Raw genomic sequence first — 57,671 nt, 5'->3', positions numbered from 1 at the left:
AGTTTTTCGACGCCTTTTTGATTGCTCTCGTCAAAGATTCCCGCTCTATTTCCCACTCCCGCTAGCGTACCGATAGAGTCGAAAAGGTCTGTCACGAAAAATGTAACAATCACCGGAACCAGCGCAAAAGATAGCGCGCCCATGATGTCAAGCTCTAAAAATATCGGCGAGATCGAAGCCGGTAGTGAGATAAATTCCTTCGGATACGGCGCGATACCGAAAATCCAAGCGACTACCGAGGTCGTAAATACCGCGATGATGAAGGCGCCCTTAACCTTCCACGCCCAAAAAAGTATAACGAAAAATAGCCCAACAAAGCCCAAAATAACGTTTGGATCTTTTAAATTTCCAAGCCCTACCAGCACGGCGTCGTTGTTTACGACTACGCCCATTTGCTGAAGCCCGACGAAAGCGATAAAGGCGCCTATGCCCGCGCTTATCGAGCGTCTAACGTCGTCCGGGATAGATTTTAAGACCCAGATTCTAAAATTCGTAAAAGATAGCACGACGAAAATTATACCCGAGATGAAAACCACACCTAAAGCCGTCTGCCACGGTATTTGCATACCTAGCACTAGGCCAAATGTAAAATACGCGTTTAAGCCCATTCCCACGCTCATAGCCACGGGCGTGTTCGCCCATATACCGTTTAGCACGGTAGCGATCACGGTGATGAGCGCCGTAGCCGTGATGAGCGCATCCATCGGCATGCCGGTTTTGCTCATGATTATAGCGTTTACGGGCACGATATACATCATCGTTAAAAAGGTCGTGAGTCCTGCGCTAAACTCGGTCTTTACGCTAGTGCCGTTTTGCTTGAGTTTAAAAAAATCCAATTCCGCCTCCTTAGTTATCGTAAATTTTTAGTTCGTTATACAAGCTATCTCGCTCGACGGGAACAAAGCCCGAAGTCTGAATGAGATCGGTAAAATTTCTAAGACTCATACCACTTGCCGATTTCGCTCCGGCCGCGCTTTGGATGCTCTCTTTTTCTATCGTGCCGTCTAGATCATCAGCGCCGAATTCTTGCGCGACCATGGCCAAATTTATCGTCGAGGTCGCCCAGTACGCCTTTATGTGCGAGACGTTATCGAGCACCAGACGCGAGATCGCAAAGGTCTTTAAAATTTCGGCCGAGCCGGGATAGTTTTCTACTTTTAGATAGTTGTTGTCGCGCTGATAAACCAGCGGGATAAAGGCGTTAAATCCGCCAGTTTTGTCCTGCAAATCGCGGATTCGCAGCATATGGTCGATGCGGTTTTGCCTGCTTTCTACGTGGCCAAACAGCATCGTAGCGTTACTTTCTCTACCTTTTTCGTGCCAAAGGCGGTGGATTTTGAGCCAGTTTTCGGAGCTTACCTTGCCTTTACAAATTTTACGCCTGACCTCTTCGTCAAAGATCTCCGCTCCGCCGCCGGGCATCGAGTCTACGCCGTATTCGAGCATCTTTTCTACGACTTCTTCGTAGCTAAGGCCGTGTTTTCGCGAGAGAAAATCAACCTCCGCGGCAGTTAGCGCCTTGACGTGGATTTGCGGGTATTTTTCCTTGATCTTTTTAAAAATTTCCAAATACCACTGCCATGAGGTATCGGGATTGTGCGCAGAGACGATATGTATCTCTTTTGCGCCGTGAGCAACGCTTTTTTCGACGATTTTTAGTATTTCCTCGTGGCTCATCGTGTATGGGTTTGGGTTTTTGCGGTTTGCCGAAAACGCGCAAAATTTACACACGTCCGCGCAGATATTGGTCGGGTTTATGTGGCGATTTACGTTAAAAAATACCTTTTTGCCGTGCAGTTTCCGCCGTTTGGCGTTTGCGAATTTACCCAGCGTAAAAAGGTCTAGGTCGTACAAGACTGCGCATTCGTCCGCGTCCAGACGTTCGCCGCTTTGGAGTTTTTCTATTAAATTTGTCAAATTTTATTCCGAAAATAGATATTAAACGGCGATTATATGTTAAAAAAGCTTTGTTTTTGCAAAATTTTAGTATCATCGGATAAAATTTACACAAAAAGACGGCGGTAAAAAGTGGCTTTAAAAGGAAATTTAAACGGCGTTTTAGGAGGCGCAAATTTGGCCTCGCAGCTAAAAAAGCTTCAAGGCAAGGGCTTTGCAAATTTCATCGCAAAACAAAGCGACGAGCTCATAAAAGCTCTATGCGCGCGGGTTTTGGACGAGATTTTTGCGGACTTTAACCCAGACGTCGATTTTATTCCGTTTTGCGTCATCGCTACCGAAAAGTACGCCGACAACCTCATCTCCACGAGCTCGGTTTTAGAGGTTTTACTCGTCTTTAAAGAAAACGCCGGCTTTAACGTCAAATTTATCCTAAAAAAGCTAGTCGCCGCGCTGGAGGGCTCAAATTTAAAGCTAAATATCAAAATTTGCGAGCTGGACGAGATTTTTAAGTCTCACAAAAACGACCACAAAGCAAAGGCCGCGTTTAGCCGCATCCGCTATATCTGCGGCTCGCGGACACTTTATAAGGCCGCCCGGTCGGAGATTTATAAAACTCGCGAGTTTAACGCGCAGGAAAATCTCAAATTTTACGCCAAAAATTTAGGCGCTTTTAACGAGATCCCAAATATTAGGCAAGAGCCCGATCTAAAAAACGACCTTGGCGGCACAAACGACATCTACTACCTAAACTGCGCTCTAAACGGCTTTGAAAACGAGATCAGCATGCGCTCGCAGGCTCTAAAATTTATCGACGAAAAGGAACTTAGCGCGTTAAATTTGGCGGCTGATTTTATCCTTTGCGTAAAATCGGCGCAAAATTTAACCTCCGACTCCGACGTTTTTGATCCCGCTAAGCTAAACGAGATCACCTCGCTTATGCAAACCAAGTCCAAAAAGACGCAAGAAAATAGCAGCGTCATCTCGCAAAAACTCTTTTCCTGCATGCACTCGGTCGCCGTTTTCTCGCGCTATCTGGTCGCTAGCTTTTATAGGAGCAAATTTACGAGCGGGGTTAAATTTAGCCAGCTACGAGCCGCGCGGCTAAAAAACGGATTTTATAGATTTGAAAACACGATTTACGTCCCGCTACACGTCCGTCCTCGCCCTCTAAACGCCGTACTAAAGCAGCTTTTAGCCCTCGGCGATGCGGAGTACAAATTTGACGTCGGGACGATCTTTTACCTAAAACGCGCGCAAATCAGCAAAGAGGACGCCGAGGACTCGCTCGCGCTTTTTAGAAAAATTTTGATGCGAAACCACGCTCACTGCATCATCAAAGCGCTTTTGGATGCGGAGATTTTGCCCGTTTTAGTTAAACCGCTCGAGCACGCCGTAAATTTGGCCGAATTTGACGGCTATCATAAATTTAGCGTCGGCGAGCACTGCGTTTTAAGCGTCAAATTTGCCGAAAATATCAAAGATAAATTCGTAAAATCGCTTTGCGACGAGCTCTGCCTCGAGGGGCGCACGCTGCTAAAGCTAGCTTTGCTGCTACACGACGCGGGCAAGGGTCTAGGCGGCGATCACTCGGTCGTGGGCTCAAATATTTTCCGTGCCTACGCTAGCAAGCTAAATTTGAGCGCAAAGGCCGTAAATATCGGCGTTACGCTCGTGCGCTACCACACGCTGATGAACGACGTGGCAAACCGCGAGGATATCTACGATCAGCGCACGATTTTTAGCTTTATCTCAAAGCTTGGCGATCCGCAAACCCTAAAGCTCGCCTACATCGTCGCTTATTGCGTGATAAACGCGACGGATGAAAAACTCTATACGCCTTATTTAGCGCGGCTTTTGCGCGAGCTTTACGGCATTTGCCTGCAAAGTTTCGAGGATGAAAACCTGCTAGACGAAGCCGCAAGACGCGTAAAAAAGGAGCTTAGCATCAGGCGAAACGCTAAATTTGCCGCTTTAAGCGAAAATTTGAAAGAAAAAATCTTCGCTATCAGATCAAATTTACTCTTCGCTAAATACCAGCCAGCAGATATCATCAGCATCGCCTGGGCCGCGCAAAACGCCGATAAACTAAGCGTGCAGGTGCAAAATCACCAAAGCCTGAGCATCGAAATTTACGCGCAAAACTACCCAAATTTAGCCGTTTTGCTCTCGGCTCTGGCGCACCTTGATCTTGGATTTATGGAGATTTTCGAGCTGTTTGATGGTAAATTTTACGTCAAGCTAGAGTTTAACAAAAACGTAAAATCAAGCGAGCTAGAAACCTTAAAAAACCTCATCGAGATCTCGCTAAAAAGTGGCGCCTCAGCGCAGATAAATCGCCCGATAATACTAAAAGGCGAGCTAAATTTCGACGCGAACCACTCGCAAGAGTACGCGAAGCTTGGCATAAACGCGAAAGATCAGCGCGGGCTGATGGCTTACGTATTGGGAGTTTTTAAGGAATTTGATGTAAAAATAGCCAACGCCAGAATCCAAACCGTAAAAAATAGGACGCGGAATTTGCTGCTTATCGAAAAGCGCGAGGGCGTGGATTTGGGCGAAATTTTAAAATTATTAGAAAGCGAGTAAACATGTGCGGAATCGTCGGTTACGTCGGCAATAGAGAAAAAAGAGAGTTTATTTTAAACGGATTAAAAGAGCTTGAGTACCGCGGCTACGACAGTGCGGGCATGGCGGTGATGAGTCTGGATGGCGGTTGTGACAAATGCACGCAGGAGATCGCCTTTTTCAAAGCCATCGGCAAGCTTGAAAATTTAGCCAAAAAATCAGAGGGCTTTAGCTCTAGCGGCGAAGGCGTCGCGATCGGTCATACGCGCTGGGCTACGCACGGTAAACCTACCGAGATCAACGCTCACCCACACCTGGGCGAGCACTCGTTCGTCGTTCATAACGGCATCATCGAAAACTACAAAGAGCTAAAAGAGGAGCTTGAAGCAAAGGGCGTTAGCTTCCTTAGCCAAACCGATACCGAAGTCATCGTGCATCTTTTTGAGGAAAATTTAAAAACTATCGGCGAGCCGTTTAAAGCATACGAAGCCACGGTAGCGCGCCTGCACGGAGCATACGCGACGCTACTGATCACCAAAACGGCTCCGGGCAAAATATTTTTCGCCAAGGACGCTGCGCCGCTAGCCATCGGCAAAAGCGAGGAGAAAGAGGTATTTTTCGCCTCCTCGGACGCCCCGCTGATCGGCCTAGCCAAAGAGGTGTGCTACCTGGACGACAAAAGCTACGGATTTGTTAGCATTGACGAGATCGCGGTTTTTAAAGACGCAAAAAAACTAAGCCCGAGCTTTGCCGCGCTGCCTGCGGACAAAAGCTACGCGCAAAAAGAGGGCTACCGCTTTTTTATGGAAAAAGAAATCTACGAACAAAGCGCAGTCGTAAGCGAAACGCTAATGGGACGCGTCAAAGAGGATGCGGTAGGGCTTGAAAATTTGACCGACGAGTACCTGCAAAATATCGACGATATCGTGATCTGCGCGTGCGGCACTAGCTATCACGCGGCGCTTACGGCTAGCTATCTTTTTGAGAGGCTGGCAGACACTAGAGCCAAGGTCGAGATCGCGAGCGAATTTCGCTATAGACGCCCGAAGCTAAACAAAAACGCCCTTTTTATCGTCATCTCGCAAAGCGGCGAAACCGCCGACACCCTAGAAGCGCTAAAAATCGCCAAACAAGCGGGACTAAAGACGCTGGCCATCTGCAACGTCGATAACTCCTCGATCGTACGCCTAGCCGACGACACTCTGCTCACTCGCGCCGGCATCGAAAAGGGCGTAGCCAGCACCAAAGCCTTTGCGACGCAGGTCGTGACGCTGTGGATGCTAGCGCTGCAAATCGCGCAAGCTAAAGCCTCCATAAGCAAAGACGAGCTAAAAAGCGAGATCGCGGCACTCCTGCACGTCCCGCAAATTTTAAATATCAGCAAAGAGCCGCAAGAGCGCATCCGCCGCCTAGCCAAGCACTATTTGCACGGCCACGGCTTCTTTTTTATCGGGCGCGATATATTTTATCCGCTTGCGCTAGAAGGCGCGCTAAAGCTCAAAGAGATCTCCTATCTGCACGCCGAGGGCTACCCTGCGGGCGAGATGAAGCACGGCCCTATCGCGCTTGCCGACGAGAGGCTCTTTACGATCGCGCTGATGCCGCAAAACGTCCTTTACGACAAAACCAAAAGCAATGTCGAGGAGCTAGCCGCTCGCGACGCCTATATACTTGCGATTAGCCCCGAGGAGTTCGAGCTTAGCGACGATTTTATCAAAACGAGCAAGCAAGCTCACCCGATGAGCGAGTTTTTCGAGATGATGATCATCCTGCAGCTTTTTGCGCTGGAAATCGCCGTAAGGCTGGGCAACGACGTGGATATGCCGCGAAACCTTGCTAAAAGCGTAACGGTAGAGTAAATTTAATAGGCGAAATTTGACGAGCGGGGGCGTTAAATTTCGCTTTTAATCCTAATCTGCAAATTTAGGCGAGAGGCCCACTCGCCTAAATTTCTCTCAAATTTTATTCTAAATTTAAATGCAAATTTATCGGCGCCCGGGAGTATCATGCAAAATTTAAACGAAAAATACGAAATTTATCAAAAAAGACTTGATAAAAAGGCGCGCCGTCTCGCGTCGTTGATGAACGACGCAAAATGGCTTAAACTCTGCGAAATTTTAGATGTCTCTGAGTGCAAGGGCATACGCGTAAGGCTGCTATCAGGCGACGAGGAGATCGCGCTCGTCTGCGGCTTTGGATGTTTAGGGGACGGGTATTTTGACTGCGCCAACGGTGCGATTTTATTTAAGGATTTGCGCTGGGTTTTTGTGCCTAAATTTTACGAGCGGGCGCGTATGAACAAAGCCGAAAAACTCGTCTCTAAATTTATCCCAAATCCGCTTGAAACGGTGCTAGACTCCATGACAAAGGCGGGTAAATTTGACTACGAAATAGACGAAAGCGGGCTAAAAATTTACGGATATAGATAAATTTGGCGCAGGCAAACGGAGTCAAATTTAAAGCCGCGCTTGCTCGCCAAATGCGGCAAAATTTGATAAAATTTGACGAACTTTAAACTCAAAGGAGCAAATATGAGCGCTCATCTATGCCCAAAATGCGGCGAAAACACGATCTACTTCGACGGCATCTGCCACTCGTGCAGCCAAAGGCAGAGGCGGGGTGAAATTTTAAACCTAAACGCGGACGAAGTAGAAGCGATGATCCTAAAAATAGCGGGCCGAATCGACGAGATCGAAAAATGGGATGAGATTTGCAATGATTTTTGGGCGCTTTTTAGCCTGCTAGATATCCACGATCCAAGGATCGCGCGAGCTGCGGCGGCAAAGGAGATCTACTATCCGCCCGAGCTCTACTTCGGCGCGCCGGACGACGTAAAAGATGCACTCATAACAAAACTAAACTCGCTAGAGGACAACTCCAAAAACGTACTAAATCACCTACTTTGCGCGCTTGCGTGGCAGGGCGGCGAGCAGACGGCTGAGCTTTTTTACGAGCTGTATAAAACCCCGAGGCCGTGGCGTAAAAAGCTCTACGTTGGCACCGAATTTTACGCAAAAATCGGCGGATGGAGCTTTGACGAGACGGGTGAGCGAAAATCTCTCGTTTTTGACAAATGCCTCACCACGGTACGCGTAAAAGGTGGCAAGCGCGCGAGCCAAGACGCAAATTTAAACCCAAACCAAAACGCGGATGAGCCCGTGCAGATCGGCGAGCCTACGGGCCAAAAGTGCGAGTTTTGCGGCTGCGAGATACTCGATATGCTGCGCCTAAAGGCAACTGATCCGCGGCTTGAGTTTTTAAATTTAAAGCACGACGCGATATTTCGCTGCTGCCCGACCTGCGTCGGCTCGGTAAGATATTTTTGCAAATGCGGCCCAGACGGCGAGATAGAGTTAAGCTGTGATGGCGAAGGTTTCGATGAAAGCTACTTTTCGCAGGAGGATTTTGCACGACTGTGCGATATGAAATTTAAGCTAGGCGGCGAGGTTTCGCCATTTTACGGCTGCTTTGGCGAGCTTGATACGACCGTGGGAGGCTATCCGCAGTGGGTGCAGGACGCCGAGTATCTAGCCTGCCCTAGCTGCGGCGGGATGATGAAGCATCTAGCGCAGATCCCGTTTGGCGAGATGATAGAGGGCGAGGGCGTCATATACGTGCAGATCTGCGAGAAATGCGAGGTTTTGGGCGGTTGCTTTCAGTGCACGTAAGGCAAATTAATTAGCTATAATGCAAGTAAAATTTGATTTAAGGAGAAAAAATGGGGTTATTTGGTTTTGGTAAAAAAGCTGAAAAGGTGCAAATTCCAAGCACTTTTGCCGGCAGAGTGGATAAATTTTGGACGGAATTTAGCGGCAAGGTAGACGAGATCAAGGCCGATTTGGCGGCAAAGGAATTTGAAAAGGCGATGCAAAAGACCGACGAGAAGCTTCGCATCTGCCTTGCGGAGCCCTATTTTATGACGGGGCTTGCGGGCGATAAGCTCGATCTGGTGCTGACTCCCGAGGGCATGAGGCACCGCCTCTTTTGGCTAAGCTTTATCAAAAACGCTATGCCTAGGCAGCTTGAATCCAAAATGCTCTGCACGCTCGGAAAGCCGCGCGCGCCGCGAGGTATCGGCGGGATCGAGATGTACGATACGCACGTAAACGCCGAGGAGTCGATGATCTACGCGCAGTTTAACGAAAGCGACGTGGATATTAAAATTTACAACGAAAACCTAGCGGCTCTGCTCGCACAGGACGAGGGCAAGGCCTATAATCTTAGCTTTATCCTGCTTGACAATATGATCGGCGAAACGGCGATCATAAATACCTTAGGCGAGCTTGAGGTGCTGGCCCAGCCGCAGGAAAACGGCGTGCCGCTAAGCGAATTTGCCGATCTGGTCGATGACAAATTCGGCGAAAAAGCCGCGCGCGAACCGCTAAAGAATTTTTTCAGCTACGAGATGGAGCCGCGCGGTAGCGAGGTGCGCGAGGACGTGATCGTAGGCACCACCTGCCTGACCAATATCGTAAATCAGTACCTAAACGGCGAGCGCGACATCTATAACGAAGCCTTCGAGCTCGGTATCAAATTTTGCTTTCTTAGCATCGATAACGGCGGCGACGTGCAGGTAGGCTTTGATCTGCGAAATAAAATCGAGGACGAGGAGCTGGATAGCTGCGGCTCGTTTTTAGAGATAATCGGCGGCGCAACCGGGCAGAAGCGCGCATACATCGATCTCATCTGCTATGACGAGGAAAGGCTAAAAGAAAAAGCGAAGCAGCTTTGCAAAAAATATGGCGCGAATATACAAATCCACGACTTTAAGCGGTAAATTTAGCTGTGGGCGTCAAATTTAGCTTTTGCGCGCCCGCACCCTTTTATTTTTGGCGCTAAATTTTGCTTTTGATGTTGGTTGTGGCGAATTATTCCGACCATTTCTGCTAGCTCAAAAGTAAAATTTAACAAACATCGCAGCGCATGTAGCTCTAGATCTCTCTGTGCTAGCTGTATTTTAAAATTTACAGCAGCAAGGCTTATTTGCCAACTCATCTCAACGCAAATTTTTTAGATACTGGCACGCGCTAAATTCTCCGAGCTTGCAACCTCTATCGTAAAGTTCTTTGGCCGCGTTTTTATTCTTTTCTACGCCCATGCCTTTTTCGTAGGCAAAGCCCAAATTTGAGCAGGCTAGCGCGCTCGCGCCCGAGCAAGCGTTGGTAAAAAGCACAACGGCTCTTTCGTAGTCTTTTCCCACGCCCTCGCCCTTAAAATAGCAAACCCCAAGATCGGCGCAAGAGCCTACGTGTCCGCGCTCGCAAGAGGCCGCAAATATCTGCGCCGCCTTTGCCGCGTCCTTTTCTACGCCGTCGCCCATCGCGTAGCTTAAGCCAAGATTGTAGCACGCCGTTTCCTCGCCTAGTTCGCAGGCTTTGCTAAACAGCTCATTCGTCTTTTTGCCGTCCAGATAGACGCCAAGCCCCTTGCCGTAGCTATACGCCAGGCTCGCGCACCCCTGGGCCACGTCCTTTTCGCAGGCTTTAGCAAACAGCTCGTTTGCCTTTTTGTGATCCTGCGCTGTGCCCTGCCCGCTTTGGTAAAGCAGCCCCAGATACACGCAGGCTTTGTCCGCGCCCAGCTCGCAGGCTCTTTCGTAGTATCGCACGGCTTTTGTAAATACCTTATCAAATTCGTAAAAGTACCCAAGTCCCGCGCAATACATCGCGTTTTTCTCGCCGCCTTCATCGCAGGCAAGCTCTAAGTTTTTAATCGCGACCGATAATCTTTTACAAATCTCGTCGTTTCCCTTCTTGCACTCTTTGCTAAGATCGGCCAGCTCGCCCCCAAAAGCTAACGCCGCAAAAAACGCAAGCAAAATCAAACGTCTCATAAGCTCAAATTTCCTTTCAAATTTTATAAATTTACCGCCGTAAAGCGCCGAAGCCAAAATGCATGAAGTATAAATTTAAAAAGATTAAAATTCAAATTTAGCTAAAATCGCTATCAAAAAGGAGCTTAAAATGATTTTTGAAGACGAGCTGATTTTCGTCGAGCGAGAAACAAGCGAGATACCGTGGGTAAAAATTTTTACAAAAACGCCGTTTAAGGAGCTCACAGACTGCGACGAAGCGACTCAAAAAAGGGTATTTGAAGCGGTTTTAACGACCGAAAAAGTAATGATAAAATTTTATAATCCAACCAAAATAAACATCGCAAGCTTTGCCAACTATGTGCCGCGCGTACATTTTCACGTGATGGCGAGGTTTGAGAGCGATAGCTTTTTCCCGGAGTCCATGTGGGGCAAAAAGCAGCGCGAGGGTGAGCTAAGTTTGCCCGATTTTGCCGAGTTTTCTCAAATTTTAGCGCTCGAGCTAGGCAAAACACGTGAATAAAAAAATACTTCTAACGCTCGCGTTCCTCGTAGTAGCAGGAGTTTTAGCGGTCTATAAAGCGCGTTGGGACGAGCAGACTCAGACGGAAAATATCAAAAAATTTCTCGACTTCCAAACGCAAATTTTAAATAAAAATATCGAAGAAGAAAAGCTCTCCGCGATGACGGTGGCGGCGTTACTGGCGCAAAACGAACACGTAAAAAAATGCATGAGCCAAAATAACCGCCAAATGTGCCTAGAGACGCTTGGCGAATTTACCAAAACGCTCAGCAAGGTGCCGATTTACGAAAATGCCAAATTTCACATCCATACGCCTGAGATGAGGAGCTTTGCTAGGAGCTGGATACCGATGTATAACGACGATCTAACGAACTTTCGCCACCTGCTAGCAGAGGCCAAAAACGGCGTAGCCGCAGGCATCGAGGTCGGTCGCGCGGGTGTTTTTATAAGATCGGTCGCGCCGATATTTGAGGATAAAAAGATGCTCGGCAGTATCGAAGTGCTGCTTGATTTTAAGCATTTGAGCGACTTCTTCTCGCAGCAAGGGCTTGATCTTTTCGTATTACTCGATGCCGGCGGCGACCTACCCTATCAAAACAGCAGCGACGAGGGCATCATCGAAGGCTTTCATTTCGTAAATAAGAGCTACGCAAATTTAAACGTCCTGCCAATGCTAAAGGATATAAAATTTAAAAGCGGCGGATTTTATCAGACGGATTCGCACGCCTTTACCGTCCAGCCCATGAACGACGCAAAGGGCGAGCGCGTAGGATATTTCGTGATTTATTTTAACTCGGACTCAAAAGAGCGAAATTTAGCAAAACTCGGCGTTTGGTTTGATTAGTCAAGCAAGCTTTTTGAGTATGGCGAAAATTTGTAGGTAAAGATGCTGCCTTTGCCCAGTTCGCTTTTAACGCCGTACTCTACGCCGTTTTTCACGCAGATGCTTTGCACGATGTTTAGCCCCAAGCCAAAGCCGCCCTGCACGCCCTCGTCTCTAACGTAGCGTTTCCAAATTTTACTCGTATCTTTTATGCCTTCGCCCTCGTCCTCGACTACGAGCACGATTTTGCCGCTTTTTTCAAAAAGACGTAAATTTATTATTCCTCCTTCGCGGCTGTATTTTACGGCATTGCTTAGGTTGTTATCGATCAGTCTGCCCGCCTCTATCTTGCTCATAAAAATTTGCAAATCAGGCTCGATGAAGTCGTAAATTTTGATATTTTTCGCCATCGAGATACCGCGCATATACCGCGCTCGCTCGAGGCAAAATTCGCTCAAATTTAAAATCTCGGGCGGAAATAAAATATACCCGCGCTTGATGTAGTACTCAGTGTCCTCGTATGTAACTTGCATCTGTTTTAGAGCCGAGCGCATGCGGGTGACGTATTTGTTATCAAGGCCTAGCATCTCAAGGTTTATGCCGATGACTCCCAGCGGAGTTTTTAGCTCGTGCATCGCGTCGTTAAAAAAGTTATTCATATATTTTTTAGCGTCTTTATACGGCTTTATACCGCTAACAAACGACAGATAAAGCGCGAAAAATACGACCACGAGCGCAAAGGCAAGAGTTAGAGCCGCGACGAATAAAATCCTAGCCGCGTTTTGCTTTTTGGCTAGCACGAGGTAATAAAACTCGCCGTCCGCGCTAAAATAGGTCTTGTAAAAAAGATGGCCGTTTTCTTGACGGGTGATAAATTTTAAATCGCTCGGGCGCGCGTCCAAATTTGAGACGATCTGCTTTTCTTTGAGATCAAAAACGCCGTATCTATATGTGAGCGAAATAGGCAAAGTCTCGTTTTTATCGAGCGCTTTGCGGATTTTGCCCTCGTACTCCAGCAGCTCGAACATATTTTTTGAGTATTCGTCTTTGGAGCTTAAATTTATAATCTCGTAGCTTTGAAATATAAACAAAGCCATGATGATAAAAGTGGCTAAGATAGGGATTTTAAGATTTTGAAACATCTATCTTATAGCCTAGTCCGCGCGATGATTTTATAAACTCGGGAGTCGTTTTTTGACGGATTTTTAGTATGTGCATGCGCACGTCGGCAGGATCGATTTCCTTGTCGTTCCACACCTCGGCGCGTAGCCTTTCGATACCGACAAAGCTGTTTTTATGAAACAGCAAACACTCGATGATACCGAATTCCCTCGTACTTAGCTCAACCGGCTCGCCTTTAAATTTAAGCCGCTTTTTAGCGGTATCGAGGCTAAAGTTTTCATCGATCGCGATCAAATTTTTATCGTCTCTGCCGTGATATTTTCGCATTAGCTCGTTTACTCTAAATTTTAACTCGGCTAGCTCAAAGGGCTTTTTTAGGTACTCGTTACAGCCCAGCTCGTATCCGACCGCCATATCGTCTATATCTACGAGCGAGGTCATTATCATTATAGGCGTTTCACAGCCGATATCTTTGGCGTATTTTATAACTTCGTGTCCGCTGATATGCGGGACCTTGATATCAAGGATCAGCAGGTGATAAAAGCCCGCCGCTATCTTATCGCAGGCTACTTTGCCATCGGGCGCCTCATCGACCTCGTAGCCTAGGCTTTCTAGATATTCGCTAACGCTCTTGCGATATACAAAGTCGTCTTCAAGCAGTAAAATTTTCATAAATTCTCCGAATTTTATCGCAATATTTTAAGGGAGATAATAGCTAAAAATGATTTTGGATCGTCTGAATTTAAAAAGGCTCGGCGAGTTTACCGAGCCTAATGCGTATAGTTTAGTCTAAATTTCACGCGCCCGTGAAAACTTGACCGGCATAAACTATATAGTATCTTAGCATCACGACGCCGCAGATAACTACAAGAGAGTTTGCTATGATGTAGCCCACTCTATAAGCGTGATTTTTAAGAGCCGTTAGAGCTATGGTGATAGGGGTCAAAAGTCCGATACCCACGACGCCTATCCAGAATATTAACGCGTATTGTCCGGTGCTTAGAGCTTGTTTTGCGGCAACCGCGCTAGCTCCGCCCTCGAAATATAGTCCCAAAAATAGTATAGCTATAAGCGGTATCTCAAAAATTACGGCGCGCAAGTCCATAACCAAAAGATACTTCACGTTGTCTTCGTTAAGAAGGTGCTTGAAGCACAAAAGTCCGACCAAGATGTTTGTCGCTACGCCCGAGCTAAAGCCTGAGGTTAGGAACAAGATCGGCAGAATCGGCGTGTTCCAAAGCGGAAGCTTCGTAATCGCGCTAAGCAAAAAGCCCGTATATATACCTACGCCGATCGCAAGACCGAAAAGCGCCATCTCGACTATCTTTGAAAGCGGCGCAAAAGAGCGAATCAGTCTAGAAATAGGACGTAAAATCGCTAGAATTTTATACTTTTCTATCTCTTCTTCGAAAATAATTACCGCAAAAAGATAAGCCAGCGGCGTATAAAGCAGCAATAACGCGACGCCGATAGACATAACCGAACCGAAGTTGTACTTAATCAAAATCCAGTAAAAACTAAGCGGTTTGCCAAGGTCAAGCACCAAAAGCGCAAGACCCACGGTGATCGTTATAGGAGCTACTAGAGCGCCCGCCTTTACCATCGCGTCCCAGATGCTGCCATCTTGTTTTTTATGGTAGTTCCACTTAACAAGCAACGCAACCATCATCGCGCCTGCGGACAAACCCGCCAAAAATAGATAAACCGCTATCGGCCACGGCCAGTAAATTTCATTATATTGCGCTACGCTTCCCCACATATTATTCATGGCTTCCTCCTTTGCGGTTAGCTATCATAGCAAGCTTCGGTTTGGTTTTAAGCTCGGCTTTAGGATAGTAGTGAGCTTTGGTATTTAAAATTTTACTTACTTCGCTATTTGGATCGTTTATATCGCCGAATGCCAAAGCATCGGTCGGACAAACGGTTACGCACGCAGGCTGCTCGCCTACGCTCACTCTAGTTTCAAAGCAAAACGTACATTTGCCTATCTCGCCGGTTTTTGGCTCGACATAGCGAGCGTCGTAAGGACAGGCCAGGATGCAGTATTTGCAAGATACGCAGGTAGAGTGATCTAGCAGCACGATGCCCTCCGCCGTCTGAAAGCTAGCTCCAGTAGGGCAAACCGCCACGCACGGAGCGTCCTCGCACATCACGCAGCTGTGTCTGCTAAAGTCGGTTTTTAAATTTGGGAATTTGCCCTTTATCTGCGAATGGACTTGAAGTCTAAAAACGCCTCTAGGCACTTCGTTTTCGCTCCTGCAAGCCACCGAGCACGCTTGGCAGCCTATGCAGAGGTTTTCGTCATGTATCATTCTATACGCTTTTTTCATCTTTTTTCCTTTACGCTTTTATTATCTTGACGCCGACGTTTCGCACCATCGTGGAGGCGACGGGGCCGATCACGGTAGGATCTAGCAGCTTGCTTTGATTCGTTCCTACGCCGTTCGTGCGTTTTAGTCCGGCGCTTTCATGACCGAAACCGTGATAGACGAAAAGCGTATCTTCTCTGATGCCCTCGGTAAGCATCACGTTTGCCTTTTCCTTCGCGGTTTTGCTTTGAAGAGTTATCTTATCACCGTCTTTTAGTCCGTATTTTTTCGCGGTATTAGGGTGTATCCAAACGGGCGCGCTACTCATCAAGTCGTTTAAAAATTCGACGTTTTGCGTGTGGCCGTTGGTGTGTATCGGCGTTTTGCCGCTCATTAGGCAAAGCTCCTCGCCGAAAAATACGTCCATGCCCTCGGCGTTTAAGCAGCCGTATCCCGGAAACTGCTTTTCGACCTTTTCGCTAAAGAGCTCGATCTTACCGCTATCGGTTTTAAATTTGATCTGCGACTCCATCAGCCCGTCGTCGCCCACGAACTGCTGCGCGTAAGGGAATTTTTTCGTAAATTCTTTTACGCTATCTTTTTCTCTAAACAAAATCCCCGGCACCTTCCACGTGACGTAGCCTTTTTTAACTAGCTCCGCTAAAAGCTCGGCGTTGCCTTTTACTTGTTTGATTCTCCACTCATCCATCGTGTTTGCCGAGTACTGCTCGTCTATCTTCATCCTGCGAGCTAGCTCTCTAAAGATATCGTAGCCGTTTTTGGTGTCGCCGATAGGATCTACGACTTTGTTTCTTATCATATAGGCAGGTTTTTGACTCGACTTATCCTCGATGCCTTCGTCGCGCTCAAGGTAAGTACTCTCGGGCAGTATCACGTCCGCCCATATCGCAAAATCGCTCATATAGATATCCGAGCACACGATAAAATCAAGCTTTTTTAGGCTCTCTATCGTAGTTTCCGTGCCCGCGACGTTGATCGGGTGGTTAAACCTTATGCTAAACCAGCCTTTTACGGGATAAGGCTTCTCGCTTAGTATAGCTTGCGGGATCTCCATCAAAACGCCGTGGCTTCTGCTAACGAATTTGTTTCGTCCGTCCTCGCCCGCCGCGTCTATTCTAGGCACTTTAGGTACTTTTATCGCAGCGTCTGGGTTCGTGATCTCTGGGATTAGCTCTTCTCCCGCTAAAGTATTATATAGCTTAGCCTTTTTGCCGCCGAAAATTCCGCCCTTTTTCTCCCAGTTGCCCATCATCGCATTTGCGGTCATTATAGCTCTAGTGCGGATATATTCGGCTCTAGTAGTAGTCGTGTTGTGACCGAAGTCGATGATGACCTTAGGCGCGGCTTTCCAGATTTCGCCAGCGATTCGTTCAACCGTTTTGGCGGGGATGCCCGTGATATTTTCTTGCCACTGCGGCGTCGTATCTTTGGTCGCTTCTACGACTTTGTCAAATCCAATCGTAAATTTCTCTATAAATTCCTTATCGTACGTGCCGTTTTTGATCCATGTGTGAATGAGAGCTAAAACAAACGCTAGATCGGTACCCGGTTTTACGGGTAGCCACTCATCGGCTTTTGAGGCTACGACGCTAAAGCGCGGATCTAAAACCAGCAGCTTCGTATCTTCTTTAGCAGCCATCTTAGCCAGCTTTTTAGCGTCGGCGATGACGATACCTTCAAAGAGATTGTGCCCGAAATTTACGACGTATTTTGCGTTGCCGAAGTCTCTTTTTAGCTTCGCGTCGCCGTACATATGCTCGCAAACCATCTGATAGGTGATCGGGCAACAGGAGAAGTGAGAAAAGCAGTTCGGCGAACCGTATGCGCTGGCAAATGTCGTCATTAGCTTGTGCGTTTGGCTTGATTTTGCCGTAAATACAAAGCTCTCCGGCCCGTATTTCTCCTTGATTTCTAGCATTTTTTTAGCGACTAGGTCAAGCGCCTCGTCCCAGCCCGCCTCGCGCCATTTGTTTTCGCCGCGCTCGCCTACTCTGATGAGCGGTTTTACTATGCGCTGCGGATCGTAGAGCTGATTGTGCCCGCTGCCGCCCCTTGCACACACGGAAGTCGCCGTGCCGCTTACCTTGCCGTTGCCTTGGATGAAGACGTTTTTGCCGTCCACGACCTTGGCCTCGATAGGACAGCGAGAAGAGCACATCTCGCAAAAACTATAAACGGTCTTATCGCCGCCTTCTAGCGCTTTGGCGCCGACTGCGCCCAGGGTACCTGGCGCATACGTCATCGCAAGCAAGCCCGTGGCGGTGGATGCTTTTAAGAAATTTCGCCTCGAAGTATCCATTTTTTCTCCCTTTTTGAAATAAATTTACCGAAATCTTAAATAATCAACGTAAATTATACGTAAATTTTTCGTATCAATATAAATTTTAATTGATAACGACTATTTCGTTTTCTAGGGGAAAAGCTTAAAATTAACTTCAAATTTGCCAAATTTACAAATATCAAATTTTAACGCTTGATGATATTTGAGCCGCCGTTTACTTAAATTTATAACTTAAAAAGTATTCTTGCGATTTCCGTCAAAAATTATTTTAATTTTATTTGTATATAATTCGCGTATTTTTTCAAAAAGGCAAATTTAATGAAAAAGCAAATTTACGTCATTCACGGCTACGACGCTTCTCCGCAAAGCCACTGGTTTTCTTGGTTTAAAGATAAAATGCGCGGCCTTGCCGAGGTAGAAATTTTAAAGATGCCAAACCCGCAAACGCCGAAGCTAAGCGAGTGGCTAGAAACGATGAAGCAAAAGGTAAATTTAAGCGAAAATTCATTTATCATCGCTCACAGCTTAGGCACGATAACTAGCCTAAATTTTCTTAGCGGTTTTGCAAATTTGCCCAAATTTGGCGGTCTAGTCCTCATATCGCCGTTTGACGAGCCGATTGAGGAATTTGCTATATTAAATGAATTTTGCGAGCCGCAAATCGCCTACGAAAAGATAAAATCAGCGACGAATTTTATAAAAGTAATAGCCGCAAAAGACGACTATATCGTGCCTTGCGAGCTTAGCCTAAAGGTCGCGCTAAATTTAGGCGTAACGCCAGATATCTTTGAAAAAGGCGGACACTTTATGAGCGCGGACGGCTTTAGCGAATTTGAGTTTATATTAAATTTATTTAAACTTAAAGACGAAAAATTATCATAAAATAATAACTAAAAAGTAAGATTATTTAAAAAAAATTACTATAATGTGCATTTTGATTTACTAAATTTATGTTCAAGGATCTGTTTTGAGCGAGTTAAAATCCCTATTTTTCAGTATGACGTCGGCCGTCGTGCTACTTGTTATATTTGCCATCGGTAGCGGCGCAGCGACGATAATAGAAAGCTACTACGACACAAAAAGCGCGTGGGCGGCGGTTTACGGAGCGAGTTGGTTCGCTTTAGTTCAGGTGCTTTTAGGCATAAATTTGGCTTACAATATTTTCAGATACAACCTTTTAAGAAAAGAAAAACTACCCGTTTTGATATTTCACGTTAGCTTTTTGTTCATGCTTTTAGGCGCGGCGATGACACGATATCTAGGCTTTGAGGGCAACATCCACATCAGAGAAAACGAAACCTCAAACGCGGTATTCGGATCCGTTTCTAGGATAGAAATCGCAGCCGAAAAAGACGGTCAAATTTACTCAAACTCAATCCCGAAACAAATCACTTCCGTCGGCTCAAACGACTTTAACTTACCGCTTGAAATCGCGGGTAAAAAAGCAAATTTAACCTTTGACGGATACTACAAAAAGGCCGAAACCGAGTACTACGAAGCGGAAAAAGGCGAGCCGCTAGTTAGGCTTGCGGTCTCAAGCCCGGACTCAAAAGAAGAAATAAGCCTGCAAGCCGGCGAAACTCGCGAGGTGGGCGGCGTTAGCTTTGCATTCGACGCGCAGCCGCTACTTGAAAATTTCGTCAAAATCGAGCTAAAAGAGGGCAAATTTTATCTAACATCAAACCAAAATATCGGCTACTTTACGATGGCGACCAACGAAAAAGGCGAGTACGCGAAAGACCAAGCGACCGAGTTTTTACCGATGCAGCTCTATACGGTCACGGACGTAAATTTCGTTCCAAAATCATTGCTAACCAAGGCGGCCAAGCGAGTCGTGAGCAAAAACGGCGAATACGACGCATTGGTGGCAAATTTGACCTTTGACGGACAAACTCAGCAGCTCATGCTCTATGAAAACAGCTACATACCTGCTAAAGCTAAGATCGACGGCGTGCTTTTTAACGTTTACTGGGGCTCAAAGATGGTCGAACTTCCTTTTTCTTTAAAGCTTGAAGACTTCGAGCTTAAGCGTTATCCGGGTTCAAATTCGCCGATGAGCTACTCTAGCGACGTCATCGTCGAGGACTCTAGGACCGGAAACTACCCGTATAAAATTTATATGAACCACGTACTAGATCACGACGGATATAGATTTTTCCAAAGCAGCTACGACCAAGACGAGCTTGGCACAGTACTATCCGTAAACCGCGACCCGGGCAAGATTCCGACCTACGTCGGATACTTTTTGCTAGGGCTAGGACTATTTTTTAACGTCGTAAATCCTCGCTCGCGCTTTAGAAAACTAGCTAAAATGATAAATGAAGACGCCGTGAAAAAAGTCGCTAGCTTCGCGCTAATCGCCTGCTTTACGGCATTTGCCCCAAGCAAAACCTACGCGGTCGATAATGCTAGAAATATCGACGCAAACCACGCCAAAGAGCTTTCCACGCTAATCATCCAAAGCGCCGACGGTAGAATGAAGCCTTTTGATACCGTAGCAAGGGAAATTTTAAACAAAATCCACCGCGGCGATACGCTAGACGGCCTAAACGCAAACCAAGCCATACTTTCGATGATGGTAAACGCCCCGTACTGGCGCGACGTGCCGATAATCTACGTCGGAAATAAAGAGCTAAAAAAGCTAATCGGCATAGACGAAAAGGCCAAATATGCGAGCTATAACGACTTTTTCGCAAGCGATAAAGACGGTAAAATCATCTACAAACTCAACAAATTTGCCGAAGCCGCAAACCGCAAAACTCCGGGCGAGCGCGGAACGTTCGATAAAGACCTGCAAAAAGTGGACGAGCGTCTAAATATCCTTTATATGGTGTTTATAGGCGAAGTCTTTACGATGTTTCCAAAGATGGACGATCCAAACAACAAATGGTACGGTATAGCTTCGGCTATGATATATCTCCCTAAAAACGAGAGCGAGGCAATCGGCAGGATGCTAAGAAGCTACTTCACTAGCGTTGCCGAAGCTACAGAAAACAACAACTGGCGCCGTGCAAATCAAGCTCTAGCCGAGATAAAAACCTATCAACAAGAGCACGGCAAAGCAGTCATCCCAGGCGAAAAACGCGTCGAGATGGAGCTGTTTTTTAACGAATATAAAATTTTCGAGTCGCTAACGCCGATATATCTTTTGGCAGGATTTGGGCTTTTATGCTTCGTGTTTGCCAAGATGGCAAGGCCTAAACTAAATATAAAATGGCTATTTGGTATCGTTTACGGAGTAAATATCTTGGCGTTTTTACTACACACTTTCGGCATCGGCATACGCTGGTATATTTCCGAGCACGCGCCGTGGAGCAACGCCTACGAGTCGATGATATATATCGCTTGGGCGCTTAGCTTATCGGGCCTCGTGTTCTCGCGCCAAAGCCCGATAGCCATGGCGCTAACCTCGATTTTAGCGGGCGTTACACTATTTGTTGCGCACCTTAGCTGGATGGATCCGCAGATCACCACTCTAGTGCCGGTGCTTCAGAGCTACTGGCTAACGATCCACGTATCGGTTATCACGGCTAGTTACGGATTTTTGGGACTTTGCTCGCTACTTGGTATGTTTACGCTCGTGCTTTTTGCTCTGCAAGGCGGCAAAGAGCATAAGGAAATTTCGCGAAATATCCTAGAGGCCACGCGTATAAACGAGATGGCGATGATACTAGGCCTTAGCCTACTTACGATGGGAAACTTCCTAGGCGGCGTTTGGGCGAACGAAAGCTGGGGTCGATACTGGGGTTGGGATAGCAAGGAGACGTGGGCGCTGGTTTCTATTTTAGTTTATGCGGCGGTTTTACACATCAGATTTATCCCTAAGCTAAACAGCCAGTACGCATTTGCCGTGACTTCGATGTTTGCTTATTGGTCGATCATAATGACCTATTTTGGCGTCAACTTCTACCTAAGCGGCATGCACTCGTATGCTGCGGGCGAGCCGATACCGGTGCCTACTTTCGTATGGGTGGGCGCGCTTTTGATGGTCTTGATCGCGGTTTTGGCGTACTTTAGAAAGCCCGATAAAACGATAAAATTATAATGAATCAAACCCTCATAATAGCGATTTTGGCGGCGATTTTTTTAATAATCGTCGCCGCGCTAATTTTTCTCGTCGTCAAATTTAAACACGGCGACAAAACTACTCAAAATGCACCCGCGGCAAAAGAGGAAAAAGAGCTCACCCTGCAAGATCTAATCAACATCGCCGGCAATCCAAAAAGCGATAAAAACGATCTTTTTGCGGCTTTAAAAATTTTCGCCGCCTCGTTTAAAATCCCGTCCAAACAAAACGGCAAAGCCCCAAGCGACGCAAAAGCTTATCTAAATTTCATCACGATTTTGGCCTCTCACAAAAACGCCGACGCAAAACTGATAGCCTTTATGAGCAACGAGCTAAAAAAGAAAAATCCCGAATACGTAGCCGAGATAGACTACTACGAACAGCTTGGAACCTCGCAAAGAAAAAAGTAAATCAGGTGTCAAATTTAACGTCGCCGTTTGATTTTTAAAGCAGACGATTTTATTTTTACCCAAACAAATTTGACGCAAAAGTAGCGCTTGAAAGGCAAATTTAAGTCAAGAATCAAAAAAGCGCCTTGGCTTTGAGAGCCACTACGATTTTATTTCACAAACGGCAGTTCAAATTTGACCCACTCGTAGTCAAGTCCGATCTTCGTCGCGGCCTCGTAGCAAATCGCGCTAAGAAGCCCTGCAAAAAGCCCTGCTAGCATATCGTCGCCCATCACGCCAAGCCCGCCCTTGACATCCCTATCGATGCGTCCTATCACGGAAGGTTTCCAGATATCAAACACCCTAAAAAATAGAACCGAGAGCGCAAACTGTACAGCCGTAGCGCCGCTGATAGATATCGCCAACCAAACGCCCGCAACCTCGTCTATAACGATGCTGCCGTGATCGTGTACGCCGGTTTTTGCTTCATAATCGTCGATAATCTTTATGCTATACAAAAAAAGGCAAATCGAAACCAAAAATAGCGTGGAAGCTGGCAGGATCGTCAAAATCCCAAACGCCGCGATCGCGCCCGCTAGCGAGCCGACCGTGCCGGGAGCCTTGGGGCTTAGGCCGGCGCCAAAAAACGTTAAAAACAACCTTTGCATAATTTTCCTTGAAATCAAATTTAAATCATAAACGGCGCATTTACTCGCCGATTTTTAGCGCGATTTTAGCAAATTTAGCTTGCAAATTTCAAAATTTATGCGCTAAATTTGCGGCAAGCTCGGATATTTTCAAATTTGCAAGCACGAGCCGCTAAATTTGAAGCAAAAGCGCAAATTTTGCTCTGACTTTTCGGCTCGTAAAATTTGACGGCAAACACACCCGCACTCTGCACGAAAACCCGCACCCTGTAAGCGTCAAATTTGACGCCAAATACGGCACGACGTCTCTTGCAAACAAAGCCGCAAGCTTAACACCATAAATAAACAATACTAAATTTTGAGTTTTTACGGTGCGGGTCTGGGCGAGTAAATTTAAAGCCCGAATTTACAAAAACTTGGTTATAAATTTGGGCGCAAGAATTTTAGGCGCAGTATCGTAAGACAAATTTAAATGCCTTACTTCGCCTACGGCTCAAATTTAGTAAATAAAAGACGCACAGCCTACGTAGCTATATCGTTAACGACTCCGCCAAAAATGCCTGCTAGACGAGCCGCTTTTACCAAAGTCGCCGAAAGCAAATTTAAGTCAGCGACGTCGTCTGATAAAGCTTCATCAAGTTTTCGTAAAACTCTCTCTCCGTCTGCTTTTCGAGCAGTCCGTTGCTAGGAAAAAGATCGTCGCAAAGCTTTTGGATATTTTCAAATCGGTTCGGGAAAAGCTCGCTCAGTATCATCGCCGAGATGTCGCGCCGCATGAGGATCGCAGGCGGCAAGATACCCGCTAGCAGCAATGTTTTTAGCGTCTGCGCGTGGTATTTGATGTGGTGGTGCTGGCCGTGCGGGCAGGTCTTGGTGCTAACTAGCGTCTTGCACTCGTCGCAGTAGACGAGCTCGGGCAGCACGACGATATCCAAATTTAGATCGTTTTTATAGCGCTCTAGCACCGTGTGAGCGACGTTGTGATCGTAAAACATCCCGATACCCGCGTGATTTTGTCCGACTATGAGCTTATCCGCACCCAGCCTATGCGCCGCGATGCACTCCAGCGTCGGATTTAGGTGCGAGCTAAAGAGATTTGAGTTCTCAAAAGGCACGATGATCAGGCGGTTTTTGGGGATGTAGTTTTGGATGAAGTATTCTAGCACGCTTTTTTTGAGCGCGAAGCTCATCATCTCGTCCGCGCCGTGGCTTTTTAGTAAAAATAGCAACACCAGATCAGACTTATCTATCGTCATCCTGATCAGGCGCTCGTGCGCGCGGTTAAAGGGCTCCGCGGTTAGCATGATCGCCGAGACCTTGCGGACGTTTTGCTCTCGTTTAACCTCTTCGATGAGCTTTCTTACCTCGGCCAACTTATCGTCGTAGATCTTGATCTCGCCGCTCACGGCTAGTTCGCCGCTTTGGCTTTGCTGTGCGGGCGCGGCTTCGTTCGCGCGAAAGATATTTTGCGAGCTTTTTTCGGCGTTAAATTTAAATACCTCGCCGACCTCGATATACCCCACGACCTTGCCGCCGTTGATAAGCTCGATATGATCGCCCTTTGCGGCGTTTTTTATCGTTTCTTGATTGCGCTTGCCGTGCGGCGCAAAGACGAAAGTATAGGGCATCGGCTCGCCGGCCAAAAAGCCCGTCTCATAGATCTCGTTCGCCTCTTTTTCGTTCATTAGGCGGTTAAATTTGCTAAAAATTTGATTTTCTATGAGATCAAGCGCCCCGAAGGCCTCGTCGTTTATCCAAACGGCGTTATTTTTTCTTGACGACGTCATATTTTTTCCTCTTTTCCCAAAGCGATTTGCGCGAGATGCCTAGCTTTTTACTAAGCTCGGTATCGGGGTATTTGTCCTGATAGTTTACGATGATGTGCTTGATGTAGTCGTCGATCGTCAAAATTTCGTCGATTTGGAAATTTTTCTCGTCGCTTGCGATGTTTAGCGTCTCCATCGGCGCTTCTTCGTTAGGATTGGTCGAGCTTGCGATGAGCTTGCGTTTAGCGGCGAGAGATACGATCTGATTTTTGGCCTCTTGGCGTAAAATTTGAAAATTTGAAAAATATAAAAGCGTGCGCGGATTTGCCGCGGCTATGGCCTCTACGTCGATGCCTGGCTCTAGCGGGACGTATTTGAAGCTCAAATTTAGCGCCTTTGCGTACTCGAAAACGAAATTATCGGCGTTTATCATTTTATTGCACTTTATGAGAAGTGGTAGCTTTATGCGCTTAAAGTCGAAATTTAGCGCCGAGACGGCCTTAAAATGATAGTTTAGGTAGTCCTGATAGGTTTTTATAAATGTTTGCAGGCGCCTAAACTCCTCAAAATGTTTGATCTTTCGCACTAGCTCCTCGATCATAAACGGCTTTTGTATGTAGTCGCTAGCACCCGCTTTTATCGGGATCGAGACGGTGTCGTTGCTGATGTACGTGATGAGCAGGATGACGACGGAGTCTTTAAATTTTTGTATGATTTTTAGCGTGTCGTCGCCCGCAAACGCGCTAGAGAGCAGCACCACGTCAAAGTGTACGTCCTTTGCGCCCTCCTTTGCCTTCTGCTCGGGCTCGCTTTTCATCGCCTCCGCCGCGCTCCTTGCTATCTCGCACTCGTAGCCTAGATTTTCTAGCTTTGATGCGATGCTTTGGGCTAGGTAGATTTCGTTTTCTATTATCAAAACTCTCATTTTTTTACTTTCGTTGTTTTATTTTTGCGTCCAGTCGTAAATTTTTAGACTCGCCGACGCCGTGGCGGCTATACCCTCGCCTCGCCCCGTAAAGCCTAGCTTCTCGGTCGTCGTGGCCTTTACGTTTATGCGGCTCGGGGTTAAATTTAGCGCATTTGCGATGTTTATTTCCATCGCGGATTTAAATTTACTAAGCTTCGGCCTCTCGGCGATAACGGTGACGTCGGCGTTTATCAGCTCAAAACCGACGCTTTGAACGAGCCTATATGCTTCTTTTAGTAACATAGCCGAGTCCGCCCCCTTAAATTTATCGTCGGTGTCGGGGAAATGCTCGCCTATATCGCCCAGCCCGGCCGCTCCCAGTATCGCGTCGATAAGCGCATGGATAGCTACGTCGCCGTCGGAGTGGGCCTTTAAATTTTTTTCAAAAGGGATTTTTTCGCCGCCGATTGTTACGAAACTTCCCTCTTTTTTCTCTTCTTCAAAGGCATGCACGTCAAAACCGTTGCCGACGTAAATTTCGCTTGACGGCGCGCTAAGGCCGTAAATTTTGGCTAGATCGTCTTTAAACGTGATTTTTCTAGCGTTTTCGTCGCCTTGCACGTACCAAATTTTACCGCCCGCAGCCGCTATCGCCGAGCTATCGTCGGTGTAAATTTGACCTGATTCAAGCGCGCTTTTTAGCATCGCCGTGCGCGAGAGCTGCGGAGTTTGGATGAGCTTGATCTGCTCTCTATCGACGACGCCCACGCCTAGATAAACGGTATCGGGCACCTTTAGCGCAGGCACGACGCAGTCGGCGTTTTGGATGCCGCCTATTATGCGAGAAAAAAGCTCCGCGCTAATCATCGGACGAGCGATATCGCTAACTAAAACAAATTCGCTTTGAACGAGCTCAAGAGCGTTTTTTAGGCTCTCTTGACGCGTCGCGCCGCCTTTTACGAAGCGGTACGACGGGGCAAATTTGCTCATATATTTTTCCTCGTTTGAGGCGATGATTATCTCTTTAAAAGCATAATGCGAGCTTAAATTTTTAGCGGCAAAGAGCCATAGCGGATCGCCTCCGACGCGCAACCACTGCTTTTTAACGGGCATTTCAAAACGGCTGGAGCTTCCGGCTCCGAGCATTATCAGCGTAACGTCTAGCAAAATTTCTCCTTTGGCGAAGTGTTACGATATTATACATCCTAAAAGCTTGTTTTTATCTTTTTTGAGTAAGATTAGAACCAAAATTTTAAGGAGCGAAACATGAAAGAATTTCGGGTCAAATTTGACTCCGCCGACAAAACTCCGACGCAGATGTACTATGCCAAAAAAGGCGTCATAACGCCCGAGATGAGCTACGTAGCGCAGGTTGAAGCACTAAATCCCGAGCTCGTTAGAAGCGAGGTCGCCGCGGGCAAGATGATAATCCCCGCCAACATCCATCACGCAAATTTGCTCCCGATGGCGATCGGCAGGGAGGCCAAAACCAAAATCAACGCAAATATCGGCAACTCAAGCCTAAGTAGCGATATCGACGCCGAGCTTGAAAAGCTGCAAATTTGCCTAAAATACGGCGCCGACACGGTCATGGATCTAAGCACGGGCGGCGATTTGGATATGATCAGAAGCGCTATAATCGCAAACTCGACCGTCCCTATAGGCACCGTGCCGATGTATCAGATCATCCACGATATAAAAGAGGTCGAAAATTTGAAGGCGGCGGACATCCTAAAAACGCTTGAAAAGCAGGCTCGCCAGGGCGTTAGCTACTTTACGATACATGCGGGGTTTTTACTCGAATTTATGCCGCTGGTCGCAAAACGCAAGATGGGTATCGTTAGCCGCGGCGGTAGCCTAACTGCCAGCTGGATGATGCACCATCATAAAGAAAACCCGTTTTACGAGGCCTTTGACGATATTTTAGAAATTTGCGCCGCTCACGACGTCGCGCTGTCTCTAGGCGACGGGCTGCGTCCGGGCTGCCTATACGACGCGACCGATGAAGCTCAGCTTAGCGAGCTGCGGGTTTTAGGCGAGCTAACGCTACGCGCATGGGAGAAAAACGTGCAGGTGATGATCGAGGGACCGGGTCATATTCCTTTAAACCAAATAGAGTATAATATGAAAATCGAACGCGAGCTGTGCCACGGCGCGCCTTTTTACGTGCTAGGACCGCTGCCTACGGACATCGGCGCAGGGTACGATCACATCACTTCGGCTATCGGCGGGACGATGGCGGCCTTTTACGGCGCCTCGATGCTGTGCTACGTGACGCCTAAAGAGCACCTTGGTTTGCCAAACGCAAACGATGTGAGAGAGGGCATCGTAGCGCACAAGATCGCCGCTCACGCAGCCGACGTCGCGCTAGGCAAGGCTGGCGCGATAGAGCGCGATCACGCGATGAGCGACGCTAGATACGCTTTTGACTGGAACAAGCAGTTTGAGCTAAGCCTAGATCCCCAAAGAGCACGCGAGCTACACGATGAGAGCTTGCCGCAAGAGTCGTTTAAAAAGGCGGAATTTTGCTCGATGTGCGGGCCTAAATTTTGCGCGTATAAAATTTCAAAAAATCTAACGAAGGAGAAAAATGTTAAGTAAAGAGGATGTCTTAAATAGACTAAAAGGCGTGATATATCCGGGCTTTGAGAAAGATATCGTGAGCTTTGGATTCGTAAAAAACGTCGAAATAGGCGAGAAAATTTTAATCGAGGTCGAGATCGTAAGCTCAAATCCGGACGTAGCAAACGAGCTGCGAACCGATATAAAGCGCGTGATGGGCTCAAACGAGTGCGTTGTTAGCATCATCCAACCAAAAATCCCAGAGGAAAAAAGCAACACACAAAGCGGTAAAAACATCGCTCCGCAGATCAAAAATTTCGTAATGGTAAGCTCGGGCAAAGGCGGCGTGGGCAAGAGCACTACGACGCTAAATTTAGCTATCTCGATGGCGAAGCTAGGCAAAAAAGTAGGCATCCTAGACGCCGACATCTACGGTCCAAATATCCCTAGAATGCTCGGCGAAGTGGGCACTCAGCCTCAAGTCGTCGGCAACAAACTAAAACCGATCCTAACTCACGGCGTCGAGATGATGAGTATGGGCGTACTAATGGAAGAAGGCATGAGCCTCATCTGGCGCGGCTCGATGATCATGAAAGCTATCGAGCAGCTGCTAAAAGACGTATTTTGGAGCGAGCTGGACGTGTTGTTTCTGGATATGCCTCCGGGAACGGGCGATGCGCAGCTAACTCTGGCTCAAAGCGTACCGGTGACTGCTGGCGTGTGCGTCACGACGCCGCAAGTGGTAGCGCTAGATGATAGCAAAAGAGCACTTGATATGTTTGAAAAGCTTCACATACCGATCGCCGGCGTGATAGAAAACATGAGCGGATTTATCTGCCCTGAAAGCGGCAAGGAGTACGATATATTCGGCAAAGGCACGACCGAGGAAGTGGCAAAAGCCTACGGTACCGAAGTGTTAGCCCAGATCCCTATCGAGCCTGCCGTTAGAGTCGGCGGAGATAGCGGCAAGCCGGTGAGCTTTTACGAGCCAAACTCGGTTACGGCTAAACGCTACGAAAAAGCGGCGGCTAGGCTCTGGGAGATAATCGAGAATATCAACGATGACGGCGGCGCGGACAACTCGTCTATCCAGCCCGTGATGGACGGCAAGAGCGCTTGCTCGAAGTAAAATTTAAAATCTAAAGCCCAAATTTACTCAAATTTGGGCTTTAACTCTCGCAAATTTACAAATTTAGGAGAACGACGATGAAAGCGATCGTAACAGTGATCGGTAAGGACAAGGTTGGCATTGTGGCGGGCGTTTCGGCTAAGCTAGCGCAGCTTGGGCTAAACATAGACGACATCAGCCAGACGGTTTTGGACGAGTTTTTTACGATGATGGCGGTGGTTTCCAGCGAGCAAAAGCAGGACTTCACGGCTCTACGCGAGGAGCTAAACGAGCTAGGCGAAAAGCTAAAAGTAAAGATCAACATCCAAAGCTCGGCGATATTTGACGCCATGCACAACATCTAAGGCGCACAGATGGACATCAAAAACGTAACCGAAACGATCGCGATGATCGAGGAGCAAAATTTCGACATCCGCACGATCACGATGGGCATCAGCCTGCTTGACTGCATCGATCCCGATATCGACAAGGCGGCGGAGAAAATTTACGCCAAGATTACCGACAAGGCGCGCGATCTGGTAAAGGTCGGCAATGAAATTTCAGCAGAGCTTGGCATCCCGATCGTAAACAAACGCGTCTGCGTAACGCCTATCGCCATCATCGGCGCGGCGACGAATGCCTCGGGCTACGTCCCGCTGGCAAAAGCGATGGACGAGGCGGCACAAAAGGTCGGTATCGACTTTATCGGCGGCTTTTCGGCACTAGTGCAAAAGGGCTACGCAAAGGGCGATAAAATTTTAATCGACTCCATCCCCGCCGCGCTCGCCGCGACGCAAAAGGTCTGCTCGTCGGTAAATATCGGCTCGACCAAGACGGGCATAAATATGAGCGCGGTCGCCGATATGGGACGCGTGATCAAAGAGACGGCGAGGCTTTCCGATCTAGGTGCGGCAAAGCTGGTCGTATTTGCCAACGCCGTCGAGGATAATCCCTTTATGGCGGGCGCATTTCACGGCGTGGGCGAGGCCGAAGTCGTCATAAACGTGGGTGTCAGCGGCCCCGGCGTCGTTAAGCGCGCACTTGAGAAGGTGCACGGTCAAAGCTTTGACGTGGTTGCCGAGACCGTGAAAAAGACGGCGTTTAAGATCACGCGCATCGGACAGCTCGTAGGACAAATGGCGTCCGAGCGGCTGGGCGTAAAATTTGGCATCGTCGATCTATCATTAGCTCCGACTCCGGCGGTGGGCGATTCGGTCGCGCGCGTACTTGAGGAGATGGGACTAGAGCGCGTCGGCACGCACGGCACGACGGCTGCGCTTGCGCTGCTAAACGACGCGGTCAAAAAGGGCGGCGTCATGGCCTGCAACCAAGTAGGCGGGCTTAGTGGCGCGTTTATCCCCGTCTCCGAAGATGAGGGCATGATCGCCGCAGTGCGCGCAGGCTCGCTAAATTTAGAAAAACTCGAAGCAATGACCGCGATCTGCTCGGTGGGGCTTGATATGATCGCGATCCCTGAGGATACGCCCGAGCAGACGATCGCCGCGATCATAGCCGACGAGGCCGCGATCGGCGTGATAAATCAAAAAACGACCGCCGTGCGCATAATCCCAAAAGGCAAAGAGGGCGATACGCTGGAGTTTGGCGGCCTGCTCGGAAGCGCGCCCGTGATGAGCGTAAATAAAAACTCCTCGGCAGACTTCATCGCTCGCGGCGGCCAGATACCGGCACCTATTCATAGTTTTAAAAACTAAATTTATAAAGTCCGCTCAAATTTGCGGACTTTATACTTTCAAATTTATACGCGACGTTTAAATAACTTTTAGTTAAAATAACGCCAAAAATTTACGTCAAGGATCTATAAATGAAAATTTTAAGTTTTTTAGCGGCGCTTTGTTTTGGCGCGGCGGTAGCATCGGCGGCTGGTGACGGCAAGGTAAAAAGCATCGATATTTACGTGACGCCGTACTACTCGGCAAATGCCGGCAAGGCTGAACATGTAAAGGTTTACGACAAGATCGACGGTCTGCTAAAAAGCGGCACGCTAGAGGACTTTAAGAGCGCAGAAAAGATCGTGCAGGACGCTCCGCAGATGGTCACGCCGATGACTCTTTTCGTACTTTCGGCTCGCGCTTACGATCTTGGCCTGCGCGACGATGCGGTGTTTTGGTTTTACAACGCCAAAAATCGCGCGATCTTGTTAAGAGAGATTATAAATTTAGACGACGGTAGATTTTTTGAGGTCAAAAGCGCGATAGGAGCGTTTATAAAGCTAGTTGGCGACGTGGTAAATCCATACGCGTTTTGCGACATCAAAAAGCAGCAAGATATCGCCGCAAAGTCGCTCGAGTGGAGCAAGGCAAACGTCTATGAAGCTATGTTTTTACCGGAGTTTGCGTCGCCTCACGCAGATAGAAAAGAAGCTCTCGCAAAAGCAATCGAAGCTCTAGAAACACGCGCGCAAAAAGAAAAAGATTATTTTTTGGATGATGAAAATTTGGCTAAATTTAAAGCCATACGCAAGCAAAACAAAACCGACGAGAGATTTTGTTTTTAAAAAGCCGTTTTAGATTTTACTAAAACGGCACAGATTTGTATGTTGACTGCCTCTATAGTCTGTTTAAACAAATTACGCCAAACTATCACAAATCGCCTCAATTGACCGCAATATATCACCCCAACACCATCAATACCAAAGCCGTATAAATAATCAAAACAATACTCAATACCTGCATATAAATACTTAATCAAACTCAATAAGGCTACATTTAAAAATTATATTTACTATTGACTATATCAAATCTACTTTTATTAACAAATACTTATATATTTAATACAATATAATAATAATCTTAAATATTTAATTAATATTTTAGTTTAAACATTTTATAATTTCATACTTTTATACAAAGGAGTAAGATGTATTGTTCTAATTTTAAGAAGGCATTTGTGCTCTCGATGGTAACATGCGGCCTTTTATTACCAAGTATTTGCGAAGCGCAATATATAGAGCCTGGTAAAATAGGCGACATAAAAAGTTGGGAAACAGACGAGTATAAAGCGTACTGGGGTCTAGGTGGCATGAACGCATCGGTAGCCTACGCCAAAGGCGCCACTGGCAAAGGAGTAAAACTAGGAGTGGTAGATTCTGGTATGCTTCTAAGCCATCAAGAATTCGCAGGCGGCAGGATTACAGGAACGACCGCGAAGGGCGAATACTCCAAAAACGGTATGCGTTATCCAGATGCAGAATACGGCAACGCGCCCTTTAAACAAAAAAATAGCGATGAAAAAGATAGGACAAATAAGGGTGAATTTAAAAAAGGGCAAAAATTTGAAACCAACGGGGATTGGATAGCGGGCGTAAATGACTCTCACGGCACGCACGTAGGAGGTACGATAGCTGCAAACCGCGACGGAAGCGGCACGCATGGAGTAGCATGGGAATCAAGATTATACTCTGGAAATACGGGCGGAAACGACGGCATGACCTACGGCCCAAATCAAGGCTACGGATACTTCTATGCCGTATATAACGAGCTTGCTAAATCAGGCGTAAGAGCGATAAATAATAGCTGGGGGTCAAACAGAAGAGTAAATTCCTCCTACCCTGGAGCAGAGGGCTACAGCGGCACCCCCGGCACGGCAACAAATCCTACTGAGCCTAAACATCATCTATATTTAAGAGATCTAAATGCAGCCAAAAAAGCTTATTATCAGTTCGTAGCGGACGGCCAAAAAAATTTTATGGACGCCGCATACGAAGTAGCAAAAAAATACAGAATAATCCAAGTTTTTACCGCAGGTAACAGAGACGGTATGGAAGAATCCTACACAAGAGCGATGCTGCCGTATTTTCGCCCCGATGCTGAAAAACTATGGCTAAACGTAACAGGACAAACTGAGAACAGCACTCAAAGGTTTAACACTGCTGGACACTCCAAGTGGTGGACTATAGCAGCACCCGGAACAAAGATAAAATCACCTGTCGTAGACGTAAAAACCGGCAAGGCAGGATATGACTCCTGGGGCGGTACGTCGATGGCAGCGCCCCATGTAACGGGAGCTTTGGGCGTCATAATGTCTAGATATAGCTACATGACCAACGAGCAGGCAAGAGATGTCTTACTAACGACGGCAAGACAAACAAAGTACTCGTTCAAAAAGAATGATACCAGCAAGCTTTCGGGCTGGACGAGCGAGCATGGAGTACCTGATAAGAGATGGGGTTGGGGCATAGTAGATATCGGTAGAGCAATGTTTGGGCCAGGTCAGTTTTTAGGTAAATTTGACGTAAATATGGACGTAGATGATGTCTGGTCTAACGACATCTCTGATAAAGCTATAAAATTTAGAAAAACCGAGGACGATGTGGATGCGGCGGTTTGGGCGGCGCGCAAAGCACAGCTCGATGCCAAGGGTGGAAATTTGACCGCAGAAGAAAGAGCCGAATACAACGTAGAGCTAGCCAGAGAACAAGCAAGAGCATATAGGGCAGCGGAGGGCTATAAAGGAACGCTTATAAAAAGAGGTAGCGGCACGCTTACGCTTGCCGGCGATAACACCTATAGCGGCGACACCGTCATAAAAGATGGGCAGATCACGGCGCTAAATCAGTCTTTAAAAAATAGCAACGTGATAGTAGAAAACGGCGGCGCTTTAAAGATAAAAAAGAGCCTAACCGTCCAAGAGGTCAAAACCGATATGCTCCAAAAGCCGAAAGAATTCATAAACAAAACTAGAGCCGCTACTTCAGATACCGTCACGGCGACGATAAAGCAAGGCGGCAGATACGTCATATCACATCCCGGCATAGTCGGCATGTCTTCGGCAGGAGCTACGAATTTAAACCTTACGTTTGAAAAAAACTCTATCGTAGATCTAGAAAATCCTCTTTTTGAAGACGCACAAAAGATGTATAAGGATCCTACAAAATCAAAGAAATATTGGGTTGAAGGTAGCTTCCAAGGCTATGATCAAACGATATTAAGAGAATATGCGTTTTTTGATTTAGTTAAAAATTTTAACGATTCCAAACTAGAGCTCACCGTCAAGAAGAGCAGTAAGGGCATGGTGGATTTCGCAAAGAGTAAAAATCAAAAACTTATCGCCGCCGCAATCGAAGGCTCAAGTAATCAACCTGCCCTATTGAGCGCCTTTAGAAGTAGGCCTGCAGTACTAACGAGCGATCTGTATAGAAATTTCATCTTCGCTACGCCGCAGCAAGCCTCCGATACACTCAAAACATTTGCAAACGAAGCAAATTTTGCCGCTCAAAACGCAGCCGTGATTGATAATATATTGATCCGAAACGCCGTTTTAAACCGCAAAAGAGACTTTAATGCATTAAACATGGACGATAAAGAGACGGGAATTAACTTCTGGTCGAACACTGCAGGAAACGTCATGAAATTCGACTCAGACGAAGGAAGCGGAGAATTTAAATCCACATCCGTGACGCAACTTTTCGGCTTAGACGGTGCGCTAAATGAAAGCTTAAGGCTGGGAGCCGTGCTGGGTGCAGGAAAAAGCAAGACCAAAGAAGACGGTAGCAAAGAATTTGACCATACAAATAAACACGTTGGTATTTATGCGCAAATTAGCCTAGAATCTGTCAAATTTGATCTAGGTACCGTATATACGGACATAAAGCGCAAAAAAACCGGCAGCTCTACGATAGTTCAATACACGGTAAACAATGCCGCTAAAAGCAACGAAAAGCTTGTCAACATGTTTGCTAGCGCGACATACGGCGGCTTTAATGGCGAAAATTTCGAGATAAATCCGTATCTGGGTGTTTCCCGTATCTATGCTAGAGCTGGCGGTATAAGTGAAAACGTAGGTCCGTTTACGATGAGTACGGATAAAAAATCTAGAAATATGAATATCCTAACAGCGGGCATTAGTCCGAGCGTGCCGTTTAAAATAGGCAGCATGAATTCGTCTGCACAGTTTGATCTAGCCTATAATAGATTTTTCGGCGACACCAGACCTGGTGCAGGAGTAAACGTCGCGAGTGCCGGATATGTGGATCTAGAAGGCAAAGAGATTAAAGATTTCGCCACCGTGGGTGCCGGCGTGGAAACTATGATATCTAAAAACACAAGTCTAAGGCTATCATACATCGGTGCATTCGGAAACGACGTAAAATCAAATAGCTTAAACGCCAAGATTGAGATTTCATTTTAATTTTAACAAGTTATCCGTCAAATTTTTTTGGCGGATAACTTAAGCCAAAGTATTTCAATACTCACATCCTCGCCGCAGCGCATGATATCCTACAAAATACCAGCCAATCGGCACCAATAGATTATCTGCAGCCCCACCCTACTCGCCAAGCCTCTGCGCTAATTTTTCCCAAAGCTCGCTTAGGCCTAGGATATCGTTGTGGCTGGCATTTAGCTCGTAAATTTTATCTCCCGGTTTTAGAAATTTAAGCAACCTGCGCGAGTTATCCACGCCGATTAGTTCGTCGTGCTCGCCGTGAAATATCGTCACCGGCCCGCCAAAACCGCCGACAAACTCAAACGTAGGGATTTTGTATTTGATTAAAAATTTCGGCACGAACGGCATTTTCTCGCGCGCTAGCTCCTCTAGGCCAAAATACGGCGCGATCAAAACTAGCCGCTTAGCGCCGTATTTCTGCGCCGCGCGAGCTGCCAATCCGCTACCTACCGAGTACCCGACCGCCGCAATCTCGCCCGCATCATACTCCCGCAAAACCAGCTGCATCATCGCGTCCGCATCCGCATAAAGCTGCTCCTGCGAGCCTATCTCGCCGCCGCTCTTGCCGTAGCCTCGGTAGTCAAACAGATAAAAATCATAGCCCAAATCCGTAAAATACCGCGCATACTTGCCCCAGCCTTGCAGATTGCCAGCATTGCCGTGGAAAAATATCGCCGCGCCGTTTTTCGCTTTTCGTTCGCCGTTCATATCGTGCCCGCCGTCCCCACTCTGCGCTAAAAATTTAAGCCCGCTTATCCACGTGCCATCCGCGTCTAGTCTTATCTCCTCAAACGGCCGATCAAAGCTAAAATCATGGTTTGGCTCAAGCTTGCTCGGGAAAAATATCAGCCTCTCTTGAAAAAAATAAAGCAGCGCCAAAAGCGCGATATATAGGATCAAAACTATAATGCCAAGCCGTAAAATTACGTTCATTTTCGCCTTTCAAATTTATCTGCGCCGGATTTTCTCCGCTCAAAAAATATCCTGACCCTCTCGCCGCTCTGGCTTCCGAATTTCTCCCGCGCGGCAAGCCTGATCTCATCCGCTAACCGCTCAAAATAGCCGTCCTCGCCGAAAAGATAAATTTGCTTATAAAGCGGCAAAAGCGCTGGGAAATTTCGCCCGATGAAGGATAAAATTTTATCGCGAAAATTCGGATAGAGATTTAGCCTATCAAACCAAATTTCATCCGCCGCGTCGCCGCAATGAGATATGATATCAAAAACGGGCGTGATCTGCGGAAAAATCGGCGCGACGAAGATATAGGTTTTTACTCCCGCGGCGCGCAGTTTTTTTATCGCTGCAATCCTTGCTGCTACGGAGCTTGCGCGAGGCTCCAGCGTGCGGCACAGTTTTTCATCTATCACGCTCAAACTCACGCCTACGCGGACGTTTGGCATGGTTTGCAGCAGGTCTATATCGCGCGTCACGAGGTTTGATTTGGTTAAAATTTGCAGGTTTATATCCGAGCCCGCAACCGCCTCGAGGACTTTGCGCGTAGCTCCAAAGCGCGCCTCATACGGGTTATAGCAGTCCGTAACCGAGCTCATAAATACGCGCTCGCCGCCGCGCAAGCCCGCAAATTTAACTAAGCCCGCCGCGTCAAAATCCTTCACGTCTAAAAACTCGCCCCACGCCTCCTCGTGCCCGGTGACGCCGCGCATAAACTCGGCGTAGCAGTAGATGCAGCCGTGCGGGCAGCCTACGTACGGATTGATCGCGTAGCCTCCGCTGCCGATTTTGGAGCGCGAGAGGATATTTTTTGCGCGGATTTTTGCGATGCGCATTTTTGTTTCGGCCTTTGATTGCGTGGATTTTATGAGGGATTTTAGCGAAATTTTACGGGCTCAACTCAAATTTGAACAAATTTGAGCGGCTACGAAAGAATTTTGAAAGCTAGGTTTTTGCTTTCAGAGGTCAAATTTAAACTCGTCAAATTTGACTTTGACCGCTAAATTTGACTCAAATTTGAGTAGCAAAAACGATAAAAATTTAAATTTGATCCGCTCCCGGAGTATGTTTTAAAGATAATTTCCGCCGAAAGTCTGAGCGACGACCTTATTTTTACCGCTATTTTTGCCTTCGTAGAGTAGCTTATCGGCTTGTTTTATCACGGTTTCCACTTCTTTTACGGCTTTGACGTTAAAGTTAACTAGCCCAAAGGTCGCGGACGTCTTAGCGCTCTTGCCTTCAAATTCTAGCTGAGTCTCGGCGATCTTGCGCCTGATACGCTCAAAAATATGCTCCGAGTTTTCGAGATTTATATCCGATAAAAATATTAAAAACTCCTCGCCGCCCCAGCGATACACCAAATCACCCTCGCGCAGACTGCTTTTTATCGCGTGCGCTATGATCTTTAGCGCCTCGTCGCCAAAGGCGTGCCCGTGGGCGTCGTTTAGTTTTTTAAAGTCGTCGATGTCGCACAGCACGATACTAGCATCTCCGCTCAAAAACTGCATGCGCGGCACGGCAAATTCGTAAAATGCGTTTCTATTTAAAAGGCTGGTGAGCGGGTCTTTGTTGGCTAGTTCGCTTAGCCTCTCTTGGCGCTCGAGCATATCTTGGCGCAGTTTTGCGCTAAATGTTCTAGAAAAATCAATAACCAAAATGATGACAATCGTAGCAATGATGATGAAATTTAAAACATAAAAAAACTCCGCCTGTGTTCCTGCAAGCTGCGAAGGAGTCTTTGCATAAAAATATAAAAACAAATACGCCGCGCCCTTGGCGTATGCGAAAAAGTTATTTACGCCCTTTGTCGCGAGACTTGAGAAAAACACCATGGACATAAGAGCTAAGATGATATTTTGAAACCCGTAGTCCCAGCCAAGAACGAGCGTGCAGATAAAAGCGTGAGCAAATATCTCGATCCTAACCGCCGCTACGGCTATGGCAGCCGTCTTTAGATCCCTCGCCATATAGACGCAAGCGGCATAAAGAGCGACGCTAATGACATTTAGGCAAGCTAGCAAAAGCTGATCTATGTAGATAAACAGCGCCAGATATATCGCGTGAATAAGCCCAAACGCCGCAAACATAGCACGAAGCTTGACGTAAAAGCCGTACCTCGCAAAAAGGTTAAGCAGCATCGCCGCATCCCTTAAATTTGACGCAGTTTTTACCGCTCCTCTTACCCTCGTACAAAAGCTTATCCGCGACGATTGCCATTTCGTTTAGACTCATCTCCCGCGCGCTTTTAAACACCGCAGCGCCAAAGGTTATGCCTATTTTTTTGCCGTCTGGAGAAGTGAGGGTATTTACATTTTTTAGCACTCTTTTTACCATCTCTTGGGCCGAAACATCGTCGTGTACTAAAGCTACGAGTAAAAACTCCTCACCGCCCCAGCGACACAAGATATCTTTTTCGCCGCGCGAGTTTTCGCGTAAAATTTGCGCGATCTGCTTTATCGTCTCGTCTCCAGCGTCGTGCCCGAAGGTGTCGTTTATTACCTTAAAATCATCTATATCGCCAAGCGCGACCAGCACCTTTTCATACGGAAAATATTCCGCTATCTCGTCAAACTGTTCCTGCGCATAGCGGCGATTATCAAGGCCGGTTAGAAAGTCAAATTTGCATGCGGACTCGAGTTTATCGTTTTGCGAGGCGACCTCGTTTATACTCTTTGCGTAAACCGAGTTTAGCGTGTTCGTACGGCGAGCAAACGATACGAATATCGCCGCAAACGTCACAACGAACATAACGCTTCCGCTAGCGCCTAAATTTACGACACCGAATTTATCCCTCAAAATATACAAAACGGCGTAAGCTACGGCTTCAGCGATGATGATGCCAAGTACGGTACGGTTTTTACCGATAAAAATCAAATAACTGGTCGCGATACCCCAAATAAAGAAATTTTCGTTGCCCCAGCCCCAGCCGTATAAAAATACGCCCAAAAATCCGTGGCATACGACCGTGAGATGGATAAAATTTGCCGCAAAGCCCGGATCGTCATCGTGGCAAAGCGCTACGTAAACGCTAACCGTCGCTAAAAAAATATAAGCAGCTAAAAACGCCGCCGGCACGCGCGCATAAATAGCAAAAAATAGTAAAAAAATTTGCAAGCAAGTAAAAAACCTAAGTAACGGAATAGCAATCGCCGCAAGCGCCTTTTCCTCGGCGCTTTGCTCAAATTTCGCCATCTGTACCCGAGCTTTTAGCTCTTTAAATCTGCTACCGTTTTTTTCGCACTCTTTCTCGTCATGCGAATTTTTTCGCAAGATTTTTCGCGCCGTTTCGGCCATAAGCAAAAAAGCTCCGTTTCTATAAATTTTGGCTCATTTTATCACATTTTTGTTTAAAAGTTTTTTGATCTTAGATAAGTGTTTATACTAATTTTAAACGATTTTTTGGCACAATCTAGAATTTTAAAAGTAAAATTTAAGGGTAAATATGCTTGAAGTCAAAAATTTATTAATGAGATTTAACGCGCAGTTGCTATTTGAGGACGTAAATTTAAAGCTCACTCGCGGCAACCGCTACGGTCTCATCGGCGCAAACGGCGCGGGAAAATCGACGTTTTTAAAAATCCTTGCAGGCGAGATCGAAGCAAACAGCGGCGAGATCGTCATCGAAAACGGGCTAAAAGTAGGCGTACTAGGTCAAGATCAGTTTGCGTTTGAAAACTTTAGCGTCAAAGACGCCGTGCTATACGGCAACAAACGCCTCTACGACGCAGTAAAAGAAAAAGAGCGCCTCTATATGAGCGAAGAGTTTACCGACGCCGTAAACGACCGTCTGGCGCAGCTTGAGATGATAAGCGCCGAGGAGGATCCTAGCTACGAGTACGAGGTACGCATCGAAAAAATCCTAAGCTCGCTTGACTTTAGCGACTTTGAAAAGCCGATGAGCGAGGTCGAAAACTCGGATAAATTTAAAGTCCTGCTCGCTCAAGTACTATTTCCAAAGCCGGACATTCTTTTCCTTGACGAGCCCACCAACAACCTTGATATCGATAGCATAAAGTGGTTAGAAAACGAGCTAAACCGCCACGAGGGAACGATGGTGCTAATCAGCCACGACCGCCACTTCTTAAACGCGGTTTGCACGCACATACTAGACGTGGATTTTAAGAAAATTAGGCAGTTTGCCGGCAACTACGACGACTGGTACATCGCCTCGACGCTGGTTGCCAAACAGCACGAGATGGAACGCGACAAAAAACTAAAAGAAAAAGAGGAGCTGGAGAAATTTATCGCGCGATTCTCGGCAAACGCAAGCAAAGCCCGCCAAGCCACGAGCCGCCAAAAGCAGCTAAACAAACTCGACATCGAGGAGATCAAGGTATCAAGCAGACGCGATCCTAGCATACTTTTCCGCACCAAGCGCGACATCGGCAACGAGATCCTAGAGGTGCGCGGCATCAGCAAAACATACGACAAGGTTTTGTTTGAAAATTTTAGCTTCAAGCTCGAAAAGAACGACAAAGTCGCTATCATCGGCGCAAACGGCGTAGGCAAAAGCACGCTGGCTAAAATCATCATCGGCGAGGTCGCTCCGGATAGCGGCGACGTGCACGTGGGCGCGACGATAGAGCCTAGCTACTTCGCGCAGGACACGACAAATAAAATCACCGGCGAACTCAAACTCTACGAGTGGCTGCAAGACGAAAACAACAAGGACCTAGACGAGATCCGCAAGTGCCTAGGCAGGATGCTATTTAGCGGCGCCGAGCAGGAAAAATCTGTCGGTAGCCTAAGCGGTGGCGAAAAACACCGCCTGATGCTAAGCCGCCTGATGCTAGAGCGCGGCAATCTGCTCGTGCTAGACGAGCCAAACAACCACCTCGACCTCGAAGCCATCATCGCTCTAGGCGAGGCGCTGTATAAATTCGGCGGCAACGTCATCTGCGTGAGCCACGACCGCGAGCTCATCGACGCCTTCGCTAACCGCATCATCCACCTAAAAGGCAACGGCGAGGTCGTCGATTTTAAGGGAACCTTTGAAGAATACGCCGCGATGAACGAGGGGGCGACGGCTTAAATTTTTGATTTTAGCTTTGATTTGGCGGGCAAATTTGATGCTCGCTAAATTTGAAAGCAAATCCAAGCGCCAAATTTAACTCGGTTTTACTGCTTGGATTTAAATTTTACCGCTTATCTTTTTAGCGGCTATTTATAAGGCTTGCGCTACGAAAATGCCGACATATTTTTCAAATTTACCGCTGCGTATTGTTTCTTAAGAATGAGATAAATATTTCTATGATAATATCTATCCATATCATTTACTACTGCGAAAAACAGCCAAATATAAAAGCAAATAGATGCGAATGTAGCAGCACAAGGAGAGAATGCTAATGGGTGAAAGCGTAAATAATTTACTACAAAAAAGCGATGAACTGATAGTAAATATGGTAAAAGAGGCTGGCGAGCTGGTTAAAAATTTTATCGAGCTATCAAAAAGCGACCCCATTTTTAAGGATTACTACCACGATTTTGCCGACGTCGGCGTGCAAATTTTTAAAATCCACGAAAAACTGCACGTCGATTTTGCAGAACTAAAAGAGTGCGAAGGAATAAAGGCGCTAAAAGAGTATAAAGGATAAACTTCCGCCAAATTTAAATCTCTTAAATTCTTTGGCAACTAGAACTTCGCTCGCACCTGCCGATATGTAAAGTAGCTCCTCCCACCTACACCACGAAAGGAACTACTGTATTTAGCGCGGATTTATATTTGGCTCGCCCAGACCCGCATCTTTAAGACGCTAAATTTAAATTAGTCAAATTTAGTTAAATTCTCTTCGTAAAAAACAACCGCTTGAGGTTGTTTTTTACTTTATTGTAAAGGGGGTGGGGGCTTGAATTACGAAGTCGCTCCCTTCCCCCCTTAACGATTCCCCAACCCCTACGACGTGAGAAGTTGCTGCGCTATGAGCAGTTTTATCTGGCGCTATCGCGCCGCAAATTTAAATCAATTTTGGCATTTTCAGGGCGCGGGTCTCGGTGCATCAAATTTGTAAATTTAAGCATAAAACAATAAGGCGAAGTATCTTGTGATGATTTTAAATGTTTTGAAGTAAATTTCGTCCCAAGACTAGACATGTAGTCTGTCGCAGGGCGAAATTTACGAAATCATTTAAAAGCGCTCGCGAGACAAGCCGTAAAAAAAGAGCCGTTATTTTTTAGAATACTGCGCGTCGAGATACGGTATCAAATACCCATACCCCTCCTTCTCCATCTCCTCCTTTGGCACAAATCTCAGCGCAGCGCCGTTTATGCAGTATCTTAGCCCTCCTTTGTCCTGCGGACCGTCGTCAAATACATGGCCCAAGTGCGAGTCCGACATCGCGGTCTTGACCTCGGTGCGCACCATACCGTACGATAGATCGGACTTTTCGGCGATTAGGCTTGCATCTATCGGCTTCGTAAAGCTCGGCCACCCGCAGCCCGCGTCAAATTTATCGTACGAGCTAAAAAGCGGCTGACCGTTGGTGATATCGACGTAGATGCCGATGCGCTCCTCGTCGTTTAGCTCGCTGCTGTGCGGACGCTCGGTCGCGGCGTGCTTTACTACGTCGTAGGAGATGGCGCTGAGCTCATTTTTTAGCGTTGCGTCGTCTTTGTTTTTGTAGTTTTGCAAATTTTGCTTCATATCGCGCTTTTTGTCGCTCAAAATTTCGCCCTTTTTAGGCAGGCTCTCGAAGGTCACGTGGCAGTAACCGTGCGGGTTTTTGTCCAGATAATCTTGATGATATTCCTCGGCTTTGTAGATATTTTCTAGCGGCGCGACCTCCGTTACGATGGGTGCTTTGTAGTTTTTTTGCTGCTCGGCGATAAAGGCTCTGATCGCCGCCTCGTCCGCCGCATCGGTGTAGTAGATGCCCGTACGGTACTGCGTGCCGCGGTCGCCGCCTTGCTTGTTTAGGCTGGTGGGATCTATGGTGTTAAAATAAAATTTGAGCAAATGCGGCAGATCGATCACGTACTCGTCGTATTCGACCCAGACGGCTTCGGCGGCGTTCGTGTCGCCCGTGCAGACCTGCTCGTAGCTAGGGTTTGGCACCTTTGAGTTCGCGTAGCCCGTGTAGGTGCTAACCACGCCCGGAAGCTGCTTGAGATAGGCCTCCGTACCCCAAAAGCACCCGCCCGCTAGCACGATCGTTTTGTTCGCGGTCGCAGACTCTTTTGTTTTATGGTTCATCTGTTCTCCTTGTAAATTTAAAAATATACCTAAAAATAGCGCCAAAGCGCCGACTATTCCAACTGTTTTTAACGTTTTGCCAAGCATTTTTGCTCCTTATGGCTTAAATTTTAGACTAAATTTGATTCTGGCAAATTTGACTTCAAATTTGACGGTTTTGCATTTTACGCACCGAGACCTGCATCTTGAAAATGCTAAATTTATCATCAAACACTAGATTTTCAAATTCTTTTTTTGGGAGGCGGAAGGGGCTTTACTTCGCCTGTGGCTCGTAACTGCGGGCAGACCTACTTACGAAGCGTCGCTCTCCTTTGCGTCGTGCTATACACTCGCCTTGTGCTTAGCCACACTTTGTTTGCTACTGTTAGGACGCACTCTCTCTGAGAGCTGCCAGAAGCAGACCCGCCCCCGTCTGCTTGCAGCTGCTAGCGCAGCGACGCAAAATCCCCACCATCCCCACTGCACGTGAGATGTTGCTGCACTGCGTGCAGGTTTAATTTCAGCGCTTACGCGCTTCAAATTTTAAATTTGCATTTTCAAGATGCAGATCTCGGTGGGTAAAATTTACAAATTTGACTTTAAATTTGATCGCAAAAAAGATAAGGCGAAGTATCGCGAGATGATTTTTCGAGTTTTGAAGCAAAATTGAGCGTGCGCTAGGCATATAGCCTGCGGAGTGAAAATTTTGCGAAATCTCGGAAAAGCACTCAAGAGACAAGCCTTAGCCAAATCGGCGAAATTATAACCGTCTAGCATAAACCCAACGTGAATTTTGCCTCTTAATTTACTCTCTCGCGGCTAACGGCAAGGCGTAGAAGCTAAACCCCTCCTGCTCAAACCCGCTCGCAAATACCTGAAATTCCTCAAATTCGGCGCTGTTAAACTCCGCTCGCCAGATCGCGCCCTCCTCGTTAAATTCTCGCTCAAAGCTTAGATTTCGCTTTTCAAAATAGTGCTCAAAGCGCGATCCCAGCGCATATGGCGTAAAAAACAGACAAAGCGATTTTATCTCAAATTTAACTAACGCGCCGCAGCCAGCGGCCTCCTCTATCGCCGCGTTTACCGCGGCCCCGTAAGCTCGCACGAGTCCGCCCGTGCCTAGCTTTATCCCGCCGAAATACCGAACGATGAGCGCGCCCGCGTTTATGAGCTGGGCGCCTCTAAGCGCGTTTAGCGAGGGTTGCCCGCTCGTACCCTTTGGCTCGCCGTCGTCGCTTTGATTTTCTACTATTTGCCCGTAGCCGTTTCGCTCGCGCAGCGCCCACACGACGTGCGCAGCCTTTGGATGCTCGGTCTTTAGGCGCTCGTGCAAGGCCTTAAACTCCGAAATAGGACACAAAAAACACAAAAACGTCGATTTTTTGGCTTCAGTTTTGGTCGATACGACCCGCAAAACCGTTTGCAAATTTCTCCTTTAAATAAAGCCCGATTTTAGCGAAATTTTAAAAATATTCTTATAAAATGGCGGCTAAAATGAAATAAGCTCTCAAAAAGAATGAAAATGTTTAAAAAAATATCAAAAAAAACGCTTTGGCAAATCATCGCCATGATCGTATCTAGCGCCGTTTTTAGCGGCTCTGGGATCCTGATACTAGCCTTTATCAACAAATACCTCTTAAATTTAAAAGAACAAGACGCTCAAATTTTGCTCGCATTTTTTGCGCTTTTGATTTTGTTTTTGGGCTTTTCGGTGCTCTCGCGCATCGCTCTTAGCGTGATCGGCAACGATTTTGTCTACGAGCTGCGAGCCAAAACGATAAAACGGATCCTAGATACCGCAAATCAAAAAATCGTAGCCGCGGGCAAGTCAAATTTGATCGCCTCGCTCTCAAGCGACGTGCGCAGCCTAACCGACGGCTTTATGCAGGTGCCAAGCATTATCCAAGGCGTGCTTATCATCGGCGCGACGGGCGCTTACGTGCTTTACATCTCGGCCGAGATTTTCGTGTTTTTGGTGCTTTGGATGAGCGCGGCGACATGGATTTGCCGATACTTCATCAAAAATATCCACAAATACTACGAACAATGCCGTAACGGCGAGGATGCGCTGTACCGCGACTATCAGACCTGCATCGAGGGGCATAGGGAGCTTAGCTTAAATTTAGCCCGCGCAAAGCGGCTTTTTTGGGACCGCTTTATCCCAAACGCAAAAAGCCTGCGCGAAAACATCGTAAAAGCCGAGATCCATCAATCCTTTATGAGCAACTGGCTAAACACCGTGATGTTAGGCGCCGTGGGTATCGAGATATATTTTTGCCTAGCCTACGACGCCGCGAGCCTGCAAGACGCGATCACGGTTGCGCTAGCGATACTTTTTTTGCGAGCGCCTCTCATGATGCTGCTTTACTCGGTGCCTAGCGTATTTCGCGCGCGCATCGCGTACGAGCGGCTAAAAAAGCTAGACCTAGCGCCCTTTGAGCCGGAATTTGAGCTAGGCGAGACGGCTCCGCAAATTTGGCAAAAACTGCGCCTAAAAGATATAAATTTCGCCTACGACGAGGGGAGCGAATTTGCGCTAAAGGATATAAATTTAGAGATTAGGCGCGGCGAGACGGTATTTTTGATCGGCAAAAACGGTAGCGGCAAAAGCACGCTATTTATGATCCTGGCCGGGCTTCTAGCGCCAAAAAGCGGCGAGATGTTTGCAGACAGTACCAAAATCACCGAGTCAAATTTAAAAAGCTACGCAAACACGATCAGCGCGGTGTTTAGCGACTTTTATCTCTTTGACGAAGTGATGAGCGACAATGAGGCGCTGATAGAGGAGCTGCTAAAAAAGATGTCGATAGAAAATAAAGTAAGTGTCAAAGACGGGATTTTTAGCACGCTAAATCTCTCCCAAGGCCAGAAAAAACGCCTCGCTATGGTCGCGGCGCTACTTGAAAGGCGCAAATTTTTGATCCTTGACGAGTGGGCGGCCGATCAAGACCCGGAGTTTAGACGGCATTTTTACGTAGAGTTTTTGCCTGAGTTAAAGGCTCAAGGATACACGATCTTTGCGATCAGCCACGACGATGCGTATTTTGACGCGGCGGATAAAATTTACGAGATACGAAACGGGCAAATCGCGCTTATTAAGGGCTAAAATTCAGCTAAAGATGGTTAAAATAACGGATATCATTTTTAAATCAAGGAGACATAATGCAGCTAAGCGAGGAAGCAAGAGAAGCCAAAGAGATGGCGCTAGGCATGATGAACGATAACTTCATCGGCCTTACAGAGGATATGTGCGCAAAATTTGGCGGCTTTACGAACCCGCAAAACGTCAAAATGACCGATATCACCGAGGACGGCATGCATATAGCCTGCGACGAGGGCGAGGTGTTCGTGCCGTTTGAGAAAAAGGCCGAGCTAACGGTCGAGAGCCTACGCGACGAGGTCATAAACATCGTAAACAGCATGGAGGGGTAATCCTCCCTTGCCTCTTTAACCGGAGCGCAAATTTACCGCGCTTGCTTGCTTTTACGCCAAATTTAACCCTCAAATTTAAAACCATCCAAGCTTTACCTCGCGTCAAATTTATTTTTAAAGTCTTTCAAATTTAATCTTTAAATTTCATCTTTGAAACGCGCAAAATCGTCTGCAAATTTAAATCGAAAATATCATCCGAATTCGCTCTTGATAAATTTAATATAGAATTGATTTTAATTATTAATTAATATAAAAAGCAATAAAATAACGAAAATTTTATCATTATTAATTATGATAAAACCGAACGGAGTTAAAATGAGCAAAAAAAGATTAGGCGCGCAAGGCGGTAAATTTATACTTTTGTCGCTAGCCGCAGCCGCAAGCCTAAACGCGCAAACCCAAAACGTCACGCTTGACGCGGCTATAGTAACGGCGACGGGCTTTGAAAGCGCGCTAAAAGAAGAGACCAGAAATATATTCGTCGTAACCAAAACAGACATCGAAGCCTACGGCTACCGCACGATAAAAGAGCTCGTAGAAAAGATCCCTAGCGTTGATTTCGTCAGCACTTCAAGCCTAGGCGAAAACATAGATATGCGCGGGCAAGGCATGCGCGGAGACGGCGCGACGCCTACTATGGCCGTAAAAATCATGCTAAACGGGGTGCCGATAAATATGGTCGATGCGGCGCACGGCATCATACCGCTTGAGATGATAGCCATCGAGGACGTCGAGCAGGTCGAAGTGATGCCAGGAGGCGGAGCCGTGCTATACGGCAGCGGCACTAGAGGCGGCGTGGTAAATATCATCACCAAGCAAAGACCGCGAGATTTTTTCGCAAACGTAAGCTCAAAAATCGGCTCGTATAGCTACCGAGACGCCGCGGCCACCGTCGGCGGAAACGTGAGCGAGGATCTGTTTTTAAAATTTAGCGGCAAGGCCTTCGGTCAAAACGGCTACAGATACGACTACAAGGAGCGCGGATACTACCTAAGCGGCGGGCTAAACTACAAATTTAACGACTCTCACTCGCTAAATTTTACGCCTAGCATATTTAAATCAAAAAGAAACGATCCGGGCACCCTAACCCAGAATCAAGTTTCGCAAAACCGCAGACAAAACGCCAATAACGGCTTAACAAAGCTCTTTGAAAACGAAAAAATCGACGTAAACGCCGTTTATGAGGGTAAATTTAACGACTTTTACTCGATAAATTTGATGCCGTATTATCAAAAAATCAAAATCAAAACCTCATCGACCGAGTCGGCTCGCGGCGTGCGCTATCCGATGGAGGGGCTTTTCGGCGATAAAAAATACGGCATAAATTTTAAAAACAAGCTCGACTACGGCAGCGGCGAGTTTATCTTTGGCTACGACTACGAGCAAAACAAGGGCGAAAGAGAGTCGCACTACGCAGTGAAAATGTCGCCAGTGATGAGTATGAAGCACGATACGACGCTCGATCTAGAAAAGACCACGCACGCGTTTTATTTTATGGAAAAGCATAAATTTACCAAGCTTTTCGATCTAAGCTTTGGGTATAGATTTGAGCTCGCGCAGTACGAGGCGAGCAGAGTTTCTGATATGAAGGGCTTTAGAAACGGCATGCCTTTTCCTCCGATGACTAGCTACAACGCCATAAGCGACGGCAGAGATATCACCAACCACGCGTTTGAGTTTACGCCTAATTTTAGATACTCAGACACGGGAAACGTATATTTTAAATTTGAACGCGGCTACATCTCACCATCGCCTTCTCAGCTAACCGACAAGGATCAGGCAACCAAACAGTACAAATTTAACGACCTAAAATCCGAGAAATTTAACACCTATGAGATCGGACTAAAAGATCATGTCGCAAGCATGCCAGTAAACGCTACCGTGTTTTTAACCGATACTAGCGACGAGATAGCCTACGCCGAGCTCGGTGCCAATCACGGAGACGCTTGGAAATACTACAACATCGCAAAAACCAGACGCTACGGATTTGAGTTTTTTAGCAGGCAAAACGTCTTTGATAAGCTGATTTTAAGCCAGTCCTACGCCTACGTAAACGCGACGATCAAAAAAGGCGACAACGCAGGCAAAGAGGTGCCCTATGTTTCAAAACACAAATTTATATTCGGCGCGGACTACGAGATCGTGAGCGACTTACACCTGTTTGCGGACTACAAATTTTACTCCAAGAAAAAGGACCTAAACTACGACGACATCTCCTCCCGCAGCATCGTGGACGCGGGCGTTTCGTATAAATTTAAAAATGGATTTGGCATAACCGGAGGCGTAAAAAATCTCTTTAACAAAAAATACTACGACTACCAAGGCAAAAACAGCCAAACCGGCATTTACGAGTATAGCCCGGCAAACGAGCGAAACTACTACGTAGAGTTTAAATATACTTACTAAACCGCTAAATTTAGGGCTCTGTGCCCTAAATTTGCCTTTTTGGACGCTCTACTTTTCTGCGAAACGTTATTTGGATTTTGTTATCTAACGCTATGAAATCTTGCCGAATTTTATTACCGATTAATGATAGCGGCGGTATAATAAACAGCTTTTGATAATTAATATTAGGATTAAAATGTTTGAGTATATAGAAGTCGGCGGCATCTTTATGTGGCCGATATTTTGCCTCTCGGTGCTCGGTATTGCGGTGCTTCTTGAAAAAGGAGCGTATTTTTTATTTACCGAGATAGATGCGACGAGTTCGTTTAAGATCAAGCTTTGCAATCTGATTTTAGAAGGCGACTACGCAAAAATCAAAGAATTTTGCAAAGGCTACAAAAACTCGCTTGCTAAAACCGCGCTTTTCGTCGCGGAAAATTTAGGCGAAGGCGCGAGCAAAACGCAGATCGACTACATCGCCGAGGAGGCCGTATCCATGCAGCTAACCTCGCTTGAGAGGCGCACGTGGATACTGGGTCTTTGCGCTAGCGCGAGCCCGCAGCTAGGGCTTCTTGGTACGATAGTCGGTATGATAAAGGCCTTTAGCGGACTTAGCGGCGGCGTAGACGCTCCGCTCGTAGCAGTCGGTATCTCAGAGGCGCTTTATACGACGGCTTTTGGGCTCATAGTGGCGATTCCTTGCGTGATATTTTTTCTCATGATTAGCAAAAAGATAGATTTCATCCTAAACGACCTAAACCGCATTATGAGCCTGTTTGGACGCAGTTTTGAAAGGAGAAGCTGTGAAATATGTCCGCAGAGATAAAGCCAGATACGCCGGCATCTCGATGCTAAATTTGATCGACGTGATATTCGTGCTTTTGCTATTTTTTATGGTTACGACCTCTTTTAACAAATTTGCCCACATCGACATCGCTCTACCCCAAAGCGCGTCAAATTTAGACGAAAAAGATACCAAAAACGTCGAGGTTTTTTATCTGCTTAGCGGCGAAGTGCTTTTGAGCGTGGACGGCGAGCAAAAAAGCTTAAATTTAACGGATCTAGCCGCGCAAATCGCAAATTTGACCCCAAAGCAAAAAGAGAGCGTCAAACTAAACGCAGATGAGGCTATAAACTACGGCGAGGTCGTAAATTTAATATCTATTTTAAAAGATAACGGCACGCAAAACGTCGAGCTAAATATCAAGAAAAAGCCCAAAGGATAGAAAATGAGCCTAGTTTTATCTCCCTGTAAATTTAACCAAGGAGAGTAACTATGATTGCCAGATCAAGCAAAGGAGCTATCGCGCTTTCGCTGATAGCGAGCATAAATTTATACGCCGCAGAGGGCGGCTCTACGAGACTAGACGCCACCGTTATAACTACGACGGGCTTTGAGAGCGCGCTAAAAGACGAGGTTAGAAACGTAACCGTTATAACCGCAAAAGAGATAGAGGATAGGGGATACCGCGATATCAAAGAAGCTCTAGAAAAAGCTCCCGGCGTCAGCCTAAACGGCAACAACGTAGATATGCGCGGACAAGGCTCCAGAAGGAGCTCGTCGGCTAGATCTACTACGACCGTAAAGGTGATGGTGGACGGCGTCGCGCTAAACATGATAGACACTACTCCAACTAGAATCCCCGTAGATATGATACCTATCGAGGACGTAGATAGGATAGAGATAGTCCCTGGGGGCGGCACCGTGTTATACGGCAGCGGCACGATGGGAGGCGTGATAAATATCATCACCAAAAAGAGCAAAAAGAAATTTTACGCCAGCGTATCTAGCAAGCTAGCCTCCTACTCCTATAAAGACGTAGCCCTAAACGTCGGCGGCGGAGTAACCGACGCGCTATCTTTAAAACTAAACGCGAAAAAATCGGACTCAAACGGCTATAGACGCGGGGATAAAACCAAAGAAGACTACGTCTCGGGCGGCCTAACCTATCAGATAACGGACGATCAGGCGCTATCTATAAACTCAAGCTATTTTAAAGACAAAAGCCGCACCACTGGTGCTCTAAGCAAAGCTCAGCTAGAGCAAGACAGAAGACAAGCGGGATCAAGCAAAACCGACTACCTAAACAAAAGAGTTAGCGTAAACGCCGACTACTCTATAAATTTAAACGACGCGCTGACGTTTAGTCTATCGCCTTATTATCAAAAACTAACCATGGACTCGTATAGCGCCTACAAAGACGGCGGCAGCGGATCGCTAGGACTAACCGATAAACAAGCCGGGGCTAAATTTAAGGGCAAATACGGCTACGGCAGCGGAGATTTTATATTCGGTTACGACTTTTTAAGACAAGAGGCCAAAAGATCTATACACTCAAAATCTACGAGCAGACGCGGCCCTATCACGGTAAGCGCCGACGTCACGACTAAATTTGACGTAGAAAAGAAAACGCATTCGTTTTACGTGTTAGAAAAGCACGACTTCACCGATCAGTTTTCTTTGAGCGCTGGATATAGACTCGAGCTAGCTAGAAACGATATGGATAGACGCTCAAACTCCGTCGTAATCATGACGCCCGGCCGAACGATAACTAGCGCTTCGTCCTTTAAAGGCAAGAAAAACTCGGACAACCACGCCTTTGAGATAACGCCTAGCTTTAAATACTCAGACACCGGCAACGTTTATTTTAAATTTGAGCGCGGCTTCGTCTCACCCTCGCCCGTTCAGTTCGTAGATAAGCCAAACAGAACCGACTACGTAGTAAATAATCTAAAATCAGAAACCTACCAAACCTACGAGCTTGGCGTGAGGGATATCATCTATGATAATTTCATAAGCGCGACCGTGTTTTTAACTGATACGAAAAACGAAATCTACACCAGAACGCTAACTAACAACATAACCGACGGTTGGTTTTTTATAAATTTAGACGACGTCAGGAGATACGGAGCCGAGCTCTACGCCGAGCAGCAAATTTTAGACAACCTAAAAACTAGCCAAACCTTCTCCTACGTAAAAGCCGAATTTAAAAAAGGCAACAACAAAGGCATGGAGGTGCCGACCGTACAAAAGAGCAAATTTGTTGCTAGCATCGACTACGAGCCGATCAAGGATCTAAATTTACTCCTTGACGTCAAATACCTATCAAAGCTAAAAAGAGCGATCTACTCTGGCGTGACGGATATATCCGGCTACGAGACGCAAACCGTGTCTAGGACGCTAGTAGATCTTGGAGCGAAGTATAAATTTAAAGGCGGATTTTCGGTCTCTGCGGGAGTTAAAAATTTATTCAACAAAAAATATAACGCCTATCAAAGCGAGCTAGAGGACATATACGAGCCCGCCGACGAGAGAAACTACTACGTAGAGTTTAAGTATGCCTACTAAAAACGGAGTTACGGCGGTTTTGGCGGCGCTTACGGCGCTGCTTTTTATATTTTCGCTTAGCCTCGGCGGGGCCGATATCTCGTGGCAAGATATCATCAAATTTGCAAGTGGCGGCGAGATAGACGAGATAAAGGAAACCATCCTGCTAGAAATCCGCTTGCCGCGCGTCATAATGGCCTTTTTAATCGGTATGCTTTTAGCAAGCTCTGGCGTCGTCGTACAAAGCGTATTTTTAAACCCGCTAGCAGACCCCTACATCATCGGTATCGCCTCCGCCGCGACCTTTGGCGCCGTGGCAGCTTATCTTTTAAAGCTGCCCGATTTTTACTACGGCGTGTTTGCCTTTTTTAGCGCGGCGATACTTTCGGTGCTCATTTTTAAACTCTCCAAAAAAGGCAAATCCATCGCCACGCTTCTTATCATCGGTATCGCGTTTTCGTCGTTTTTAGGCGCATTTACGAGCTTTGCGACCTACCTCATCGGCGAGGATAGTTTTAAGATAGTAGCGTGGATGATGGGCTACGTGGGCTCTGCCAACTGGGAAAAGATCGCCTACATCAGCGTTCCTCTCGTGCTATCTATGGCGTATTTTTACTTTAAGCGTTTTGAGCTAAACGTCATCCTAAGCGGCGACGAGGAGGCTCAAAGCCTAGGCGTGGACGTAGAAAAGATGAAAAAACGCCTGCTCATCGTTTCATCCTTAGCCGTGGCGTTTTCGGTCGCGTTTACGGGCATGATAGGCTTTGTGGGGCTCATCATCCCGCATACGCTGCGCATGATACTAAAAACCTCGAGCAACATCGTTTTGATACCCATTAGCGCCTTTGCGGGCGGGTTTTTCCTGCTAGCCTGCGACACGATAGGCAAAAGCGTCCTAAGCCCGACCGAGGTGCCTATAGGCGTAGTTACGGCGTTTTTCGGCGCTCCGTTTTTTCTATTTTTAGCTATCCGTTCAAGCAGGAGCATATAAGGTGAAAGTAGAAAAACTATGCTTTAGCTACGGCAAAAAAGAGATACTAAAAAACGTAAATTTAAGCCTCAAAAACGGTCGTTTCGTAGGGATTTTGGGCCCAAACGGCTGCGGCAAATCCACTCTTTTAAAAAATATCCTAAGAATTTTATCGCCAAATAGCGGCGTAATAACCCTGGAAAACAAAAAGCTGGAGGATTATTCGCTAAAAGAGCTAGCTAAAATTTTAGGCTTCGTGCCGCAAAAAACGGTTTTAAGTATGCCTCTTACGGTCGAGGATATCGTGCTAACGGGGCGCTTTTGCCATCTAAAAAGCCAGTTTAGCGGATACGACGCAAACGATATTGCAAAAACCTACGAGATCATGCGCCTGCTTGACGTAGAGCGGTTTGCCAAACGCAGCGCCCACTCTTTAAGCGGCGGCGAATTTCAGCGCGTACTGCTAGCTAGAGCGCTAGTTAGCGAGCCAAAGATTTTGCTTCTTGACGAGCCTACAAGCGCGCTGGATCTAAACTACGGGGTTCAGATGCTAAAGATCTGCGAAAATTTAACTAGAGAGCTAAATTTACTCTCCGTAGCCGTACTGCACGATCTAAATTTAGCCACTATGTTTTGCGACGAGCTCGTGATGCTAAAAGACGGCGAGATACGCTACGCAGGCACGGCAAAGCAGCTTTATACGAAAGAAATTTTATATGAAATTTACGGGCTAAACTGCGAAATTTTAGAACACGACGGCATGCCGTTCGTAGTGCCCGTAAAGCGATAAATTTACAAATCAAAATTTGAAAGGATTTTCTATGAAAAAAGTCGCGGCATTTTTACTTGCCATCAGTTGTCTTTTGACGAATCTAACCGCAAACGCGCCCAAAAAGCTAGTCGTGCTAGACCCTTCGGTCGTCGAGATAGTTTATATGCTAGGCGCGCAGGATCAGCTAGCGGCCATCGCTACGCTTCAGTTTTCTAAAATTTGGCCAGAGGATCAAACCGTAAAGCTAAAAAGCGTAGGCACATACACGAAGCCAAATATCGAGCAGATCGTCGAGCTAAAGCCCGATCTCGTCGTCACCAGCTTTCACTCGGCAAACGTAAACGAGAGCCTTGCTAAATTTAACCTAAAAACCCTCACGCTAAAAGCCGATAGCGTCGGCGATATCTACAAAAATATCGAAGAAATCGGCAAAGTAACGGGCAAAGAGCAAAAAGCGAGCGAGGTCGTAAGCGAGATAAAATCAAAAATCGACTCTTTCGCAAACAGCGAGGTAAAGGGCAAAAAGATACTAGCGGTATTTTCCTCGACGCCGCTTACGGGCTTTAGCTCAAAGACGCTGCCGGGCGATATCTTTACCAAACTCGGACTAAAAAACATCGCCGATAACGTGGAGGGCTCGACTCCGATCGTCTCGACCGAGTTTATCTTATCGCAAAATCCGGACTACATCGTCGTTATCGGCGGCATGGGCGGCGACGGCGACAATTTCCTAAAACAAAATCCGGTGCTTAAAAAAACGATCGCCGCAAAAAACGGCAAAGTACTCACCGTGCCCTCCTCGCTGCTACTTAGAGGAACGCCTCGCATAGGCGAAGCCGTAGATAAATTTTACGAGATGCTAAGCAAATAATGCGCTATTTTCTAGTCTCGCTCGTCTTAAATTTAGCTCTGCTTTTTTTGCCGTTAAACTCGCGCCCAATAGAGAGCGCAAAACCGCAAGAAACGATAAAGATCAAGCTAAATTTGACGCAAGAAGAGCCCAGCAAAGAGACTAGAGAGTATGTGCCGCCTCAAAGCGCCGAGCCATTTGAAAGGCCGCAAGAAACGCAGCCCGAGCCGGTCAAATTTGAGCCCGAGCCAGAGCCCGAAATTTCACGACCCGAGCCAAAGCCGGTAGAGAGCGAACCTATAAAACCCAAGGAGGAGAAAAAGCAACCGCCAAAACCGAAAATAAAAAAACAAATCTCGCCAAAGCCCGCGCAAGCGGTAAAAGACGAGCCTAAATTTGAACCCGCGCCCGCGCCGACTCAAAATTTACCCGCCGAGCAAAGCGCGCAGCCTAGCTCAAATTTAGCTCCCGCAAAGCAACCCGCCGCGCAAAATAGCAGCGAAGCAAAAGAGCAAAACGCGTGCAAAGAGGGTGTCGACTTTACCGTGACGCGCGAGCCGGAGGCCAAATATCCCAAAAAAGCGATCATGCTGCGGCTAAGCGGGACGTTTAAGGTCGAAGTCGATTTTAAATTTGACGGGCAGATACAGATCGTCGCCGTGCGCGGGAAAAATAAAATCTTTAACAATGAGGCGGTGAAAATAACAAAGGAGTTAGAAATTAAAGCATTAAAAAATATTTCGCATTGTATAATTACCAAACCTTACGAGTTCAAAACGGAGGAATAGATGTTTGAAACCAGACAAAAGGGGCACGCCGGGCCGACGCGTCCCAAAAAAATAAAGATGGCGACTAACGCCGAGGTGGAGAAATTTTTAACCGAGGAGCTACCCGCGCAAAAGGACGGCGTGATCTATATCCACGTGCCTTTTTGCGACAATATCTGCTCGTTTTGCTCGATGAACCGCACAAAGCTAGAAGACGAGCTAGACAGCTACACGCAGTATCTGCTGGGCGAGATCGAAAAATACGGTAAATTTCCGTATCTGCAGGCTAAAAATATCCGTAGCGTCTATTTTGGCGGCGGAACTCCTACAATACTAAAAGAAAAGCACCTAGAGCCCGTTATCACGGCTCTGCGATCAAATTTTAATATCTCGGACGACTGCGAATTTAGCCTAGAAACCACGCTGCATAATCTAAATTTAAGCAAAGTGCGCCTACTAGAAAGCCTAGGCGTAAACCGCTTTAGCATCGGCGTGCAGACCTTTTCGAACAAAGGCCGCAAGCTGCTAAACCGCGTCCACGACAAAAAAGGCGCAATAGAGCATCTAAAAATGATCAGGCAAAATTTCAGCGGCATGGTTTGCACGGATATTATATTTAACTACCCCGAGCAAACGATAGACGAAGTGCTAGAAGACGCTCGCCTAGTAGACGAGCTAGAGATCGACAGTACGAGCTTTTATTCGCTTCAGCTTTTTGAGAAATCAGAGCTCGCAAAGACGGTCTCGCAGGACTACTACGACGTAAACTACGAGCATAGGCTGCACAACGCTTTCTTTGAAAAGCTGCTAGGCACCGGCAACTACGAGGTGCTCGAGCATACTAAATTTAACCGCATCGGCCGCGACCGCTATCAATATATCCGCCTAAGCCACGAGGGCGCCGATATCCTGCCGCTAGGTAGAGGCTCTGGCGGAAGGCTAGGCTACTACGATATCTATAACGCTAAAGAAAAAATGCGTATGATAAACAAAGTAGACGACAAGCAGCGCGCCGAGGGACGGCTAAAAAGCCTCTTTATGTACCCGAAAATCGACCTCGCGCAGGTAAAAAGCTTCGTTAGCGATGAGACGTTTGACGCGCTAATGGAGTTTTTCAAAAAATGCGAAAGCAAAGGCTATATGCGCATAGAAAACGGCTTTTTAAACTACACGACGGACGGCGTATTTTGGGGTATGTCGATCGGCACCGAAGTAGCAAATATCTCACAAAAGGACTTTGAATGAAAAAAATAGTTATCTACACGAGCGCGACTGGAAATACCGAGAAAGTCGGTCTTGCCATCGCAAACGAGCTTGGCTGCGAGGCGGTCAAATTTACCGAGGATCTACACCTAAATTTGGACGGTTACGACTTTATCGCGCTTGGATTTTACGTCGATAAGGGCGACGCGGAGCCTAAATTTAAACGCTTTTTACGCGAGATAAAGGGCAAAAAAACGGGCGTTTTTATGACGCTTGGCATGGATCCAGAGCACGAGCACGCGATGAACTGCCTAGAAAAGGCAAAAGTCGTACTTCGCGAGGGCGAAAATGAAATTTTACGCGAGTTTTACTGTCAAGGCGCGATCGATCCGAAAGTCATCGAGCAGCTACGCAAAATGGGCGAAGCCGCTCCTAACGACCCGCGCTACGCCGTGACTCCAGAGCGCGAAGCCAGATGGGCTAGAGCCGCGACTCACCCTGATGCAAACGACCTAGAAAACGCAAAAGCAGCGTTTAGAGGGATATAAATTTGCCGCCGATTGGCGGTCAAATTTGCTAGTTAAATTCGGCGCATTTTAAACTCATAAATTTGCGCCCTATTTTCAGCTTTAATTTAAATTTTACTAACCCAGACCCACAATTTTAAGGCGCTAAATTTGGTTTTTAAATTTGATGGAGTTAAATTTTACGTTTTCAAGACTAGGGTCTCGGGCCGGCAAAATTTAAATTTAGCCAAATTTGACCGCTCAAAACCGCCCCTAATACTCCAAATAAGCCAAAACTCGCTATAATCTCCAAAAAAATCAAAAGGAAAATTATGATACAGACTTGTTTATTTCCG

Annotated in this window: 49 protein-coding genes (2 of these 49 running past the window's edge); 31 read left to right on the top strand and 18 right to left on the bottom strand. The window is 46.8% G+C overall.

Translation table 11 applies throughout. From position 1 onward, the window contains the following. Both E4V70_RS09040 and mqnE read right to left on the bottom strand, forming a co-directional pair. Nucleotides 1–836, bottom strand: the 5' portion of a protein-coding gene (locus tag E4V70_RS09040) for an NCS2 family permease (protein ID WP_122862773.1). Its footprint begins 457 nt before the window's first position; 836 of the gene's 1,293 nt are visible here — the first part of the coding sequence; it begins with the start codon at nucleotides 834–836; the stop codon falls past the left edge of the window. Between the two features lie 10 nt (nucleotides 837–846). Beyond that, nucleotides 847–1,917 carry an aminofutalosine synthase MqnE gene (gene mqnE / locus E4V70_RS09035; protein WP_122862772.1) on the bottom strand — a complete coding sequence of 357 codons (1,071 nt, stop codon included), beginning with the start codon at nucleotides 1,915–1,917 and terminating at the stop codon, nucleotides 847–849. A gap of 111 nt (nucleotides 1,918–2,028) precedes the next feature. Between mqnE and E4V70_RS09030 the strand changes: the two genes are divergently transcribed. The 5 genes from E4V70_RS09030 (at nucleotide 2,029) to E4V70_RS09010 (ending at nucleotide 9,241) form a co-directional block, all read left to right on the top strand. Further along, nucleotides 2,029–4,485: an HD domain-containing protein gene (locus tag E4V70_RS09030; protein ID WP_122862771.1), complete on the top strand. Its 2,457-nt coding sequence runs from the start codon at nucleotides 2,029–2,031 to the stop codon at nucleotides 4,483–4,485. 2 nt (nucleotides 4,486–4,487) lie between these two features. Continuing rightward, the gene (glmS, locus tag E4V70_RS09025; protein ID WP_122862770.1) at nucleotides 4,488–6,323 is read left to right on the top strand and encodes a glutamine--fructose-6-phosphate transaminase (isomerizing); all 1,836 of its coding nucleotides are present in this window, start codon (nucleotides 4,488–4,490) and stop codon (nucleotides 6,321–6,323) included. A 147-nt stretch (nucleotides 6,324–6,470) separates the two neighbouring features. After that, nucleotides 6,471–6,893 (top strand): DUF6678 family protein, encoded by a 423-nt coding sequence (locus E4V70_RS09020; protein ID WP_122862769.1) that lies wholly within the window; start codon nucleotides 6,471–6,473, stop codon nucleotides 6,891–6,893. A 102-nt stretch (nucleotides 6,894–6,995) separates the two neighbouring features. After that, complete coding sequence (locus E4V70_RS09015; protein WP_122862768.1) at nucleotides 6,996–8,132, top strand: cytochrome C; 1,137 nt, start codon at nucleotides 6,996–6,998, stop codon at nucleotides 8,130–8,132. A 50-nt stretch (nucleotides 8,133–8,182) separates the two neighbouring features. Further along, nucleotides 8,183–9,241 (top strand): hypothetical protein, encoded by a 1,059-nt coding sequence (locus E4V70_RS09010; protein ID WP_122862767.1) that lies wholly within the window; start codon nucleotides 8,183–8,185, stop codon nucleotides 9,239–9,241. 219 nt (nucleotides 9,242–9,460) lie between these two features. On the opposite strand, the gene E4V70_RS09005 is transcribed toward E4V70_RS09010, so the two are convergent. Continuing rightward, nucleotides 9,461–10,297 carry a tetratricopeptide repeat protein gene (locus E4V70_RS09005; RefSeq protein ID WP_232037857.1) on the bottom strand — a complete coding sequence of 279 codons (837 nt, stop codon included), beginning with the start codon at nucleotides 10,295–10,297 and terminating at the stop codon, nucleotides 9,461–9,463. Between the two features lie 130 nt (nucleotides 10,298–10,427). On the opposite strand from E4V70_RS09005, the gene E4V70_RS09000 reads away from it, so the two are divergent. Both E4V70_RS09000 and E4V70_RS08995 read left to right on the top strand, forming a co-directional pair. Beyond that, a complete protein-coding gene (locus tag E4V70_RS09000) occupies nucleotides 10,428–10,799 on the top strand; it encodes an HIT family protein (RefSeq protein WP_122862765.1) in 372 nt (123 codons plus the stop codon). Then, nucleotides 10,792–11,643 carry a cache domain-containing protein gene (locus E4V70_RS08995; protein ID WP_122862764.1) on the top strand — a complete coding sequence of 284 codons (852 nt, stop codon included), beginning with the start codon at nucleotides 10,792–10,794 and terminating at the stop codon, nucleotides 11,641–11,643. The genes E4V70_RS09000 and E4V70_RS08995 overlap by 8 nt, the downstream gene beginning before the upstream one ends. On the opposite strand, the gene E4V70_RS08990 is transcribed toward E4V70_RS08995, so the two are convergent. The 5 genes from E4V70_RS08990 to phsA form a co-directional block, all read right to left on the bottom strand. Beyond that, the gene (locus E4V70_RS08990) at nucleotides 11,640–12,764 is read right to left on the bottom strand and encodes a sensor histidine kinase (protein ID WP_122862763.1); all 1,125 of its coding nucleotides are present in this window, start codon (nucleotides 12,762–12,764) and stop codon (nucleotides 11,640–11,642) included. The genes E4V70_RS08995 and E4V70_RS08990 overlap by 4 nt on opposite strands. Then, complete coding sequence (locus E4V70_RS08985; RefSeq protein WP_122862762.1) at nucleotides 12,748–13,416, bottom strand: response regulator transcription factor; 669 nt, start codon at nucleotides 13,414–13,416, stop codon at nucleotides 12,748–12,750. Before E4V70_RS08985 ends, E4V70_RS08990 begins: the two co-directional genes overlap by 17 nt. A 124-nt stretch (nucleotides 13,417–13,540) precedes the next feature. Continuing rightward, nucleotides 13,541–14,512 (bottom strand): NrfD/PsrC family molybdoenzyme membrane anchor subunit, encoded by a 972-nt coding sequence (nrfD, locus tag E4V70_RS08980; protein ID WP_122862761.1) that lies wholly within the window; start codon nucleotides 14,510–14,512, stop codon nucleotides 13,541–13,543. Further along, on the bottom strand, nucleotides 14,505–15,074 hold the full coding sequence (locus E4V70_RS08975; RefSeq protein WP_122862760.1) for a 4Fe-4S dicluster domain-containing protein: 570 nt from the start codon (nucleotides 15,072–15,074) through the stop codon (nucleotides 14,505–14,507). The genes nrfD and E4V70_RS08975 overlap by 8 nt, the downstream gene beginning before the upstream one ends. Nucleotides 15,075–15,084: 10 nt before the next feature. Further along, nucleotides 15,085–17,373, bottom strand: coding sequence for a thiosulfate reductase PhsA (gene phsA / locus E4V70_RS08970; RefSeq protein WP_122862759.1), 2,289 nt, complete (start codon nucleotides 17,371–17,373; stop codon nucleotides 15,085–15,087). A 300-nt stretch (nucleotides 17,374–17,673) separates the two neighbouring features. On the opposite strand from phsA, the gene E4V70_RS08965 reads away from it, so the two are divergent. The 3 genes from E4V70_RS08965 (at nucleotide 17,674) to E4V70_RS08955 (ending at nucleotide 21,831) form a co-directional block, all read left to right on the top strand. Beyond that, the gene (locus E4V70_RS08965; RefSeq protein WP_122862758.1) at nucleotides 17,674–18,237 is read left to right on the top strand and encodes an RBBP9/YdeN family alpha/beta hydrolase; all 564 of its coding nucleotides are present in this window, start codon (nucleotides 17,674–17,676) and stop codon (nucleotides 18,235–18,237) included. 85 nt (nucleotides 18,238–18,322) lie between these two features. Further along, nucleotides 18,323–21,400, top strand: a complete 3,078-nt coding sequence (locus tag E4V70_RS08960; RefSeq protein ID WP_122862757.1) for a cytochrome c biogenesis protein CcsA — start codon at nucleotides 18,323–18,325, stop codon at nucleotides 21,398–21,400. Beyond that, nucleotides 21,400–21,831, top strand: a complete 432-nt coding sequence (locus tag E4V70_RS08955) for a fatty-acid--CoA ligase (RefSeq protein ID WP_122862756.1) — start codon at nucleotides 21,400–21,402, stop codon at nucleotides 21,829–21,831. Before E4V70_RS08960 ends, E4V70_RS08955 begins: the two co-directional genes overlap by 1 nt. Before the next feature lie 149 nt (nucleotides 21,832–21,980). Here E4V70_RS08955 and E4V70_RS08950 read toward each other — a convergent pair whose 3' ends face one another. The 4 genes from E4V70_RS08950 to E4V70_RS08935 all read right to left on the bottom strand — a co-directional run bounded on the left by E4V70_RS08950 (nucleotide 21,981) and on the right by E4V70_RS08935 (nucleotide 26,297). Next, nucleotides 21,981–22,478 (bottom strand): phosphatidylglycerophosphatase A family protein, encoded by a 498-nt coding sequence (locus tag E4V70_RS08950; protein WP_122862755.1) that lies wholly within the window; start codon nucleotides 22,476–22,478, stop codon nucleotides 21,981–21,983. Nucleotides 22,479–23,059: 581 nt separating this feature from the next. Beyond that, the gene (locus tag E4V70_RS08945; protein WP_122862754.1) at nucleotides 23,060–24,244 is read right to left on the bottom strand and encodes a sulfate adenylyltransferase; all 1,185 of its coding nucleotides are present in this window, start codon (nucleotides 24,242–24,244) and stop codon (nucleotides 23,060–23,062) included. After that, nucleotides 24,222–25,148: a response regulator gene (locus E4V70_RS08940; protein ID WP_122862753.1), complete on the bottom strand. Its 927-nt coding sequence runs from the start codon at nucleotides 25,146–25,148 to the stop codon at nucleotides 24,222–24,224. The genes E4V70_RS08945 and E4V70_RS08940 overlap by 23 nt, the downstream gene beginning before the upstream one ends. Before the next feature lie 18 nt (nucleotides 25,149–25,166). After that, nucleotides 25,167–26,297: a bifunctional 2-C-methyl-D-erythritol 4-phosphate cytidylyltransferase/2-C-methyl-D-erythritol 2,4-cyclodiphosphate synthase gene (locus E4V70_RS08935; RefSeq protein WP_122862752.1), complete on the bottom strand. Its 1,131-nt coding sequence runs from the start codon at nucleotides 26,295–26,297 to the stop codon at nucleotides 25,167–25,169. A 99-nt stretch (nucleotides 26,298–26,396) separates the two neighbouring features. Here E4V70_RS08935 and thiC point away from each other — a divergent pair, with 99 nt between their 5' ends. The 6 genes from thiC to E4V70_RS08905 all read left to right on the top strand — a co-directional run bounded on the left by thiC (nucleotide 26,397) and on the right by E4V70_RS08905 (nucleotide 34,947). Then, nucleotides 26,397–27,731, top strand: coding sequence for a phosphomethylpyrimidine synthase ThiC (thiC, locus tag E4V70_RS08930; RefSeq protein ID WP_122862751.1), 1,335 nt, complete (start codon nucleotides 26,397–26,399; stop codon nucleotides 27,729–27,731). Continuing rightward, nucleotides 27,721–28,821: an Mrp/NBP35 family ATP-binding protein gene (locus E4V70_RS08925; RefSeq protein WP_122862750.1), complete on the top strand. Its 1,101-nt coding sequence runs from the start codon at nucleotides 27,721–27,723 to the stop codon at nucleotides 28,819–28,821. The genes thiC and E4V70_RS08925 overlap by 11 nt, the downstream gene beginning before the upstream one ends. 77 nt (nucleotides 28,822–28,898) lie before the next feature. Beyond that, nucleotides 28,899–29,165 carry an ACT domain-containing protein gene (locus tag E4V70_RS08920; protein WP_122862749.1) on the top strand — a complete coding sequence of 89 codons (267 nt, stop codon included), beginning with the start codon at nucleotides 28,899–28,901 and terminating at the stop codon, nucleotides 29,163–29,165. Between the two features lie 9 nt (nucleotides 29,166–29,174). Continuing rightward, nucleotides 29,175–30,512 (top strand): PFL family protein, encoded by a 1,338-nt coding sequence (locus E4V70_RS08915; protein ID WP_122862748.1) that lies wholly within the window; start codon nucleotides 29,175–29,177, stop codon nucleotides 30,510–30,512. Nucleotides 30,513–30,622: 110 nt separating this feature from the next. Further along, nucleotides 30,623–31,315, top strand: a complete 693-nt coding sequence (locus tag E4V70_RS08910) for a cytochrome-c oxidase (RefSeq protein WP_122862747.1) — start codon at nucleotides 30,623–30,625, stop codon at nucleotides 31,313–31,315. A gap of 362 nt (nucleotides 31,316–31,677) precedes the next feature. After that, nucleotides 31,678–34,947 (top strand): S8 family serine peptidase, encoded by a 3,270-nt coding sequence (locus E4V70_RS08905; RefSeq protein ID WP_122862746.1) that lies wholly within the window; start codon nucleotides 31,678–31,680, stop codon nucleotides 34,945–34,947. Nucleotides 34,948–35,085: 138 nt separating this feature from the next. On the opposite strand, the gene E4V70_RS08900 is transcribed toward E4V70_RS08905, so the two are convergent. From E4V70_RS08900 to E4V70_RS08885, 4 genes are all read right to left on the bottom strand, one after another. Further along, entirely contained in the window at nucleotides 35,086–35,916 is an 831-nt protein-coding gene (locus E4V70_RS08900) for an alpha/beta hydrolase (protein WP_122862745.1), read from the bottom strand. Then, a complete protein-coding gene (locus E4V70_RS08895) occupies nucleotides 35,913–36,770 on the bottom strand; it encodes a radical SAM protein (protein ID WP_122862744.1) in 858 nt (285 codons plus the stop codon). Before E4V70_RS08895 ends, E4V70_RS08900 begins: the two co-directional genes overlap by 4 nt. Before the next feature lie 234 nt (nucleotides 36,771–37,004). Continuing rightward, the gene (locus E4V70_RS08890) at nucleotides 37,005–38,072 is read right to left on the bottom strand and encodes a GGDEF domain-containing protein (RefSeq protein ID WP_122862743.1); all 1,068 of its coding nucleotides are present in this window, start codon (nucleotides 38,070–38,072) and stop codon (nucleotides 37,005–37,007) included. After that, the gene (locus E4V70_RS08885) at nucleotides 38,062–39,228 is read right to left on the bottom strand and encodes a GGDEF domain-containing protein (RefSeq protein ID WP_232037856.1); all 1,167 of its coding nucleotides are present in this window, start codon (nucleotides 39,226–39,228) and stop codon (nucleotides 38,062–38,064) included. The genes E4V70_RS08890 and E4V70_RS08885 overlap by 11 nt, the downstream gene beginning before the upstream one ends. A gap of 148 nt (nucleotides 39,229–39,376) precedes the next feature. Between E4V70_RS08885 and E4V70_RS08880 the strand changes: the two genes are divergently transcribed. Next, complete coding sequence (locus E4V70_RS08880) at nucleotides 39,377–40,966, top strand: ABC-F family ATP-binding cassette domain-containing protein (RefSeq protein ID WP_122862741.1); 1,590 nt, start codon at nucleotides 39,377–39,379, stop codon at nucleotides 40,964–40,966. 313 nt (nucleotides 40,967–41,279) lie between these two features. Next, nucleotides 41,280–41,528, top strand: a complete 249-nt coding sequence (locus E4V70_RS08875; protein ID WP_122863150.1) for a chemotaxis protein — start codon at nucleotides 41,280–41,282, stop codon at nucleotides 41,526–41,528. Nucleotides 41,529–42,097: 569 nt separating this feature from the next. On the opposite strand, the gene msrA is transcribed toward E4V70_RS08875, so the two are convergent. Continuing rightward, the gene (gene msrA / locus E4V70_RS08870) at nucleotides 42,098–43,210 is read right to left on the bottom strand and encodes a peptide-methionine (S)-S-oxide reductase MsrA (RefSeq protein WP_122862740.1); all 1,113 of its coding nucleotides are present in this window, start codon (nucleotides 43,208–43,210) and stop codon (nucleotides 42,098–42,100) included. 697 nt (nucleotides 43,211–43,907) lie between these two features. Further along, the gene (locus tag E4V70_RS08865) at nucleotides 43,908–44,528 is read right to left on the bottom strand and encodes an IMPACT family protein (protein WP_122862739.1); all 621 of its coding nucleotides are present in this window, start codon (nucleotides 44,526–44,528) and stop codon (nucleotides 43,908–43,910) included. A 96-nt stretch (nucleotides 44,529–44,624) separates the two neighbouring features. Here E4V70_RS08865 and E4V70_RS08860 point away from each other — a divergent pair, with 96 nt between their 5' ends. The 13 genes from E4V70_RS08860 to galU all read left to right on the top strand — a co-directional run. Then, on the top strand, nucleotides 44,625–46,208 hold the full coding sequence (locus E4V70_RS08860) for a cyclic peptide export ABC transporter (protein WP_122862738.1): 1,584 nt from the start codon (nucleotides 44,625–44,627) through the stop codon (nucleotides 46,206–46,208). A gap of 56 nt (nucleotides 46,209–46,264) precedes the next feature. Continuing rightward, nucleotides 46,265–46,534: a DUF2470 domain-containing protein gene (locus tag E4V70_RS08855; RefSeq protein WP_002949591.1), complete on the top strand. Its 270-nt coding sequence runs from the start codon at nucleotides 46,265–46,267 to the stop codon at nucleotides 46,532–46,534. Nucleotides 46,535–46,849: 315 nt separating this feature from the next. Then, nucleotides 46,850–48,940 (top strand): TonB-dependent receptor, encoded by a 2,091-nt coding sequence (locus E4V70_RS08850; protein ID WP_232037855.1) that lies wholly within the window; start codon nucleotides 46,850–46,852, stop codon nucleotides 48,938–48,940. Nucleotides 48,941–49,115: 175 nt separating this feature from the next. Then, nucleotides 49,116–49,745: a MotA/TolQ/ExbB proton channel family protein gene (locus E4V70_RS08845; protein WP_122862737.1), complete on the top strand. Its 630-nt coding sequence runs from the start codon at nucleotides 49,116–49,118 to the stop codon at nucleotides 49,743–49,745. Next, the gene (locus tag E4V70_RS08840) at nucleotides 49,723–50,145 is read left to right on the top strand and encodes an ExbD/TolR family protein (RefSeq protein WP_122862736.1); all 423 of its coding nucleotides are present in this window, start codon (nucleotides 49,723–49,725) and stop codon (nucleotides 50,143–50,145) included. The genes E4V70_RS08845 and E4V70_RS08840 overlap by 23 nt, the downstream gene beginning before the upstream one ends. Before the next feature lie 50 nt (nucleotides 50,146–50,195). Next, on the top strand, nucleotides 50,196–52,268 hold the full coding sequence (locus tag E4V70_RS08835) for a TonB-dependent receptor (RefSeq protein WP_122862735.1): 2,073 nt from the start codon (nucleotides 50,196–50,198) through the stop codon (nucleotides 52,266–52,268). Then, on the top strand, nucleotides 52,258–53,238 hold the full coding sequence (locus E4V70_RS08830) for a FecCD family ABC transporter permease (protein ID WP_122862734.1): 981 nt from the start codon (nucleotides 52,258–52,260) through the stop codon (nucleotides 53,236–53,238). The genes E4V70_RS08835 and E4V70_RS08830 overlap by 11 nt, the downstream gene beginning before the upstream one ends. Nucleotide 53,239: 1 nt before the next feature. Continuing rightward, nucleotides 53,240–54,007 carry an ABC transporter ATP-binding protein gene (locus tag E4V70_RS08825; protein ID WP_122862733.1) on the top strand — a complete coding sequence of 256 codons (768 nt, stop codon included), beginning with the start codon at nucleotides 53,240–53,242 and terminating at the stop codon, nucleotides 54,005–54,007. Nucleotides 54,008–54,038: 31 nt separating this feature from the next. Then, nucleotides 54,039–54,860: an ABC transporter substrate-binding protein gene (locus E4V70_RS08820; RefSeq protein WP_122862732.1), complete on the top strand. Its 822-nt coding sequence runs from the start codon at nucleotides 54,039–54,041 to the stop codon at nucleotides 54,858–54,860. After that, nucleotides 54,860–55,627 carry an energy transducer TonB gene (locus tag E4V70_RS08815; RefSeq protein WP_122862731.1) on the top strand — a complete coding sequence of 256 codons (768 nt, stop codon included), beginning with the start codon at nucleotides 54,860–54,862 and terminating at the stop codon, nucleotides 55,625–55,627. The genes E4V70_RS08820 and E4V70_RS08815 overlap by 1 nt, the downstream gene beginning before the upstream one ends. Then, nucleotides 55,628–56,851 carry a radical SAM protein gene (locus E4V70_RS08810; protein ID WP_122862730.1) on the top strand — a complete coding sequence of 408 codons (1,224 nt, stop codon included), beginning with the start codon at nucleotides 55,628–55,630 and terminating at the stop codon, nucleotides 56,849–56,851. It abuts the gene before it with no gap. Next, the gene (locus tag E4V70_RS08805; protein WP_122862729.1) at nucleotides 56,848–57,357 is read left to right on the top strand and encodes a flavodoxin family protein; all 510 of its coding nucleotides are present in this window, start codon (nucleotides 56,848–56,850) and stop codon (nucleotides 57,355–57,357) included. The genes E4V70_RS08810 and E4V70_RS08805 overlap by 4 nt, the downstream gene beginning before the upstream one ends. Before the next feature lie 290 nt (nucleotides 57,358–57,647). Further along, nucleotides 57,648–57,671: the beginning of a UTP--glucose-1-phosphate uridylyltransferase GalU gene (gene galU, locus E4V70_RS08800; protein ID WP_122862728.1), read on the top strand. Its footprint extends 810 nt past the window's final position; 24 of the gene's 834 nt are visible here — the first part of the coding sequence; the start codon lies at nucleotides 57,648–57,650; its stop codon lies off the right edge, out of view.

It is taken from the genome of Campylobacter showae (genome assembly GCF_900699785.1).
Taxonomy (GTDB): Bacteria; Campylobacterota; Campylobacteria; order Campylobacterales; family Campylobacteraceae; genus Campylobacter_A; species Campylobacter_A showae_D.
This window is presented reverse-complemented; position numbering and strand designations above follow the sequence as displayed.

Coding starts and splice junctions, on each gene's coding strand:
- glmS (WP_122862770.1), top strand. CDS start 4,488: ATGTGCGGAATCGTCGGTTACGTCGGCAATAGAGAAAAAAGAGAGTTT.
- E4V70_RS09020 (WP_122862769.1), top strand. CDS start 6,471: ATGCAAAATTTAAACGAAAAATACGAAATTTATCAAAAAAGACTTGAT.
- E4V70_RS09015 (WP_122862768.1), top strand. CDS start 6,996: ATGAGCGCTCATCTATGCCCAAAATGCGGCGAAAACACGATCTACTTC.
- E4V70_RS09010 (WP_122862767.1), top strand. CDS start 8,183: ATGGGGTTATTTGGTTTTGGTAAAAAAGCTGAAAAGGTGCAAATTCCA.
- E4V70_RS09005 (WP_232037857.1), bottom strand. CDS start 10,297: ATGAGACGTTTGATTTTGCTTGCGTTTTTTGCGGCGTTAGCTTTTGGG.
- E4V70_RS09000 (WP_122862765.1), top strand. CDS start 10,428: ATGATTTTTGAAGACGAGCTGATTTTCGTCGAGCGAGAAACAAGCGAG.
- E4V70_RS08990 (WP_122862763.1), bottom strand. CDS start 12,764: ATGTTTCAAAATCTTAAAATCCCTATCTTAGCCACTTTTATCATCATG.
- E4V70_RS08985 (WP_122862762.1), bottom strand. CDS start 13,416: ATGAAAATTTTACTGCTTGAAGACGACTTTGTATATCGCAAGAGCGTT.
- nrfD (WP_122862761.1), bottom strand. CDS start 14,512: ATGAATAATATGTGGGGAAGCGTAGCGCAATATAATGAAATTTACTGG.
- E4V70_RS08975 (WP_122862760.1), bottom strand. CDS start 15,074: ATGAAAAAAGCGTATAGAATGATACATGACGAAAACCTCTGCATAGGC.
- phsA (WP_122862759.1), bottom strand. CDS start 17,373: ATGGATACTTCGAGGCGAAATTTCTTAAAAGCATCCACCGCCACGGGC.
- E4V70_RS08965 (WP_122862758.1), top strand. CDS start 17,674: ATGAAAAAGCAAATTTACGTCATTCACGGCTACGACGCTTCTCCGCAA.
- E4V70_RS08955 (WP_122862756.1), top strand. CDS start 21,400: ATGAATCAAACCCTCATAATAGCGATTTTGGCGGCGATTTTTTTAATA.
- E4V70_RS08950 (WP_122862755.1), bottom strand. CDS start 22,478: ATGCAAAGGTTGTTTTTAACGTTTTTTGGCGCCGGCCTAAGCCCCAAG.
- E4V70_RS08945 (WP_122862754.1), bottom strand. CDS start 24,244: ATGACGTCGTCAAGAAAAAATAACGCCGTTTGGATAAACGACGAGGCC.
- E4V70_RS08940 (WP_122862753.1), bottom strand. CDS start 25,148: ATGAGAGTTTTGATAATAGAAAACGAAATCTACCTAGCCCAAAGCATC.
- thiC (WP_122862751.1), top strand. CDS start 26,397: ATGAAAGAATTTCGGGTCAAATTTGACTCCGCCGACAAAACTCCGACG.
- E4V70_RS08925 (WP_122862750.1), top strand. CDS start 27,721: ATGTTAAGTAAAGAGGATGTCTTAAATAGACTAAAAGGCGTGATATAT.
- E4V70_RS08920 (WP_122862749.1), top strand. CDS start 28,899: ATGAAAGCGATCGTAACAGTGATCGGTAAGGACAAGGTTGGCATTGTG.
- E4V70_RS08915 (WP_122862748.1), top strand. CDS start 29,175: ATGGACATCAAAAACGTAACCGAAACGATCGCGATGATCGAGGAGCAA.
- E4V70_RS08910 (WP_122862747.1), top strand. CDS start 30,623: ATGAAAATTTTAAGTTTTTTAGCGGCGCTTTGTTTTGGCGCGGCGGTA.
- E4V70_RS08905 (WP_122862746.1), top strand. CDS start 31,678: ATGTATTGTTCTAATTTTAAGAAGGCATTTGTGCTCTCGATGGTAACA.
- E4V70_RS08900 (WP_122862745.1), bottom strand. CDS start 35,916: ATGAACGTAATTTTACGGCTTGGCATTATAGTTTTGATCCTATATATC.
- E4V70_RS08895 (WP_122862744.1), bottom strand. CDS start 36,770: ATGCGCATCGCAAAAATCCGCGCAAAAAATATCCTCTCGCGCTCCAAA.
- E4V70_RS08890 (WP_122862743.1), bottom strand. CDS start 38,072: ATGCTGCTTAACCTTTTTGCGAGGTACGGCTTTTACGTCAAGCTTCGT.
- E4V70_RS08885 (WP_232037856.1), bottom strand. CDS start 39,228: ATGGCCGAAACGGCGCGAAAAATCTTGCGAAAAAATTCGCATGACGAG.
- E4V70_RS08880 (WP_122862741.1), top strand. CDS start 39,377: ATGCTTGAAGTCAAAAATTTATTAATGAGATTTAACGCGCAGTTGCTA.
- E4V70_RS08875 (WP_122863150.1), top strand. CDS start 41,280: ATGGGTGAAAGCGTAAATAATTTACTACAAAAAAGCGATGAACTGATA.
- msrA (WP_122862740.1), bottom strand. CDS start 43,210: ATGCTTGGCAAAACGTTAAAAACAGTTGGAATAGTCGGCGCTTTGGCG.
- E4V70_RS08860 (WP_122862738.1), top strand. CDS start 44,625: ATGTTTAAAAAAATATCAAAAAAAACGCTTTGGCAAATCATCGCCATG.
- E4V70_RS08855 (WP_002949591.1), top strand. CDS start 46,265: ATGCAGCTAAGCGAGGAAGCAAGAGAAGCCAAAGAGATGGCGCTAGGC.
- E4V70_RS08850 (WP_232037855.1), top strand. CDS start 46,850: ATGAGCAAAAAAAGATTAGGCGCGCAAGGCGGTAAATTTATACTTTTG.
- E4V70_RS08845 (WP_122862737.1), top strand. CDS start 49,116: ATGTTTGAGTATATAGAAGTCGGCGGCATCTTTATGTGGCCGATATTT.
- E4V70_RS08835 (WP_122862735.1), top strand. CDS start 50,196: ATGATTGCCAGATCAAGCAAAGGAGCTATCGCGCTTTCGCTGATAGCG.
- E4V70_RS08830 (WP_122862734.1), top strand. CDS start 52,258: ATGCCTACTAAAAACGGAGTTACGGCGGTTTTGGCGGCGCTTACGGCG.
- E4V70_RS08820 (WP_122862732.1), top strand. CDS start 54,039: ATGAAAAAAGTCGCGGCATTTTTACTTGCCATCAGTTGTCTTTTGACG.
- E4V70_RS08815 (WP_122862731.1), top strand. CDS start 54,860: ATGCGCTATTTTCTAGTCTCGCTCGTCTTAAATTTAGCTCTGCTTTTT.
- E4V70_RS08810 (WP_122862730.1), top strand. CDS start 55,628: ATGTTTGAAACCAGACAAAAGGGGCACGCCGGGCCGACGCGTCCCAAA.
- E4V70_RS08805 (WP_122862729.1), top strand. CDS start 56,848: ATGAAAAAAATAGTTATCTACACGAGCGCGACTGGAAATACCGAGAAA.